At 59.8% G+C, this 48,994-nt stretch carries 51 protein-coding genes; 24 read left to right on the top strand and 27 right to left on the bottom strand.

The window, feature by feature from the left end; translation table 11 throughout:
• Positions 1 to 121 precede the first annotated feature (121 nt).
• A complete protein-coding gene (locus G5229_RS19710) occupies positions 122 to 415 on the bottom strand; it encodes a hypothetical protein (RefSeq protein ID WP_323911541.1) in 294 nt (97 codons plus the stop codon).
• A gap of 212 nt (positions 416 to 627) precedes the next feature.
• Here G5229_RS19710 and G5229_RS19705 point away from each other — a divergent pair, with 212 nt between their 5' ends.
• The 8 genes from G5229_RS19705 (at position 628) to G5229_RS19670 (ending at position 6,337) form a co-directional block, all read left to right on the top strand.
• Positions 628 to 828 carry a YbfA family protein gene (locus G5229_RS19705; protein WP_005334863.1) on the top strand — a complete coding sequence of 67 codons (201 nt, stop codon included), beginning with the start codon at positions 628 to 630 and terminating at the stop codon, positions 826 to 828.
• 434 nt (positions 829 to 1,262) lie between these two features.
• Entirely contained in the window at positions 1,263 to 1,526 is a 264-nt protein-coding gene (locus G5229_RS19700) for a DUF2282 domain-containing protein (RefSeq protein ID WP_005334862.1), read from the top strand.
• Positions 1,527 to 1,598: 72 nt separating this feature from the next.
• Positions 1,599 to 2,447 (top strand): DUF692 domain-containing protein, encoded by an 849-nt coding sequence (locus G5229_RS19695; protein WP_421210147.1) that lies wholly within the window; start codon positions 1,599 to 1,601, stop codon positions 2,445 to 2,447.
• A complete protein-coding gene (locus tag G5229_RS19690; RefSeq protein WP_421210146.1) occupies positions 2,440 to 3,192 on the top strand; it encodes a putative DNA-binding domain-containing protein in 753 nt (250 codons plus the stop codon). Before G5229_RS19695 ends, G5229_RS19690 begins: the two co-directional genes overlap by 8 nt.
• On the top strand, positions 3,189 to 3,632 hold the full coding sequence (locus tag G5229_RS19685; protein ID WP_047439976.1) for a DoxX family protein: 444 nt from the start codon (positions 3,189 to 3,191) through the stop codon (positions 3,630 to 3,632). Before G5229_RS19690 ends, G5229_RS19685 begins: the two co-directional genes overlap by 4 nt.
• A gap of 97 nt (positions 3,633 to 3,729) precedes the next feature.
• Positions 3,730 to 4,209 carry a GNAT family N-acetyltransferase gene (locus G5229_RS19680; RefSeq protein WP_374840880.1) on the top strand — a complete coding sequence of 160 codons (480 nt, stop codon included), beginning with the start codon at positions 3,730 to 3,732 and terminating at the stop codon, positions 4,207 to 4,209.
• A gap of 91 nt (positions 4,210 to 4,300) precedes the next feature.
• The gene (locus G5229_RS19675) at positions 4,301 to 5,602 is read left to right on the top strand and encodes a methyl-accepting chemotaxis protein (protein ID WP_421210143.1); all 1,302 of its coding nucleotides are present in this window, start codon (positions 4,301 to 4,303) and stop codon (positions 5,600 to 5,602) included.
• A 180-nt stretch (positions 5,603 to 5,782) separates the two neighbouring features.
• Positions 5,783 to 6,337, top strand: coding sequence for a DUF3332 domain-containing protein (locus G5229_RS19670; RefSeq protein ID WP_421210141.1), 555 nt, complete (start codon positions 5,783 to 5,785; stop codon positions 6,335 to 6,337).
• Between the two features lie 58 nt (positions 6,338 to 6,395).
• Here G5229_RS19670 and G5229_RS19665 read toward each other — a convergent pair whose 3' ends face one another.
• The 6 genes from G5229_RS19665 to G5229_RS19640 form a co-directional block, all read right to left on the bottom strand.
• Entirely contained in the window at positions 6,396 to 7,454 is a 1,059-nt protein-coding gene (locus tag G5229_RS19665) for an FUSC family protein (protein ID WP_005362124.1), read from the bottom strand.
• 62 nt (positions 7,455 to 7,516) lie between these two features.
• On the bottom strand, positions 7,517 to 9,280 hold the full coding sequence (locus G5229_RS19660; protein WP_421210139.1) for a bifunctional molybdopterin-guanine dinucleotide biosynthesis adaptor protein MobB/molybdopterin molybdotransferase MoeA: 1,764 nt from the start codon (positions 9,278 to 9,280) through the stop codon (positions 7,517 to 7,519).
• Positions 9,277 to 9,909, bottom strand: coding sequence for a molybdenum cofactor guanylyltransferase MobA (gene mobA, locus G5229_RS19655; protein ID WP_100645363.1), 633 nt, complete (start codon positions 9,907 to 9,909; stop codon positions 9,277 to 9,279). Before mobA ends, G5229_RS19660 begins: the two co-directional genes overlap by 4 nt.
• Positions 9,881 to 10,576, bottom strand: coding sequence for an energy-coupling factor ABC transporter ATP-binding protein (locus G5229_RS19650; protein WP_279463502.1), 696 nt, complete (start codon positions 10,574 to 10,576; stop codon positions 9,881 to 9,883). Before G5229_RS19650 ends, mobA begins: the two co-directional genes overlap by 29 nt.
• Positions 10,577 to 10,610: 34 nt before the next feature.
• Positions 10,611 to 11,312 carry an ABC transporter permease gene (locus G5229_RS19645; protein ID WP_005347674.1) on the bottom strand — a complete coding sequence of 234 codons (702 nt, stop codon included), beginning with the start codon at positions 11,310 to 11,312 and terminating at the stop codon, positions 10,611 to 10,613.
• 64 nt (positions 11,313 to 11,376) lie between these two features.
• Entirely contained in the window at positions 11,377 to 12,219 is an 843-nt protein-coding gene (locus G5229_RS19640; protein WP_421210137.1) for a substrate-binding domain-containing protein, read from the bottom strand.
• Between the two features lie 254 nt (positions 12,220 to 12,473).
• Between G5229_RS19640 and G5229_RS19635 the strand changes: the two genes are divergently transcribed.
• On the top strand, positions 12,474 to 13,829 hold the full coding sequence (locus tag G5229_RS19635; RefSeq protein ID WP_421210135.1) for a sigma-54-dependent transcriptional regulator: 1,356 nt from the start codon (positions 12,474 to 12,476) through the stop codon (positions 13,827 to 13,829).
• Between the two features lie 25 nt (positions 13,830 to 13,854).
• Positions 13,855 to 15,957 carry a sensor histidine kinase gene (locus G5229_RS19630; RefSeq protein WP_421210133.1) on the top strand — a complete coding sequence of 701 codons (2,103 nt, stop codon included), beginning with the start codon at positions 13,855 to 13,857 and terminating at the stop codon, positions 15,955 to 15,957.
• A gap of 79 nt (positions 15,958 to 16,036) precedes the next feature.
• On the opposite strand, the gene G5229_RS19625 is transcribed toward G5229_RS19630, so the two are convergent.
• The 3 genes from G5229_RS19625 to G5229_RS19615 form a co-directional block, all read right to left on the bottom strand.
• On the bottom strand, positions 16,037 to 16,903 hold the full coding sequence (locus G5229_RS19625) for a helix-turn-helix transcriptional regulator (protein WP_005312265.1): 867 nt from the start codon (positions 16,901 to 16,903) through the stop codon (positions 16,037 to 16,039).
• A 15-nt stretch (positions 16,904 to 16,918) separates the two neighbouring features.
• On the bottom strand, positions 16,919 to 17,776 hold the full coding sequence (locus G5229_RS19620; protein WP_235461700.1) for a formate dehydrogenase accessory sulfurtransferase FdhD: 858 nt from the start codon (positions 17,774 to 17,776) through the stop codon (positions 16,919 to 16,921).
• Between the two features lie 108 nt (positions 17,777 to 17,884).
• Positions 17,885 to 18,793, bottom strand: a complete 909-nt coding sequence (locus G5229_RS19615) for a nuclease-related domain-containing protein (protein WP_182963480.1) — start codon at positions 18,791 to 18,793, stop codon at positions 17,885 to 17,887.
• 313 nt (positions 18,794 to 19,106) lie between these two features.
• On the opposite strand from G5229_RS19615, the gene G5229_RS19610 reads away from it, so the two are divergent.
• The 9 genes from G5229_RS19610 (at position 19,107) to G5229_RS19570 (ending at position 28,103) form a co-directional block, all read left to right on the top strand.
• Positions 19,107 to 19,661: a DUF3305 domain-containing protein gene (locus G5229_RS19610; RefSeq protein WP_201937021.1), complete on the top strand. Its 555-nt coding sequence runs from the start codon at positions 19,107 to 19,109 to the stop codon at positions 19,659 to 19,661.
• The gene (locus G5229_RS19605; protein WP_421210130.1) at positions 19,654 to 20,247 is read left to right on the top strand and encodes a DUF3306 domain-containing protein; all 594 of its coding nucleotides are present in this window, start codon (positions 19,654 to 19,656) and stop codon (positions 20,245 to 20,247) included. The genes G5229_RS19610 and G5229_RS19605 overlap by 8 nt, the downstream gene beginning before the upstream one ends.
• A gap of 104 nt (positions 20,248 to 20,351) precedes the next feature.
• The gene (locus tag G5229_RS19600) at positions 20,352 to 22,085 is read left to right on the top strand and encodes a 4Fe-4S dicluster domain-containing protein (RefSeq protein WP_421210128.1); all 1,734 of its coding nucleotides are present in this window, start codon (positions 20,352 to 20,354) and stop codon (positions 22,083 to 22,085) included.
• A gap of 10 nt (positions 22,086 to 22,095) precedes the next feature.
• Complete coding sequence (locus G5229_RS19595; RefSeq protein WP_421210127.1) at positions 22,096 to 22,713, top strand: TorD/DmsD family molecular chaperone; 618 nt, start codon at positions 22,096 to 22,098, stop codon at positions 22,711 to 22,713.
• 117 nt (positions 22,714 to 22,830) lie between these two features.
• The gene (locus tag G5229_RS19590; protein WP_211052394.1) at positions 22,831 to 23,034 is read left to right on the top strand and encodes a transcriptional initiation protein Tat; all 204 of its coding nucleotides are present in this window, start codon (positions 22,831 to 22,833) and stop codon (positions 23,032 to 23,034) included.
• 23 nt (positions 23,035 to 23,057) lie between these two features.
• A complete protein-coding gene (locus G5229_RS19585) occupies positions 23,058 to 25,934 on the top strand; it encodes a formate dehydrogenase subunit alpha (protein WP_421210125.1) in 2,877 nt (958 codons plus the stop codon).
• A gap of 4 nt (positions 25,935 to 25,938) precedes the next feature.
• Complete coding sequence (fdh3B, locus tag G5229_RS19580) at positions 25,939 to 26,565, top strand: formate dehydrogenase FDH3 subunit beta (RefSeq protein ID WP_005334799.1); 627 nt, start codon at positions 25,939 to 25,941, stop codon at positions 26,563 to 26,565.
• Positions 26,562 to 27,533 carry a formate dehydrogenase subunit gamma gene (locus G5229_RS19575; RefSeq protein WP_216953131.1) on the top strand — a complete coding sequence of 324 codons (972 nt, stop codon included), beginning with the start codon at positions 26,562 to 26,564 and terminating at the stop codon, positions 27,531 to 27,533. Before fdh3B ends, G5229_RS19575 begins: the two co-directional genes overlap by 4 nt.
• Positions 27,534 to 27,692: 159 nt before the next feature.
• Positions 27,693 to 28,103 carry a hypothetical protein gene (locus G5229_RS19570; RefSeq protein ID WP_013723543.1) on the top strand — a complete coding sequence of 137 codons (411 nt, stop codon included), beginning with the start codon at positions 27,693 to 27,695 and terminating at the stop codon, positions 28,101 to 28,103.
• 87 nt (positions 28,104 to 28,190) lie between these two features.
• On the opposite strand, the gene G5229_RS19565 is transcribed toward G5229_RS19570, so the two are convergent.
• Entirely contained in the window at positions 28,191 to 28,955 is a 765-nt protein-coding gene (locus tag G5229_RS19565; RefSeq protein ID WP_421210123.1) for a substrate-binding periplasmic protein, read from the bottom strand.
• 275 nt (positions 28,956 to 29,230) lie between these two features.
• Between G5229_RS19565 and G5229_RS19560 the strand changes: the two genes are divergently transcribed.
• Complete coding sequence (locus G5229_RS19560; protein ID WP_216953133.1) at positions 29,231 to 30,946, top strand: NAD-dependent malic enzyme; 1,716 nt, start codon at positions 29,231 to 29,233, stop codon at positions 30,944 to 30,946.
• 87 nt (positions 30,947 to 31,033) lie between these two features.
• Here G5229_RS19560 and G5229_RS19555 read toward each other — a convergent pair whose 3' ends face one another.
• Both G5229_RS19555 and G5229_RS19550 read right to left on the bottom strand, forming a co-directional pair.
• Positions 31,034 to 31,375 (bottom strand): RT0821/Lpp0805 family surface protein, encoded by a 342-nt coding sequence (locus tag G5229_RS19555; protein ID WP_216953134.1) that lies wholly within the window; start codon positions 31,373 to 31,375, stop codon positions 31,034 to 31,036.
• On the bottom strand, positions 31,372 to 32,562 hold the full coding sequence (locus G5229_RS19550; protein WP_421210120.1) for a hypothetical protein: 1,191 nt from the start codon (positions 32,560 to 32,562) through the stop codon (positions 31,372 to 31,374). Before G5229_RS19550 ends, G5229_RS19555 begins: the two co-directional genes overlap by 4 nt.
• Positions 32,563 to 32,868: 306 nt before the next feature.
• Between G5229_RS19550 and G5229_RS19545 the strand changes: the two genes are divergently transcribed.
• From G5229_RS19545 to G5229_RS19535, 3 genes are all read left to right on the top strand, one after another.
• Complete coding sequence (locus G5229_RS19545) at positions 32,869 to 34,107, top strand: uracil-xanthine permease family protein (RefSeq protein ID WP_005347636.1); 1,239 nt, start codon at positions 32,869 to 32,871, stop codon at positions 34,105 to 34,107.
• 550 nt (positions 34,108 to 34,657) lie between these two features.
• Positions 34,658 to 35,389, top strand: coding sequence for a substrate-binding periplasmic protein (locus G5229_RS19540; RefSeq protein ID WP_227342193.1), 732 nt, complete (start codon positions 34,658 to 34,660; stop codon positions 35,387 to 35,389).
• A gap of 40 nt (positions 35,390 to 35,429) precedes the next feature.
• Positions 35,430 to 36,956 carry a methyl-accepting chemotaxis protein gene (locus G5229_RS19535; RefSeq protein ID WP_421210118.1) on the top strand — a complete coding sequence of 509 codons (1,527 nt, stop codon included), beginning with the start codon at positions 35,430 to 35,432 and terminating at the stop codon, positions 36,954 to 36,956.
• A 154-nt stretch (positions 36,957 to 37,110) separates the two neighbouring features.
• On the opposite strand, the gene G5229_RS19530 is transcribed toward G5229_RS19535, so the two are convergent.
• Entirely contained in the window at positions 37,111 to 37,533 is a 423-nt protein-coding gene (locus tag G5229_RS19530) for a GNAT family N-acetyltransferase (RefSeq protein WP_266134392.1), read from the bottom strand.
• A gap of 155 nt (positions 37,534 to 37,688) precedes the next feature.
• On the opposite strand from G5229_RS19530, the gene G5229_RS19525 reads away from it, so the two are divergent.
• Positions 37,689 to 38,189: an SRPBCC family protein gene (locus G5229_RS19525; protein WP_216953138.1), complete on the top strand. Its 501-nt coding sequence runs from the start codon at positions 37,689 to 37,691 to the stop codon at positions 38,187 to 38,189.
• Positions 38,190 to 38,403: 214 nt separating this feature from the next.
• Here G5229_RS19525 and G5229_RS19520 read toward each other — a convergent pair whose 3' ends face one another.
• From G5229_RS19520 to G5229_RS19460, 13 genes are all read right to left on the bottom strand, one after another.
• Positions 38,404 to 39,243 carry a tyrosine-type recombinase/integrase gene (locus G5229_RS19520; RefSeq protein WP_064341948.1) on the bottom strand — a complete coding sequence of 280 codons (840 nt, stop codon included), beginning with the start codon at positions 39,241 to 39,243 and terminating at the stop codon, positions 38,404 to 38,406.
• Positions 39,224 to 39,781 (bottom strand): helix-turn-helix transcriptional regulator, encoded by a 558-nt coding sequence (locus G5229_RS19515; protein WP_258720305.1) that lies wholly within the window; start codon positions 39,779 to 39,781, stop codon positions 39,224 to 39,226. The genes G5229_RS19520 and G5229_RS19515 overlap by 20 nt, the downstream gene beginning before the upstream one ends.
• Positions 39,782 to 39,982: 201 nt before the next feature.
• The gene (locus G5229_RS19510; protein ID WP_421210116.1) at positions 39,983 to 41,956 is read right to left on the bottom strand and encodes a cobaltochelatase CobT-related protein; all 1,974 of its coding nucleotides are present in this window, start codon (positions 41,954 to 41,956) and stop codon (positions 39,983 to 39,985) included.
• 172 nt (positions 41,957 to 42,128) lie between these two features.
• On the bottom strand, positions 42,129 to 43,376 hold the full coding sequence (locus G5229_RS19505; RefSeq protein ID WP_100653254.1) for an AAA family ATPase: 1,248 nt from the start codon (positions 43,374 to 43,376) through the stop codon (positions 42,129 to 42,131).
• 88 nt (positions 43,377 to 43,464) lie between these two features.
• Entirely contained in the window at positions 43,465 to 44,919 is a 1,455-nt protein-coding gene (locus tag G5229_RS19500; protein ID WP_421210114.1) for a DNA sulfur modification protein DndB, read from the bottom strand.
• A gap of 173 nt (positions 44,920 to 45,092) precedes the next feature.
• Positions 45,093 to 46,019 (bottom strand): DNA cytosine methyltransferase, encoded by a 927-nt coding sequence (locus G5229_RS19495; protein WP_136501381.1) that lies wholly within the window; start codon positions 46,017 to 46,019, stop codon positions 45,093 to 45,095.
• A gap of 59 nt (positions 46,020 to 46,078) precedes the next feature.
• Positions 46,079 to 46,342, bottom strand: coding sequence for a hypothetical protein (locus tag G5229_RS19490; RefSeq protein WP_069554010.1), 264 nt, complete (start codon positions 46,340 to 46,342; stop codon positions 46,079 to 46,081).
• 28 nt (positions 46,343 to 46,370) lie between these two features.
• A complete protein-coding gene (locus tag G5229_RS19485) occupies positions 46,371 to 46,697 on the bottom strand; it encodes a type IV toxin-antitoxin system YeeU family antitoxin (protein WP_258720302.1) in 327 nt (108 codons plus the stop codon).
• A complete protein-coding gene (locus tag G5229_RS19480) occupies positions 46,697 to 46,912 on the bottom strand; it encodes a hypothetical protein (RefSeq protein WP_069554008.1) in 216 nt (71 codons plus the stop codon). Before G5229_RS19480 ends, G5229_RS19485 begins: the two co-directional genes overlap by 1 nt.
• Positions 46,909 to 47,271: a hypothetical protein gene (locus tag G5229_RS19475; RefSeq protein WP_258720301.1), complete on the bottom strand. Its 363-nt coding sequence runs from the start codon at positions 47,269 to 47,271 to the stop codon at positions 46,909 to 46,911. Before G5229_RS19475 ends, G5229_RS19480 begins: the two co-directional genes overlap by 4 nt.
• 78 nt (positions 47,272 to 47,349) lie before the next feature.
• Positions 47,350 to 47,601: a hypothetical protein gene (locus G5229_RS19470; protein ID WP_236302973.1), complete on the bottom strand. Its 252-nt coding sequence runs from the start codon at positions 47,599 to 47,601 to the stop codon at positions 47,350 to 47,352.
• A 76-nt stretch (positions 47,602 to 47,677) separates the two neighbouring features.
• Entirely contained in the window at positions 47,678 to 48,079 is a 402-nt protein-coding gene (locus tag G5229_RS19465) for a hypothetical protein (protein WP_421210110.1), read from the bottom strand.
• 447 nt (positions 48,080 to 48,526) lie between these two features.
• Positions 48,527 to 48,994, bottom strand: a 468-nt coding sequence (locus G5229_RS19460; RefSeq protein WP_421210108.1) for a DUF4113 domain-containing protein, incomplete at its 5' end; no start/stop codon positions are given.

The raw sequence follows: 48,994 nt of genomic DNA, 5'->3' as shown, positions 1-48,994 counted from the left end.
GCGCGTTAGCAAAGCGGTTATGCAGCGGATTGCAAATCCGTTTAGTCCGGTTCGACTCCGGAACGTGCCTCCATATTTTCTCTGTTTATCTCAATCATCACTCTTCGAGTCTGAGCTTTGGTCAGTATCCTTGCTGTACCAGTAACTGTTCGCAGCCAGCCTGTTTCCACTCGCGCTCGAGATAGTGGCTCACATCCGCCATGTTTTGCCCCCGATATTGAAACTGCACCTCGGCACTGTGCTGGTTGAGATCCGCGATCCGTTGCTTCAGCGTGCCACATTGCCACAGGCTGACGGTGGGCACGCCCCGTTCGGCCAGCACGATGGTATCTTCCCGATTCAGTTGCCACTCCTCCAGTTGTGCCCGTGTCAGGGCAACCATCAGCACCAGCAGTGCCACTTCCGGCAGTTTCATGCGTGTCTCCCTACTGCATGTTTTTCCCCTGATAACTGTGGCAAAGCGCACGATTTTCGCAAGTTTGTTAACTGTTGGTTAATGACGTAACCCGTTTTCAGTATTTCCCGTTTTTCACCATTTTTTTATAAAAAAATGCGTTGGTGATGTAGTAATCCTACATGGAGTGGGGTAATCTTTGCTCAGTGGTCTTACCAGTAAGGAGTTACATCATGTTTCATCCCTTTTCCCTGACTCAGATTATTCTTCGTCGCATTTATGTATTGCTGGTGGGCATTCTGGCTTTCCCCGTGATGCTGTTTCGCAGCGATCGTGCCCGCTTCTACAGCTATCTGCACCGGATCTGGAACAAAACCAGCACCAAACCGGTGTGGCTCAAAATGAGCGAGCGTGGCGAGCGGATCTTCTACTAAACCCCATTCGCACCATGTGCAAAAAGAGACAGCCAAAGCTGTCTCTTTTTTTATCTGTATGCCGCAACTCCTGCCTCCCAACACTACTCAGATTGTTTATTTCTTGTTTCTTTAAAGTTGCATCCAGCCCTGCCTGTTGGCGGGGATTTTTTATGTCTGACACATCTCTTTTGATGGAAGCAGTGAAGAAGATTAACGGGATGAAAGCACCATATGGCACTTTCCTCGTTCATTAATGGGTGGTCGTCGAGAAATTTTCAATGATGAAATAGTTGTTTAAAATCAATTCATTGAGTGTTTGCCTTTGGGTTTTTTAACTCTTTTTATGTTTTTTTTGAAAGGGAATATCCCGTTTGCCGGTTCTATTGCAGGTACCCGGTTGCGACAAATCGGGGATATCAGCAACATCCAACGACATCAAAAGGAACATGAACATGAATGTTAAAAAAAGCACTGCTATCGCCTCCGCCATGACCGGTCTGCTGGCGCTGGGCGCCCAATTTATCGCGGCACCAGCAATGGCTGCCGATGAAAAGGAGAAGTGCTACGGCGTGGTCAAGGCCAGCAAGAATGACTGTGCGACCAAGAGCAGCTCCTGCGCCGGTACCGCCAAGGAAGATGCTCAGGGTGATGCCTTTGTGGTGATGCCCAAAGGGCTGTGCGAGAAGCTGGTCGGCGGTTCGCTGCAACCCAAGTAAGAGACATCGGGCAGGGGATGGCCAATGGGTCGCCCCCTGCATCTTCTCTGATTGGCGAAAGCGAGTCTTGCGATGAACCCTTTGATTGGTATCGGATTACGCACTCCCCATTACGATGAGATCCGGCAAACCCTGCCGGCAGTCGGTTGGCTGGAGGTGCATAGTGAAAATTACTTCGAACGGCACAGTCACGGTTTTCAGGTGCTCGCCGAACTGGCGCAGCACTACCCCGTCAGTCTTCACGGCGTTGGCATGTCCCTCGGTTCTGCAGACCCGCTCGATCCGCACCATCTGCAGCAGTTGTCGACACTGGCTGCGGCGATCAAACCGGTACGGATCTCCGAACATCTCAGCTGGGGCAGCATTGGTGGGCGTTACTTCAACGATCTGCTGCCGGTGCCCTATACCCGAGCCTCCCTGCGCAACATGAGCGACAAGATCCAGCAGGTACAACAGACCCTGGGTTGCCGCATGTTGATTGAAAATCCCTCCTCCTATCTGCAACTGCCCGGGGAGATGAGCGAGTGGGAATTTCTGGCCGAGCTGCAGCAGCGCAGCGAGTGCGGCATCCTGCTCGACCTCAACAATCTCTATGTCAGTGCCTTCAATCACGGTTTCTCTTGCGATGAGTATCTGGCGGAGATCGATCTCGCCACCGTCGGGGAGATCCATCTGGCCGGTTATACCGAGAAGCAGCTGCCGGAAGGCTCCCTCTATATCGATACCCACAGCGCCCCTGTGGTGGAGCCGGTCTGGGAACTCTATCGCCAGATCTGCCGCAAGCAGGCCATTCCCACCCTGATTGAGTGGGACCTCGAGATCCCGCCGCTGCCGGTCTTGCTGGCAGAGGCGGCGCAGGCCGGCGCCATTCTGGATGAGGCGTGCGCCATGAGTGCACCACGGGAGGTGGCCCATGGCTGAACTGGCACAGCTGCAACAGCACTTTGCCGAGGGCCTGCTGGGGGCGCCTGACGCTATTTCCCCTCACATCAGCTCCCGGCTCTTTTCTGCCGAATCTGTGCTGCAGGTCTATCGCAACCACTTCATCCTGAGTCTTGGCGAGGTGCTGGCGAGCAGTTATCCCGCCGTCAAGGCCATGGTCGGGGAGGACTTTTTTGCAGCGGCGGCCCGTGGTTTCGTATTGGCCGAGCCGCTCAGGGAAGGGAGCGTCATGCACTATGGCGCCGGATTTGGCCAATGGTTGGCCCGCTTGCCGACTACAACCGGGCTGCCCTGGCTGGAGGAGCAGGCTCAGTTCGAATGGCAGCTTGAGCGTGCCAGTCTGCTGCCGCTGGAATCACGCTGCTGGCCAGCCGAGCGTCTGGCCGCATTATCGCCGCAACAATGGGAGCGGCTGCGGCTGTTGCCAGCCACGGATCTGCTGCTGGTTGCTAGCGATTATCCGGTACTGGCCCTGTGGCAGATGGCGCTGCACTGTGGTGAAGCGGTGGACGCGCTTGATGCCCCCGTCTGGCTGGCATTGAAGAAACAGCCGGATTGCCGGGTTGCCCCCTTGCCCCTGACGGCGGGTGAGTGGGCGCTGCTACAGGGATGTCTCGCTGGTACGGCGCTGGTCGATCTGCTTGCGGCCGACCCTGCGGCCAGTGAACATCTCACTCGCCTGATAACCCTTGGTCTGCTGGTGGATATGGAGGTAATGCCATGATGGCAAACAAATGGCTGGCGCTGGCCAGCTCGAGTGGTGATTTGCCGCGCTGGAGCAGCGCTGGTGTGCTGTTGCTGGCGCGGCTGTGGGTCGCCTCGGTTTTTTTCACTTCAGGCTGGCTCAAGCTGACGGCGTGGGATTCCACCCTCTATCTGTTTGAATCCGAGTATCAGGTGCCCCTGTTGCCCTGGTTGTGGGCTGCTTATCTGGGTACGGCGACCGAGCTGCTGCTGCCGCTCTTCCTGCTGGCGGGGCTTTTTACTCGCCCGGCCGCCTTGCTGCTGTTTGGCTTCAATATCATGGCGGTGATCTCCTACCCGACCCTCTGGGCGGGCGGCTTTTACGATCACCAGCTGTGGGGATGGATGCTGCTGACCCTGATCATCTGGGGCGGCGGCGTGCTGAGTCTGGATCACTGGCTGACACGTCGCAGCCATTGATTTATCAGTGATTTCCCCAATGACAAAGAGCGCCACAAGGCGCTCTTTGTCATAATGACGGCCGGCGAAATTTCCCATGAGAGAAAAGGAGCAGCCAATGATCATTCGTCAGGCAAGGGCCGCAGATATTCCCGCACTGGTGGCGCTGCGCATGGAGCTGTTTTGTGAGGTCGGTGAGCTGGTGACGCCGCAGGCAGACCCGGCCTTGTGGCAGGCCACCCTTGACTATTTCACCCAGGCGATGAGTGAAGAGAGTGCTTTATCCTGGCTGGCTGAGGCCGATACGCAGGAGGGCGGCAAACAGATCGTGGCGGCCGGGACGCTGGCATTGTTTGAACGGCCGCCCTATCCCGGAAATCTGGCGGGGATGGAGGGGTATCTGCTCAATATGTATACGCGGCCGCAATGGCGCCAGCAGGGGATCGCCACGGCGCTGCTCGATGCCATAACGGCCTTTGCCAGCGCGCGTCAGCTGGGCAAGGTGTGGCTCCATGCCAGCGAGCAGGGGCGTCCTCTCTATGAGCGGATCGGCTTTGTCGCCAATCCGGCCTATCTGGAGTGGGACCTGGCACCTTAATGGATGGGACCCCGTTATCCCTCTGCTTTCTCGTCTAAAGTTCATGCAGATGTGATGTAGTTGTAAACAGGTAACAGAGGGGCAGGGCAAGATGTTCAACTTCAAACTCAAAGCGGAATTACAAGCGTGTCAAATGCAGTTGGCCCAGGCCCAGGCATTTATTGATGCAGTAAAAGTCGGTGTCGCTACCATCAGTTTCACACCAGGTGGCGAGATCCTCGAGGCGAACCCGCTGTTTCTGAGTGTGGTGGGCTATAGCGAGCAGGAGGTGATTGGTAAACACCACCGGATCTTTTGTGATGCCCACTACGCCCAGTCATCCTCCTACGCCCAGTTTTGGGAACAGTTGAGTCAGGGGCATTCCCACAGTGGCATCTACCAGCGCATTGACAAACATGGCAGGGAGTTGTGGCTGGAGGCTACCTACTTCCCGGTCAAGGTTGAGGGCAAGGTGGTCAGGGTCGTCAAGATAGCCTCCGATATCACCGAGAGTTATCAGCAGTTGAGTCGTCAGAAAGCGATCATCTCGGCACTCGATCGGGCGCTCGCCATTATCGAGTTCACCCCCAAGGGGGAGATTGTGACGGCCAATCAGAATTTCCTCTCCTGCGTCGGTTACTCCCTTTCGCAGCTCAAGGGGCAGCATCACAGGCTGTTTTGCGATGAGAGCTTCTATCGCGAGCAACCCCACTTCTGGGACGATCTGGCCCACGGCCAGCTCAAGTCGGGGTTGTTCAGTCGCCGTGACAGCCACGGCAACGAGATCTGGCTGGAGGCTACCTACAACCCCATCAAGGATGAGAGCGGCAAGGTGGTCAAGGTGATCAAGTTTGCCAGTGAGGTGACAGAGCGGATCAAGCGCTCCCAGGCAGTGAGCGAGGCGGCCAACATAGCCCAGACCATTTCGCAGGAGACCACCCGCTTTGCCGAAACTGGGTCTGAGCTGTTGGCGGCATCGGTTGCCATCTCCAGCGCCATTTCCGAACAGGTGAGTCGCACTTCCGGCCTGATTGGCCAGCTCAATGAGCAGTCGAAAAGCATTGAAGCCATTGTCTCGACCATCAGCAGTATTGCCGAGCAGACCAATCTGCTGGCCCTTAACGCAGCCATCGAGGCCGCCCGGGCTGGCGATCAGGGGCGCGGCTTTGCGGTGGTGGCCGACGAGGTACGTCAGCTGGCTGCGCGCACCTCCCTCTCGACCGGCGAGATCGCCAGCGTGGTTCAGAAAAACCGCGAACTGACGGCCCAGATCACCGGCAACATCAATGAGGTGGCCACCAGTGCCCAGCGTGGCAAGGAGCAGATCGGCGAGGTGAGTGGCGTGATGTCACAGATCGAGCAGGGCGCCATCAATGTGACCGAGACAGTCTCCAATCTGGCAATCGGCTCCTGACGGTTATTGATTGTTGAATGAAGCACCGATCGGATGATAATCCCATCGGTGCTTATTTATTGCGCACTTGATATGCCAATCTGAACCCCTCCTGTATCGTCCCGCCATTGTGAATTGTCCTCTTCTGGCCCCTTGATTAGGCTTGCCGCCTCATTTATTTCAGAGCAGGAACAGAACACGATGGCTTTACAACAGAAGGGGCGGGCAATGGCCCTGCTGGTTATGGTCGCGAGCATGGGGCTGGGCGGCTGTATGGGGCAGATGGGGCTTTCCGGCATGGTGACCAAGGGCAACCTGAGCGTGGTGGATAACCGCTACGGCCGGGCCGGTGTCTTTATGCTGCTTTCCCCTGTCTACGGTCTGGCCGCGACCGCTGACCTGTTCATTTTCAATACCATCGAGTTCTGGTCTGGCAAGAACCCCATCACCGGCAAATCCCCGGCAGTGGTGGACATGAAGGCCAATCCGTTGATCAAGGTGAACCAGCACCTGGATCCGGCCCTCAAGACGGTGCCGCTGGCCATGCTGCCGCAAGGGGTACGCGAGGTGGAGATCAGCTACCCGGACGAGCGTACCGCCCAGATGGAGGTACACTATCTGGATGGCCGCAGCAGCATGATGCGCGGCGAGAAGCGTGGCGAGTTGATGGATATCTACTTCGATGGCCGCTTTGTCTCTACCCTGAGCCGTGCGGAGCTGGAGCAGATGAGCGAGAACGCCCGCACGGCGGCCTGATCATCAGTGCCTATGCCGACAGGAACGCCCCGCCACTGCGGGGCGTTTTGCATTGGGTTTAGTCCGGCTGCTTGCGATGGGGTGGGGTGAGGATCAGCCCCAGCAGGCGGCGCAGGTGGGTGAGCTGCTCGGTCAGCTGGACGTTGAGCCAGAGGTAGCCATTGATGGCTGCCTCTGCGTTGGGCGGCAGCGATACCTGGGTCGCCACCTCGTGCAGGCGGGCGATGGCGGCATCTGCGCCGCGACCGTCGCCGGTTTGCATCATCAGGGCAAGCTGGTTGATCGCCTCCTCGGTGGCCATATGGCAGGCTTGCAGCGCAGCCGTGCTCTGCATCAGGAAGTGGCTCTCCCGATCGTTCCAGTAGGTGTTGGCCAGCATCTCAAGAGTGCAGAGGGTGTTGCGCATGGTGACCTGCACCGCATCAAACAGGGCGACGCTGTGGCGCGTCTCCTTGGCCGCCGGGGCCAGCAGGGCCCGCAGTTTGCCGGTCTGTGCCAACAGCTGGGAGAGATTGTGCTTGAGGCGCGGGCGCTCCAGCACATTGGGGGAGAGGTGAGTGTGATAGAGCCGCCCCGACTGCTGCAGGATCTGGTGCAGTTGCAGCCGCCAGTGGCTGTAGGCCCGCTGGGGATAGATGCTGCAAAAGAGCAGCGCCAGCAGGGAGCCCAGTATCACGTCGGCACTGCGCCACAGCGCCGTCTCTATATCCCCCGGCATGGCCCCCATGGTGACTCCCAGGGTGATGCCGATCAGCAGCCCTACATAGGGGCGCTTGCCGAGGGCCAGATAGCCGCAGAGGAACATGATGCATCCGCACCAGATCAGGGTAAGCGGTAGCGAGTAGATCTCGAGATAGAGCGCTACCACCCCACAACTGGCGCCGAAGATGGTCCCCACCACCCGCTGCAGGGCGCGGGAGAGCACATTGCCCCAGAACGAGATGGGACCCATCACCACCACCAGGGTTATCAGCGGCCAGGTGCTCTCCGGCAGTTTCAGCTCGCGGGTCAGCAGAAAGGTGAGCATAAAGGCGAGCGCAATGCGCAGGCCATGGACGATCCGGTAGCGGCCATAGACCAGTAGATCGAGTCGGGAGAGGGGGGCATCAAGACGCACGGTCTGCCTCCTGTCAGGTGGGTGACGGGGCGCCGTACATCCGGCCGACGCCCCGTCGGGATTTAGGCCAGTCGTCCCTGCAGGGGGTGGATCCAGACCCGCTCGCCAATGGCGATCCCGGGTTGATCCGGTACGATTTCGATCAGGCAGTTGGCATCGCTCATGGAGCTGAGAATACCCGAGCCCTGTGGCCCTGTGGTGCGTACCCGCAACTGGCCGTTACGGTCCTGATGGAAGATGCCGCGCAGAAACTCGGTGCGCCCCGGGCGGCTCTTCATCTTCTCGTCTGCCAGTGCCGAGAGGCGCAGCGGCTGCCACAGTTTGCCTTGCAAGCGGGCGATGGCGGGCTCGACAAACTGCAGCACGCAGATCATCGCCGCCACCGGATTGCCCGGCAGGCCGAAGAAGGGGGTCTGCCCCAGCTTGCCAAAGGCGAGCGGGCGGCCCGGGCGCATCTGGATGCGCCAGAAATCGATCTGGCCGAGCTCTGCCAGCACCAGCTTGATAAAGTCGGCGTTGCCCACCGAGACTCCGCCCGAGCTCAGCACCAGATCGGCGCTGGCGGCGGCCTGCTCCAGCTGCTGGCGCAGAATGGCCTTGTCATCAGGAATGATGCCAAGGTCCATCACCTCGCAACCGGCGGCGCGGATAAGGGCCATCAGGGTGAAGCGGTTGCTGTCGAAGATGTGGCCGGGGGCGAGCTGCTCGCCCGGTGCCTGCACCTCGTCACCGGTACTGAACAGCGCCACTTTCAGCGGGGTGCGCACAGTGAGACTGGCTTGACCGAGGGATGCTGCCAGCCCCAGCTGGGGGGCACCAAGCCAGGTACCGGCCGGGATGGCGATCGCACCTTTGGCGAGATCTTCGCCGGCGAGGCGCACATTCTGCCCTGCGCGGATCGGTGCGGTGACCGTGACCCACTCACCTTCAATCAGCGTCTCTTCCCGCATCACCACGGTATCGACACCGGGGGGCAGTGGGGCGCCGGTCATGATCTGCACCGCCTGACCGGCCAGCACAGGCTCGTGGCGCTGCTGGCCCGCCAGCACTTCTCCCACCAGCTGCCAGCGGCCGGCGGCGAGATCGTCGCTGCGAAGGCCAATGCCATCCATCGCCGAGTTGGCGTGGGGCGGCACATTGATGGGGCTTATCAGATCGGCGGCCAGCACGGCGCCGTGGCACTGGGCCAGCGGTTTGTCGCTGCAGGCCGTGCTCGGGGTGAGGGCCGCCAGAATGGCGTTGCGGGCCGCCTCGACCGAGAGAAAGCCCTTGCCCGCCTCAGGCTCCTTGCTCTGGCAGCCGTCAAGCCAGCTACAGACGAAGTCGGCAATGGCCGCTAGATCGTTGATATCGAGGCGGGGCAGGCTTGTCTGCTGTTGTTCGCCACTCTGTTGGGGCTGATCGCTGGCCAGCGCGATGATGTCGTCGTCTTCGGGGAAGAGCAGCGGCTTGCCAATCTCGGCGCGGTGCAGCTCGATTTTCGGGAAGTGTTCGTGCTTGAACCCCTCGACCAGCAGCAGATCGAGGCTGGTTTGATCGAAGCTTACCAGCAGCTGGCGAAAATCGGCTTCGGCCAGTTCCGTTTCAATGATACGAGCATGACGACGACGGGAGGCGACCATCATCTGCTGGGCACCCGCCTTGCGCAGGCGATAGCTGTCTTTGCCCGGTTGGTCGATATCAAAGTCGTGGTGGGCGTGCTTGAGCACCCCGATGCGCAGGCCGCGATCCACCAGCAGGGGGATCAACTGCTCCAGCAAGGTGGTCTTACCGGTGCCGCTCCAGGCGGCGAAGCCGAGCAGGGGAAGGGTGGGGGCCGGGGTCATGAGGTGACTCCTTGTTGGGGGGCGAGCAGACGGGCCTCGTAGGCGGCCAGCTCGGCAGGGCTATTGAGATTGATAAAGGCATCCGGCTGATCGGCAAAGCTCACCACCACCATATTATGGCGGGCAAACCAGATATCGATTTTGCGCTCACCCTCTGCCAGCGCGGCGGTGAGGGAGGGGAGCAGGGATTTGTGCAGCAGGGCTACCACGGGTTGCAGCCAGTCGCCATCGTGGGCAACTACCAGCTCGGTATCCGGGGTCAGGGCGGCGCGAAAGCGGCTCATCAGATCCAGCGGCAGGGCGGGGCCATCGCAGGGGACAAACAGCACCCAGTCGTGACGGGCGGCAGCAAGACCTGCTTGCATGCCCGCCAGCGGGCCGAGATAGTCGTTGTTGTCATCGCTGATGACCTGGGCCAGCGCCTGATAGCGGGCCTGACTGCGGTTGGCGTTGATCAGCACCTCATCCACCTGGGGGCGCAGGCGCGCCAGAACGTGGTCGATAAGAGGGCGTCCCGCCAGTGCTACCCATCCCTTGTCTTCGCCCCCCATCCGGGTGGCGCGGCCTCCTGCCAGGATCACTGCTGATACGGCAACGGGATCAGAGTGGCTGTCGCTTTTTGAAGTCATGTCGCTCGATGATTTTTAAAGGGGTCGTCTCTTGCAGCTGGCCACGGGCGAGGGTCCATTGCCGCTCGCACAGGTCGGTCAGGGCGTTGCTCTGGTGGCTGATGACGACCAGGCCGCTGCCATGTTCCCGCAGATCTTGCGCCAATGCGGCCATCAGGGCAACCGAATGTGTGTCCAGATTGGCGGTGGGTTCATCCATCAGCAGAAAGGCCGGTTGCAGCGCCCAGGCGCGGGCCATTGCCAGCCGTTGCCGTTCGCCACCCGAGAGAATGCTGATGTGCTCCCGCGCCAGCCCCTCCAGCTCGACCCGGCGTAGCGCCTCGAACACCCGGATCTCGCTGCCGAGCTGTTTATCGAGCGCCCAGGCCACGTTGTCGTGCACCGTGCGATCGAACAGATAGGGAGTCTGGTGCAGATAGGTGACCCGGCCCGGCCCCAGACCCCGCTTGAGCAGCCGGTTGAGCCGCTGTTGCCAGCGCCCCGGCAGATTGGTGTGGCCGCGGGTGGGGGTCAGCAGCCCCGCCAGGATTTTGAGCAAGGTGGTCTTGCCCACCCCGTTGGCTCCATGCAGCCAGATGGCATCCCCCGGTGCGATGGCGAGCCGGTCAATCTCGAACAGCTGGCGCTCGCCAAAGCGCATCGTCAGCTGGTGGGCGGTCAGGGCCATGGGGTACTCCTGTTGGTACACAGTGGGGGCATGGTCAGTTCTTCAGATAGCTGTGGCCGCGACAGGCCGTCAGCAGCAGGTTGAGCAAGAGGGCGAGGGTGAGCAGCACTATGCCGAGGGCCACCCCCTGAGTGAAGGCCCCTTTCTGGGTCTCCAGTGCGATGGCGGTGGGGATATTGCGGGTAAAGTGCAGGATATTGCCCCCCACCATCATGGAGCAGCCCACCTCGGTGACGATGCGGCTGAAGGCGCCGATGATGGCGGCCAGCAGGCCAAAGCGGCACTCGTGCATCAGGCCGATCAGCGCCTTGGGCCAGGAGACCCCCAGGGTCAGGGCGGTCTCCCAGGCACGCCGGTCGCTCTGGACAAACGCCGCGTGGGCCATGGTGGCGATCACCGGAAAGGCGATCAGCATCTGCCCCACCACCATCGCCTGCTGGGTAAAGAGCAGCTTCCAGTCGCCAAAAGGGCCGGCCCGCGACAGCAGCATGTAGAGCAAGAGGCCAATCACCACGGTCGGCACCGATTGCAGGGTATTGATGCAGGAGAGCCAGAGCCAGCGGCCGGGCAGCGGCAGATAGGCCAGCGCAAAGCCCAGCAGCAAGGCGGGCAGCAGCACCAGCAGCAGGGCGATGCAGGAGACGGAGAAGGAGACCCCCACCACCTGCCACAGTTCAGTGTCACCACTGAACAGCAGGGCGAGGGCAGCCAACGTAGTGTCGAGCAGGGTCGGCATCAGGCGCCTCCCTCAGCGAACCGGGGGAGGGCCAGCAAGGTCATCGCAGGGGTCAGGGTTGCCATTATTTCCCGTTGGCATCCGCTACAAACAGCGCCTGACCCGCCACCTTGAAGTCACCGATCAGCTTCTGGCCATGCTCGGAGACCAGCCAGTTCTTCAGGGTGCGGGCCCCTTCGGTGTTGAGATCCGGGTAGCGGTTGGGGTTGACCAGGATCACCTGATAGGGGTTGAACAGGCGCTTGTCACCCTCCAGCAGCACGGCGAGCTCCAGCTTGCTCTGGTAGGCGAGCCAGGTGCCGCGGTCGGTCAGGGTGTAGGCACCCAGCTCTGAGGCCATGGTCAGGGTCGGGCCCATCCCCTGGCCGATGGATTTGTAACCGGCAAACTCGGGTTTAACGTCTGCGGCTTGCCATAGGGTCTTCTCCTTGATGTGGGTGCCGGACTCGTCACCGCGGGAGATAAAGGTCTGGCCCTGTTCCTTGATGGCTTGCAGCCCCTTGGCCGCGTCGTGCAATTTAGCCAGACCCGCCGGGTCTTTCGCCGGGCCGACGATAACGAAGTCGTTGTACATCAGGTGTACCGGCTCGATGCCAAAGCCCGCATCGACGAACTTCTTCTCGGCAGAGGGGGCGTGGGTCATCACCAGATCCGCGTCGCCATTCTCGCCCATCTTCAGGCTCTGGCCGGTACCGGCCGCCATCACCTGCACCGGATAACCGGTCTCCTTGGTGAACTGGGGCAGCAGCCAGCCCAGCAGACCGGACTGCTCGGTGCTGGTGGTGGTGGCGAGACGGATCGGCGCTTTTGTGGCATTAGTATCCGCTTCGGCGTGGGCCGCACCGGCGATCAGCAGGCTGGTGGCGAGGGAGAGGGCAAAACGTTTGAGGCTGGTTTTTATCGTCATCGTGATGCAACTTTTTCAGGGTGGCTGAGGAGAGGGCAAGAGTAAGCAAGCAGGGTGCCAAACCGTTCCTTTGCCGCTGCATTCACGGTTTGCCGTTTAAAAACAGAAGCTTATTAGAATCAATTAGGTGAGCTTGTTATCGCTTTTAATAATTGGTGTTGGTGCTTTTGATACGGTAAGGACAAAATGTCCCACTAAGGTTCCGGTTATCGGGACATTCACCGACCGTACGTGCATCCGAGGTACTTTTTTCCATGACACTCCCTCCCAGCCGCTGGTCTGCCCTCTCCCTGCTTATCGTTGACGATGAGCCCGGCATGCGCAGCTTTCTGGCCAAGGCGCTGGCCAAGCGTTTTGCCCAGATTGAGACTGCCGCCAGTGTGGAGGAGGCGGAAGCCCTGCGCTGCCGCCTTCACTTTGACCTTATCATCGCCGACATCCGGCTGCCGGGGCGCTCCGGTATCGAGTGGCACGAAGCCATCGACCCGGCCACCCGCCGCAGCGACATCATCTTCATGACCGGTTTTGGCGATATGGAGACCGCCCTCAAGGCGCTGCGCCTCGGCGCCAGCGACTTTATCCTCAAGCCCTTCAACCTCGATCAAATGGTGCAGGCGGTGGACAGAGTCATCGAGCGCCGCCAGATGGAGCGGGAGAACCTGCTGCTGCGCCGGGAGGTGAGCAAGCTGTTCCCGCCCACCCTGATCGGCGACAGTGCCAAGACCCGCGAGCTCAAGACGCTCGTCGCCAGAGTGGCCCCCTCCAACGCCGCCGTGCTGGTGGAGGGGGAGTCCGGCACCGGCAAGGAGCTGGTGGCCCGCGCCCTACATCAACTCTCTGGCCGGATGGGAGCCTTTGTGCCCCTCAACTGCGCCTCCATCGCGCCGGAGCTGCTGGAAAGCGAGCTGTTCGGCCACGTGCAGGGGGCCTTTACCGGCGCCCGCAAGGGGCGCGACGGCCTGTTCCGGGTCGCCCATCAGGGCACGCTCTTCTTGGACGAGATCGGCGAGATGCCGCTCGCCATGCAGGCCTCCCTGCTGCGGGCGCTGGAGCAGAAGGCCATCCGCCCGGTGGGGGCCGAGCGCGAATTGGCGGTGGATGTGCGCATCGTCGCTGCCACCAACCGCAACCTCAAGGCCGAGGTGGAGGCGGGCCGCTTTCGCGAAGATCTCTTCTATCGCCTCAACGTGGTGGCGCTGCCGGTTGCCCCGCTGCGGGAGCGGATCGACGACATCCCCGCGCTGGTACACCACTTTACCCGCCAGCTCACCGCCGAGATGGGAATGGGTTCCTTGAGCTGGACCCACGAGGATGTGGTGGCGATGCAGGCTTACCCCTGGCCCGGCAACGTGCGGGAGCTGCGCAACCTTATCGAGCGCTGCCTGCTGCTGGGCAAACCTCCGGCGGATTACTGGCAGAGCAGCAAGCTTGCCGAACAGGGGGCGAGCGAGGAGGGCTATCCGCTGGCGTGGCCGCTGGCGGAGGTGGAAAAAGCCCACATCCTGCAAGTAGTGGCGAGCCATGATGGCAACAAGTCGGCCGCCTCCCGGGTGCTCGGGGTGGCGCGCAAGACGCTGGATCGCAAATTCAAGGAGTGGGCCATCGAATGAGGAAGGCTGACTGGATGGGGTGGCGATGAAACTGACCCTGCTCTCCCGCTGCATGCGCGCCCTGTTGCCCCGTTGCGTCCGCACCAAGGTGCGCTGGCGCCTGCTGCTGCTCACCTCGGTACCCATCATGCTCACCCTGGTGGGCATGATCGCGCTCACCCTCTACTGGACCCTCACCTACAGCTGGCAGAACCTGCTTACCACGGTGCGCAGCGATCTCGGGGTGGCCCACCACGCCATCACGGTGCAGCAGCAGCGTCAGACCGAGCATCTGGAGCATTTGCGCGATGCCTGGGCCTTTCAGCTGCGGCTGCGGGAATCGCCGGATCAGCTGCATGACTGGGTGATGCCGCTGGCGGCCAACTATGGTCTCGATTTTCTGCGCCTGCGTAGCGGCGCCGAGCTTCAGGCTCTGACGGCGCAGGAGCTGACGACCCTGAGTGCCGGACGCAGCGTCAGTCACTTCGTGGTCTGGTCGCAGCAGGAGATGCTCGCCCTCTCCCCGCAACTGGCCAAGCGGGCTGTGCTGTGGCAGCGGGATGGCACCAGGGTGGTGGAGGACAGGGGGCTGATCAGCCTGTCGCTGACCCCTGTGATGGGCCGCGACGGCTCCCTTTGGGCCGTGCTGGAGGGGGGCGAGCTTGTCAACGGCAGCACCCGGCTGGTGGATGAGCTCAAGGGTCAGGTGTTTGCCAAAAACACCCTGCCGGATGGCAGCGTCGGCACCGTTACCCTGTTTCTCGACGATCTGCGGGTGAGCACCAACGTGCCGGTCAGCAGCAGCCGTCAGGTGGGCCGGGCGGTGGGTACCCGGGTCTCGCCGCCAGTGCGCGAGCAGGTGCTGGGGCGGGGGGAGATGTGGGTTGACCGCGCCTTCGTTCACGACGCCTGGTATGTCTCGGGTTACGAGCCGCTGCTGGGAGCCAGGGGCGAGCGGCTCGGCATGCTCTATGTCGGCTTTCTCGAGTGGCCCATCATCCGCACCTACCTCACCAATCTGGTGGAGCTGGGCTCCGGCGTGGTGCTGCTATTGCTGCTCTCCGGCCTGCTGGTCTATCGCGGCGCGCGGGATCTCTTCTCCCCCATCGAGCGGATGCACAAGGTAGTGCGGCAGGTGCAGGCCGGGGAGTCGGCTCGCATCGGCCCGCTGGCCCTCGACCCCGACCACGAGCTGGCACAACTCGGTCGCCAGTTCGATGCAATGCTGGACAGACAGGAGGCGCACCAGCAGCAGATGGCTCGCAGCGCCGACGAGCTGGAGCAGAAGGTGGCCGAGCGTACCCAAAGCCTCGAGCTCAAGACTGCCGAGCTGGAAGATCATATCCATATGCTGACCGAGGCGCGCCAGCAGCTGCTGATCAGCGAGAAGCTGGCGGCCCTTGGCGAGCTTTCGGCCGGTGTGGCCCACGAGATCAACAACCCGCTGGCGGTGATCCTCGGCAATGTGGAGCTGATGAAGCTGGAGCTGGGGGAGGCGGCCGAGCCGGTCAGCGAGGAGTTGGCACTGGTGCTGGCCCAGATCGAGCGCATTCGCGCCATCACCCGCAGCCTGCTGCAATATTCGCGCCCCGGCGACTACGAGACGGCGCCGGTGTGGCAGCACCTCAACCCCATCATCGAGGAGAGCCTGACTCTGGTGCGCTCCGCCCTGCGCCAGCAGCAGGTGGCGCTGGTGGCCGACCTCAAGGCGCAGCAGCCGATCGAGGCGGATCGCCAGCAGCTGCTGCAGGTGCTGATAAACCTCCTGGTCAACGCCAGCCACGCGCTGGGTGAGCAGGGGGAGATCCGGGTCGAGAGCCGCGACTGGGTCGATGAACTGGGTCAGCTGCGCGGGGCCGAGGTGCGGGTGATCGACAACGGCAGCGGCATCGAGGCGGCCATTATCGACAAGATCTTCGACCCCTTCTTCACCACCCGCGCTACCGGCACCGGTCTGGGGCTGGCCCTGAGCCACCGCATCATCAGCCGCTGGGGTGGGGAGCTCTTGGTGGACTCCACCCCGGGGCAGGGGAGCTGCTTTACCGTGCGGCTGTGCAGCCACGCCCTGCTGCCCAGCGGCAGCGAGCCTGCGAAACTGGAAGGGTGGCGCATTGCGCTCAATGCCGAGGGGCGTGAGACAGGCGATTGATGCTGTTATAAAAAGGCCCGTGATAAAAACAGCCCGTCAACATGGTTGGCGGGCTGTTTTGTCGGGGGTGAGTGGTTATTTACTGCGGACTCCACACCAGCTTGCCGCTCTGGGTCAGGTCATAGCCGCCGAGGCGGGCCGCCAGCTCGCGCCCCTCGGGGGATTGCAGCCAGCCGATCAGTTGTTGCAGCAGGGTGCGAAAGAAGACCCCCTGCGGCATCACCAGATCGAAGCACTCCTGCGACAAGGGCATAAAGCCGAGGCCAAACTCGGTGGCGGTGCTCTGGGCGCCGGGCCCGACATCCGCATCGCCACGGCTGATGGCGGCGGCCAGCTCCCGCTCGCTGTTGACCTCAATGGTGCGCTCCAGCCGGGTCAGCGACTCCCCTTGCGTTTGCAGCCACTCCTGCAGGGCGCGCTGGCTGCCAGCCCCCTCCTGGCGCATGGCCCAGCGCCAGTCGAGCGCCTCTTTCGCCTCCTTGGGTTGCAACCCCTGGCGCAGCACCAGCCCCTGCACCCGCCGAAAGCCATGAACGATCACCCATTGTCGGTGGCCCTGATACTGCTGCACCAGCGCCGGATGGCGCAGGTGCGCCTCTTCGGCCTGCCCCCAGTGGATGGCGCAGAGATCCACATGGCCGCGCGCCAGCATCGCCAGCCCCTGCCTTGTGCCGCACGGGGTGTAGCCCACCAGTGCCTGGGTGCCGAGCTGCTGGGCCAAACGGCTGCTGGCGTAGTGGAGCAGCACGTCGTCCGAGCCCGCCAGCAGCAGCCGGTCGTTCATCACCCCCTCGTGGCAGCTGCCGAGCAGCCAGCGATCGAGCAGGGAGCGGGGAAACAGCCACTTGCCGGTCGCCTTGGTGGCGGGGATGCGCGCCTCGTTGGCGAGCTGGTAGACCTTCTTCTCATTGAGATCGAGGTATTCCGCCACCTGCTTCACATTCATAAATTCGTTCATGGCTTAGTCCCGCATCCCGCGACCAGCCGAACCGGGCGCCAGCACCGGCGGCTTCTCGTCCAGCACCATATGGTCGTGGCCGCTGAATACCTCGAAGTGGCGCCCCTTGGCGCGGGCAATCATGGTGATGCCGAGCTGGCGGGCCAGATCCAGCCCCATCTGGGTGACGCCGGAGCGCGACAGCAGCACCGGAATGCCCATCTGCGCCACCTTGATCACCATCTCCGAGGTGAGCCGCCCGGTGGTGTAGAAGATCTTGTCGTGGCCAGCCTCGCCGCGCATCCAGAGCTCGCCCGCCAGCGTATCCACCGCATTGTGGCGCCCCACATCCTCGACAAAGGAGAGGATTTCGCTGCCGCGACAGATGGCGCAGCCATGGACGGCGCCCGCCATCTTGTAGGTTTCGTTATGGGCCGACAGCGCCTTGAGCAGGGCGTAGAGGGTGCTCTGTTTAAGCTCGGGCGCCGCCAAGACCACCCCTTCGAGCTTCTTCATCACGCTGCCATACATGGTGCCCTGACCGCAGCCGGAGGTGACCGTCTTCTTCTCCAAGGATTTGTCGAGATCGGCGGCCTGCTGGCTGCTCACCACGGCGGCGGCCTCGCTCTCCCAGTCGACGATCACCGACTCGATGGCCGCAATATCCTCGATAAAGCCCTGATTTTTCAGATAACCCAGCACCAGCGCCTCGGGGCGGGCCCCCAGCGTCATCAGGGTTACGATCTCCTTCCAGTTGAGGTAGACCGTCAGTGGCCGCTCGCAGGCGATTTGGCGGGTGTTCATTGTGCCCTGCTCATCCATCACCTCGACGGCCATGGTGAGCTGGGCGGCAGCATTGCTTTTGATAAAGGTCGGTGTCATGGGCCCCTCGCGACCGGTTGCCGGGATCTAAGGGGAGGGATACAGCAAGTTTTGTTCCAAATTACTTTTGGGTGAGGTTCTATCTCGGGGTATTTGTGAGTGCCATGTTCAACCGGATTTGGCTACATCCCGGACTTTTTGCTCGACTTGATAGGCAATGGCTTGAATTTGCGAGAGTTCAAGGGTTCCAACGCGAAACTGATGCAGTAACTTTGGCAATGCAGAAGGGTTTACCACATAGGGTGATATTGCTTTTTGCCGCAAATCCACAAACCAGCCAGGTAGAACCAATATGCCCCCAACGGGAATATCGTTGCCTGTGGCGCTATTGAGCCAGTTACGAACCGAAGTGACGTTGCGGCGAACCTGCTCCAATGGTTCTGTTTCCGTATGATTGGGGAAATGGAGAGCATCATTTTCAACCCGAACTTTGAACTGCTTTGCACCATCGTTGATGGGCTTGGATCTGCCTTTGGTTTCTATGACGAATACCCCATTGGGGCAGATGATCAGATGATCTATGTTGAAGTTATCAAAGGGAATATCGTGGTAGACCCGATAGGGGTGCTGAGGGGGACGCACAATGTGATCCAGTTCTTGAGCAACGGCAAGCTCGCATGAATACCCCAGTTTGAGATGCTGCAGCCGTTTGGCTGTCTTGTATGTTTTGGCTGTGCCGTAAGTGAAGATCCCAAGCATCATTATCCCAATGAAAAGCAACACTGGAGAGGTAATGGCCGTATTCTGCGTGTAGTGCTGCAGCAAGATGTAGAACCCTATCATCACCATGACCAATGGAGTGAAGATGATTTGGGAAAAGAGATCTATCTCCAGATCCTGTATCTGTTGCTTAAGCGTATGGCCTGCTGGCCTTAGAAGGTCTGCGGTTAAGGGACTGACGTTGTGTGAACGCAGTTTTTTCCTTATCAACAAGATGATCCCTACTGATAAGAACATTGGCACCAATAACAAGCTGGTGGTCGCCAGAGTAGATACAACAAGCGAAGAGAATTCCATTTCGATCGTCTTTGTTGAAGTGTGACGCTGTAGCGTAGCGGCCCTGTAAGAGTCTATCAATATGATTTTGCGTTAGTTAATTGTTTATAAAGCTAAAAGTTAGACGCTAAATCCTCTGTCATTGCGCCATGGTATGAATACGCGATCATCCGAATGAGATTCGCTAATCGAGCTGCCGGAACCCCATCCCTCCTTGGCCCCACTCTTGCTATGTCTTATCCCATTGATGGCCGTAGCCGCCATAAGTCTCCTGCTGTGATCCGCCCCAAACGGGGTGGCTCACGGGGGAGGGCGGCTCGGCAGAGACCTTCTGATGGGAGCCGTGACAGTGCAAGAGACAACCAATACCTTGCCCCCGCAGCGCTGGCTGCAACTGGAGTTAAAGGCCATCGACAGCCAGGTTGGCCGCTGGCAGAGCCGCCGTTTCGAGATTGTGGCGCTCCATCCCGCCGAGCCCGAGGCTGCCGGTGCCTTGCCCCTTACCCTGTTTCGCGATGAGCGGGGGGATTATCGCTTCAATTTGAGCTCCGGCTCGCCCCGCCTCTTTGTGACCGGAAGCCGCGTGGACAGTGGCTTTGTGGCCGATGGTCTGACCCTGAGCCAGACCGTGGCCGCCGCCTATATGGATGGCGAGCGGCAGGTGCTCTCCTGCCCGCTACCCGAGGCGCTGCAAGCCTGGGTGGAGGCCTTTATCGGCCGCCACGGCGAGCTGCTGGAGGCCCGTCGCAAGGGCAAAAAGGGCAAGGGACGGGCGCAGGATCAGCTCGGTGTCGATACGGTAGATCAAGCCAGCTGCGGCGCCGTGAAAGCCACCGGCCCCGATGGCCGCGAGCGTGGCAGTGACAGCGGAAATCGCGCCCATGAGTGAGTTCCTCAAACGCTGGTCGTCTCGCAAGAGTGAGGCGCGCAAGCATCAGGTATTGCGGCCACGGGAAGAGGTTAGCCCCGAGGCTGTTGCCGCCCCCATCGAAGGCTGTGGCGAAGGTAAAACTCCAGATACTGCGCTGGATAGCCCCGTAGTCAGCACTGACAAGGGGAGCAGTGAACCCCTTGCCGTTGAGGGGGCCGAGAGTGGCGAACCGCCGCTAACAACGGCGCAGCCGGGCAAGGCCAAACTCCCCGACAGGGAGGCGCTGCGGGCCATGTTTCGCAGCCACAAGCCGGATGGGCTCGACGACTACACCCAGGATTTCAGCCAGCCCGAATTGCTGCCCGCAGCCCTGACCGCCGGGCTGCGCAACTGGCTGGTGGATCAGGTAACCGCCCCGGAGAGCGAATCGGCCAACTCGGCCAGCGGGTCTGCTGAACCGCTGGCGCTTGCCAGCGAACCTGCCGCCGACGAGCTGGCTGATAACCATTCTCAAACCCACACCGACGATCGGGACATTTTGGTTTCCTGTGGTGGACAAAATGTCCCAACCAAAGGTGGGGGAATGGAACCCTCAGGATCCTGACTCCCTGTCAGTCACTTTTTTCCCGGGGGAGTTGGCTCGCCTCTTGCTCTCTCGGCTTACCAACAAGCGCCCCATCCCATGAGGTGGCGCGCACAGGAGTGCATGTGAGCATCGAACTACCAATTTCAACCTCGCCCCTTTATGAGGGTCGCGCGGGGCGCAGTGAGCAGCGCAACAGCCGCGCTCGCGCCTATGCCCTGCAGCATACGGTCAAGACAGATAACCTGATCCCGGCCACTGTCTCTTACCAGAGTCAGGGGCGCCTGCTGCTGGTCGGCCCGGAAGATCGCATTCGCCGCGCTGCCAGCCTGCTGCCCGTCGGGGTGAAGTCCACCATGCTGGTGACCGAAGCGGTCCATGATGCCGAAGCGGCAGATCTCGAAGCCATTTTCGATGCCACAGCATCCCTCGCTGCCCTGACCCTGCGCGAACCGAGCCTGACAGGGTATCTGGGGCAGTTTCAGCTCACCGGCCTCAATGGTCAGGGTGAGCGGGTTAATCTGGCGGCGCTCTGTTTTACTCAGCAGGCCGCTGCAAATGGCGAACCGCGCTTCGATCTGGTGGCCGATCTGGGCCGCGCCCCGCTCTTTGCGCTGGAGCGCCCGCCGGTCGGTTATCTGCATCTGGCCGATGACGATGGGCTGGCCGAACGGCTTGCCGAGCTCTGTGCGCTGACCGGTATTTTCGACAAGCCGCGCTATTTTCGCCTCGACCCCGAGGCGTGCGCCTTTACCGCCCGCGGCGTGCCCGGTTGCAGCCGCTGCCTCGATGTCTGCCCGACCGATGCCCTCAAGCCCATCAATGGCCGCATCCAGATCGATCCCCATCTCTGTCAGGGCTTTGGTAGCTGCGCCTCTGCCTGTCCGACCGGGGCGATTGGCTATCATCAGCCCGATGCCAACACCAGCGGCGACTACCTGCTGCGCTTGCTCAAGCACTACCGGGATGCGGGCGGCGAAGCGCCGCAGTTGCTGATCGCCGGTGAAAACGAGCGCGAATGGGTGGAAGCCGATCTCACCCGCCTGCCCGCCAACTGGCTGCCGGTCTGGGTGGAGGAGAGCGCGAGTTTAGGCATCGAGAGCTGGTTCACCGCCCTCGCCTATGGCGCCAGTGCGGTGCGCATTGCGCTCGGTGATGATGCTCCCGCAAGTGTGCGGGCATTGGTTGAGCGGGAGCTGGCGAGCGCCGCCGTGCTGTTGGCGGGCGCCGGTCTTGCTGCCAATCGTATTGCCCTGTTTAACGGCGATGCCGAAATGGATGAGTCTCTTTACGCGCAGTCAGCCGTTGCCCTGCTGGACAAGCCGCTGAAAGGGGATAAACGGGAGAATCTGTTTGCCGCCTTCGATGCCCTCTGGCAGGCCAACGAAGGGAGCCGCGAGCCGCTGGCGGTGCCCCACGGCGCCCCTTACGGCAGTGTGGAATTGAAAGAAGCTGACTGCACCCTCTGCATGGGCTGCGTGGCGGTCTGCCCGAGTCGCGCCCTGCATGCGGTGGGTCATGCCCCCGGCCTCAACTTTATCGAACAGGACTGCATCCAGTGCGGCATGTGCGAAAAGGCGTGCCCCGAGCAGGCCATCGTGCTCACGCCCCGCCTACAGCCGGTGCCCGAAGCGCGCCGCGCCGTCCAGAGCCTCAAAGCCGAAGAGGCTGCCTGCTGCATTCGCTGCTCCAAGCCGTTCGCGCCCGCCTCGATGATCCGCCGCATCCAGCAAAAACTGGCCGGTCACTCCCACTTCCAGAACGAGGCCGCCCAGCGGCTGCTGATGTGCGAGGACTGTCGGGTCAAGGATGTGTTTGCGGCGCTGGCGGCGGATCCCGTCTCCCAGCTCAAGGTATGAGGGGCCAGTGATGAGTGAACAACATAACGAAAAGGCTGGCGAACTGACCATGACCGAACTGGAACAGAGCAGCGCCGATCTCTACGCCCTGCTGGCGAGCCTCTGGCGCGCCGCCCCCAGTGGTGAACAGCTCGCCTGGCTGCAAGGGTTGCAGCCGATGCCGGGCCCCTTTGCCAGAGGGCTGGGGCTGGTGCAGCTGGCGGCCAGCAGCCACCACGAAAACGAGCTTGCCGAGGAGTATCAGGATCTCTTTATCGGGCTGGGGCGCGGAGAGATCGTGCCGTTTGCCTCCTGGTATCTCACCGGCTCTTTGATGGAGTTGCCGCTGGCGGTGCTGCGCGCAGACCTGCAGTCGCTTGGCTTCGAGCGCCAGAGCGGAGTGTGCGAGCCGGAAGATCACCTGGCCGCCCTCTGTGAGGTGATGGCGGTACTGATTGGTGAGCTGCACCCGGAGCGCAACCGCTTCTATGAGCGCCACCTTGCCCCCTGGGTACTCGCCTGCTGCCGCGATCAGCAACAGGCGAAAGGGGGCAGCTTCTACCGGGCGGTCGGCGCCCTTGCCGAAGATTTCTTCAAGCTGGAAAACGAATTGCGCCTGCCGTTTGGCGCCTGCGTGGTGCCGGGCTGAACGCCCTTATCTGCGCATAACAAGAGCTGCGCATAACAAAACGAGCAGACGAGATATCCCATTGGACGCGAAGCTGGCGCGCAGGCGCCGGCAAGAACAACAACAGAGGTCACAAGAATGAGCGATGAACAGCTGAAAGACCCGTCCCGCCGCAATCTGATCAAGGGAGTTGGCGTGGTCGCCACCATAGGTGTGCTGGCCGGTGCCACCGGTCGGGTGGTGGGCAAAGAGGTGCTGACCCACAACACCGAGCCTGACAAGGGCTATCGGGAGACCCCCCATGTTCACGACTTTTATCGCACCCTGCGCGGCACCGACTGAGCCGGATCAGTGAAGGAGAACTCATGAAACTGACAAAACGTGCCGAGCAGCCCCAGGCGGGCGAGCAGGGCAATCAGGCCATTCGCGGTCAGGGGCTGACTCGCCGCGCCTTTATGGTCAACTCCGGTCTGGTGGCCGGTGGCGCCGTGGCCGCCGGTTGGCTGGCCCCAGCCATGATGCAGCGGGCCGAGGCCAAAACCGTCGCCGCCGAGGTGCCGGTCGAGGTGAAGCGTACCATCTGTTCCCACTGCTCGGTGGGCTGCGGCGTCTATGCCGAGGTGCAGAACGGCGTCTGGACCGGTCAGGAGCCGGCTTTCGATCACCCCTTCAACCTTGGCGGTCACTGCGCCAAGGGGGCGGCTCTGCGCGAGCACGGCCACGGTGAGCGTCGCCTCAAGTACCCGATGAAGCTGGTGGGTGGCAAGTGGCAGCGCATCAGCTGGGATCAGGCCATCGAAGAGGTGGGCAACGAGGTGCTGCGTCTGCGCAAGGAGTCCGGCCCCGACAGCGTCTACTGGCTCGGCTCGGCCAAGCACTCCAACGAGCAGGCCTACCTGTTTCGCAAGATGGCGTCCCTGTGGGGCACCAACAACGTGGATCACCAGGCGCGGATCTGCCACTCCACCACGGTCGCTGGCGTCGCCAACACCTGGGGCTACGGTGCCATGACCAACAGCCTGAACGACATGCACAACAGCAAGTCGATCATGTTTATCGGCTCCAACCCGGCGGAGGCCCACCCGGTCGCCATGCAGCACATCCTGCTGGCGAAAGAGCGCAACGGCTGCAAGATCCTGGTGGTCGACCCGCGCCGCACCCGCACCGCCGCCAAGGCTGACATGTACCTCTCATTGCGCCCGGGCACCGACGTCGCCTTTATCTGGGGCATGCTCTGGCACATCTTCAAGAACGGCTGGGAAGACAAAGAGTTCATCCGCACCCGCGTCTATGGCATGGACGAGGTGCAAAAAGAGGTGGCGCGCTGGACTCCGGCCGAAGTGGAGCGGGTAACCGGCCTCAACGAACAGCAGGTCTATGGCGCCGCCAAGCTGCTGGCCGACAACCGTCCCGGCTGCGTGGTCTGGTGCATGGGCGGTACCCAGCACACCACAGGCAACAACAACACCCGCGCTTACTGCATCCTCGAACTGGCCCTCGGCAACGTGGGCAAGAGCGGGGCGGGCACCAACATCTTCCGCGGTCACGACAACGTGCAGGGCGCCACCGACTTTGGCGTCACCTCCGACTCCCTGCCCGGCTACTACGGGTTGGAAGAGGGCTCCTGGAAGCACTGGGCCCGGGTGTGGGATGTCGATTACGAGTGGATCAAGGCCCGTTTCGACAACAAGGCCTACAACGGCAAGTTGCCGATGAACAACAACGGCATTCCGGTCTCACGCTGGGTGGATGGGGTGCTGGAAAATGCCGATCTCATCGAGCAGGGCTCCAACATCCGCGCCATGTTCTACTGGGGCCATGCGGTCAACTCCCAGACTCGTGGCCCCGAGATGAAGAAGGCGATGCAAAAGCTCGACATGATGGTGATTGTCGACCCGTACCCCACCGTCGCCTCGGTGATGAACGATCGCACCGACGGCGTCTACCTGCTGCCGGCCACCACCCAGTTCGAGACCTATGGTTCCGTCACCGCCACCAACCGCTCCATGCAGTGGCGTGACAAGGTGATAGAACCCCTGTTCGAATCCAAGGTCGACCACGAGATCATGTATCTGCTGAGCAAGAAGCTAGGTTTTGCCGACCAGCTGTTCAAGCACATCAAGGTAGAGAACAACCAGCCGCTCTTGGAAGACATCACCCGCGAATACAACCGCGGCATGTGGAGCGTGGGCTACACCGGCCAGAGCCCGGAGCGGCTCAAGGCGCACCAGCAGAACTGGCACACCTTCCACAAGACCAACCTCAAGGCCGAGGGCGGCCCGGTCAGTGGCGAAGTGTACGGTCTGCCGTGGCCCTGCTGGGGCACCCCGGAGATGAAACATCCCGGCAGCCATATCCTCTACGACACCAGCATTCCGGTCTCGGAAGGGGGTGGCGGTTTCCGCGCCCGCTTCGGCATCGAGTATCAGGGCGTCTCGCTGCTCGCCGAAGACTCCTGGCCGAAAGGGAGCGAGGTGGAAGACGGTTATCCCGAGATCACCGCCGACTTGATGAAACAGCTCGGCTGGTGGGATGAGCTGACCGAGGCCGAGAAGAAAGAGGCCGAGGGCAAGAACTGGAAGACCGATCTCTCCGGCGGTATCCAGCGGGTCGCCATCAAGCACGGCTTCGTCCCTTACGGCAACGCCAAGGCGCGCTGCGTGGTGTGGACCTTCCCGGATCAGGTGCCCAAGCACCGCGAGCCGCTCTACACCCCGCGCCGCGACTTGCTGGCCGACTACGCCACCTGGCCTGATTCGAAGAGCCTGTGGCGCCTGCCGACCCAGTACGCCTCGGTGCAGGAGAAGGATGTCAGCAAGGAGTTCCCCATCATCCTCACCTCCGGCCGTCTGGTCGAATACGAGGGGGGCGGCGACGAGACCCGCTCCAACCCCTGGCTGGCTGAATTGCAGCAGGAGATGTTCGTCGAGATGAACCCAGCGGATGCCAATGACGTCGGCGTGCGCGACGGTCAGGATGTGTGGGTCGAGGGGCCGGAAGGGGGCCGGGTCAAGGTGAAGGCGCTGGTGACCCCGCGGGTCAAACCGGGGCTCGCCTTTATGCCGTTCCACTTCGGCGGCCACTTCGAGGGCAAGGATCTGCGATCCAAGTATCCGGAAGGGTCTGACCCCTATGTGCTGGGGGAGTCGGTCAACATAGTCACCACCTATGGTTATGACCCGGTCACCCAGATGCAGGAGACCAAGGTCACCCTGTGCCGTTTTCGCAAAGTAGGAGCCTGATCCCATGGCCAGAATGAAATTCATGTGTGACACAAAGCGCTGCATCGAATGCAACGGCTGTGTGACGGCGTGCAAGAACGAGAACGACGATGCCCTGGAGTGGGGCATCCAGCGCCGCCGGGTGGTGACCCTCAACGACGGCCTACCGGGGGAGACCTCCATCTCGGTCGCCTGCATGCACTGCACCGATGCCCCCTGCATGGCGGTCTGCCCGGCCGACTGCTTCTATCACACCGACGACGGCATAGTGCTGCACAACAAGGATCTCTGCATCGGTTGCGGCTACTGCCTATTTGCCTGCCCGTTCGGGGCGCCCCAGTTCCCTAAGACCGCCGCCTTTGGCGATCGGGGCAAGATGGACAAGTGCACATTCTGCGCCGGTGGCCCGGAAGAGGATCACAGCGAAGCGGAGCGCCAGAAGTACGGTGCCAACCGCATCGCCGAAGGCAAGCTGCCGATGTGTGCCGAGCTCTGCTCCACCAAGGCGCTGCTGGCGGGGGATGCGCAGGTGATCTCCGACATCTTCCGCGAGCGGGTTGCCTATCGCGGTGCCAAGGATGCGGCTTGGGGTAATGGCGATGAGCTGTTCCACGATGCCAGCAAGCTGAACAAGCAGGGAGGGGCGGCATGAAAACCTGGCTAATGGCCCTGTTTGCTGCCCTGCTGCTGGTGAGTACCGCAAGTTTCGCCGATGCCGAGAAAGAGGCGGTCGGCTTTGCCGGCGCCGATTACTGGCGTGCGGTGAAGGATGGGCAGGAGGGGGTGACCACCTCCCGCTCGCCGGAGCACGGGGTGCTTATCTCGGTGCCGGGCCAGCTCTGGTTCGAGGTGAAGACCAAGTGGGTGTCGCCGCTCGGTGCCATCGCCATTTTCGGGTCGCTCGCCATGTGTGGCCTGATGTATCTGGTGGTGGGGCAGACCAAGCTCTCCAAACCGCGCACCGGGCGCAAGCTCAAGCGCTGGAGTCGGCTGGATCGGGCGCTGCACTGGACCACGGCGGCCATGTTCCTGACCCTCTCCGGGTCGGGGCTGGCCATCATCTACGGCAAGTACTTCATCAAGCCGGTGGTGAGCCTCGGGGTGTGGGAGAACTGGATCTGGTTTGCCAAGGTGTTCCACAACTATATGGGGCCGCTCTTCTTCCTCTGCCTGATGGGGGTACTCATCAAGTGGTTCCGCCACAACATCGTCAATATGGTGGATGTGCAGTGGTTCATGAAGTTTGGCGGCATGCTCGGTAAGCACAAGGGAAGTCACCCCTCGGCGGGCTTCTCCAACGGCGGCGAGAAGGCGATCTTCTGGCTACTGATCTGGTTTGGCGGCATCGTCGTGGCGACCGGGCTGTTCCTCGACTTCCCCATCTTCGGCCAGCTGCGCCGTCAGATGGAGTGGGCCAGCTTTATCCATATCGTAGGCGCCTTGATCCTTATCTGCGGCTTTATCTTCCATATCTACATGGGTCTGTTCCAGCTGGAAGGGGCGCTGGAGGGGATGGTGACCGGCGAGGTGGACGAGACCTGGGCCAAGGAGCACCACGACCTCTGGTATGAAGAGGTGAAACACACTCTCGATGAGCCCAAGGCGGGCAAATCAAGCTGATGGTCGACAAAGAGTAAAGAGAAGGGGCGCTGCGGCGCCCCTTTTGATGGCGGGTCGATGGTGATGGCAAATTGATTGAGCGATGCCGCAAACGGCGATGGTTTTTTGGGCCACCTTGAGCAACAGTAACAGGGGTTCCATTCACACAAGGGATGACAAATGATGAGAAAAGCATGGCTGGCAGCGGTATGTGCATCTGCGCTATTCGGTGGTATTGCGGGCGTGGCGCAGGCGGCTGACGGGATCAAGACCCAGCAGGTGCAGTTCAAGAAGGGGGAGTCAGGGGCAACCATCAACGGCACCATTCAAGGTAGCCAGACCCTCGATTACAAGCTGACGGCCAACAAGGGCCAGAGCATGGTGGTGATCCTGACCGGCAAGCCCTACTTCAATATTCTGCCGCCGGGCAGCAAGGGGGAGGCGATGTTTATCGGCTCTACGGAAGGGAACAACTTTGAGGCAACCCTGCCCGCCAAGGGCACTTATACCATTCGGGTCTACCAGATGGGGGCGGCCGAGAGCAGCAAGGCCAAGACGCCGTTCAAGCTGGAGGTGGGCATCAGCGGCTAATGCCAGCAGCTGACAAGCATCACAGAGGTGGCGGCCACAAAGGGCCGCCACCGTTGTTTTATCCCCTCTGTTTTTGCCTCGCCAAGGTTAATAGCCCCCCCGGGCCAGCCGCTCGAAGTAGCGCTTATAACGTCCGCTGGCGATGGCCTGCTGCAACTGCTGATTGAACTGATCCCGCAGTTTGGCTGAATCCGGCATTTTGCGCGGGAACATCACGAAGCTGTCGTTGCGCAGAAAAGGGGTCTGACTGTGGGTGATGAGTGCCGCGCTGGCGGGGTCGAGCTGGCTCTGCAACTCGGCCAGACCGACTCGCAGCTCTTGCGGATAGAGGTCGATCCGCCCGCGCAGCAGCTTGCCGAAATTCTGTTTCACGTCGGTGACTTTCTGTTGGGTTACCTTGCCATCGACCACCATCTTGTCCAGATCTGGCCCGTAGCTATAGGCGATATCGCCCCCCAACCGCATGCCGATGATCTGCTCAAGGCGCTCGGCTTGCAGCTGCCGTGATTTGAGGGAGAAGAAGACAAACTGCTCCTGCAGCACCGCTTCGCTGAACAGAAAATCCTGCTCCCGCTCCGGTTTGTGCATCCAGACGGCGGTGGCGTCGTAGAGCTGGCTGTTGGCCGCCAGCGAATAGACCCGGCCCCAGGGGGCGAAGTGGAACTTCACCTCATAGCCCGCCTCCTTGAACAGATCGCTGATAAGGTGGGCCACGGGACCGTGCTGTTTTGACTGCTCGGAGACGAAAGGGGGCCATTCACCCACGATGATGTTCAGTTCTCTCCCTTGTGCGGCGAGAGCTGACTTGCAGGCAAGCAGTTGTGACAGGGCAAGGAGCAGTATCAGACGCATGGCGAGAGGAGGCAAAAGCTGGCTGAAAAAGTCGAGGGCATCAGGTCACTCCCGGCTGCGGCATGGTGAAACGTTGCGGAATTGATCGCAATGCTAGCATGAGTCTCATTCCTCTCCGTGGATATTTATCACTCGGGGAGCGAGATGAGCGGATTTTGGCCACAGGGTATGCCCAAGCTCACAAAACCGATCGAGTAAACGTCATATGATTGATTTCATTATGAGTCTTGCTCTCCTGCCGAACGGCAATTTCACGTAAATCAAAGAGAATGACTATGGCTACCGGACAATATCTGCTGTGGAAAGATGCACAGGGAGAGGATTTTCGCCCCGTTGCACTGACCGGCACTGATCTGCTTAACAATCGATACCTCAACAAGGGCACGGCCTTTACCGAACAGGAGCGGGCCGATTTTGATCTCGATGGTTTGCTGCCGCCTCAGGTACAAACCTTTGAAGCCCAGCTCGAGCGAGTGTATGAGGGGTTCAAGAGCGCTTGCAGCGATATCGAGAAGTACCAGAACCTGCGTGCTCTGCAGGATCGCAACGAGACTCTCTTCTATGCCCTGTTGTCACGCCATGTGGAGGAGATGACTCCCTACATCTATACCCCGACCGTGGGCAAGGCGTGCCAGGAGTTCAGCCACCGCTTCCAGAAGCCGCGCGGCCTCTACATCACCCCGGACAACGTAGATGATATGGGCAGTCAGGCCCGTCACTTCGATGCCAAATCGATCCGCATCATAGTCGTCACCGACAGCCAGGGCATTCTGGGGATCGGCGACCAGGGTGTTGGCGGCATGGGGATCCCCATCGGCAAGCTGGCGCTCTATACCCTTGGGGCCGGTATTCACCCCGCCTGCTGCATGCCCATCGCGCTGGATGTGGGCACCGACAACCAGAAACTGCTCGATGATCCCATGTATCTGGGCCGCCCCCACAAGCGTATTCGTGGCAAGGAGTACGAAGAGTTCATCGACAAGTTCGTGCAGGGGGTCAAGCGCCACTTCCCCAACGCCGTGCTGCAGTGGGAAGACTTCAGCAAATCCAACGCCTTCAACAATCTGGCCCGCTACCAGCAGGCACTGCCGTCATTCAACGATGACATTCAGGGCACCGGTGCCGTGGTGCTGGCCGGTATCATAGGCGCGGTCAAGGTCAAGGGGGAGACCCTGGGCCAGCAGAACTATCTGGTCTATGGCGCTGGCGCTGGCGGGGTTGGTGTCGCGGATCAGATCTGCGCGGGGATGATCCGTGAGGGGATGGATCCGCAGGCCGCGCGGGATCGCATCTACATCCTGGATACCCAGGGGCTGGTGTGCGACAACCGCGAGGGACTTGACGAGTACAAGCGTCGTTACGCCAAACCGGGGCTGCTGCTGGCAGGCTGGGACACCGAGGTGCCCGGCAAGGCCAATCTTGCCGATGTACTGCGTCATGTGCCCATTACCGTGTTGCTGGGTACCAGTGGCTCGGGCGGTGCCTTCCAGGAAGAACACATCCAGCTGATGCTGCAGCATTGCGAGCGCCCCATGGTGTTCCCGCTCTCCAACCCGACCGCCAACTGTGAAGCGCTGCCGGAGGATATCTACCGCTGGAGCAAGGGCAAGGCGATCGTGGCGACCGGTAGTCCCTTCAAGGACGTGAGCTACGAGGGGCAGGAGTTCCGGGTGGGGCAGGGCAACAACGTCTTTATCTTCCCCGGTGTAGGTCTGGCGGCCATCGTCAGCCAGATCCGCGAGATCAGCCCGGATATCTTCACCACCGCCGCCTTTGCGCTGGCCGAGTGCGTAAGCGAAGAGGATCTGGCCAAGGGAGCCGTCTATCCGCGTATTCGCGAACTGCGCAACATCTCGGTGCATGTGGCTACCGCCGTGCTCAAGGATATCGTGCGTCGGGATCCGTCCCACCCGCTGATCGGGCAGGATCTGCATCAGCATATCCTCAACCACATGTGGGAGCCGGTTTACCTGCCCTATCGTCGGGTATAACCGCGTATTCACCGCCCCGATAAAGGGTCGGTAAAGATGACAAGGGGGTAGCGCTGCTACCCCCTTTCGTTTACCCCGTGGCATTCACTAAGTTCGCAATGGTCGCCAGCGCCCTTGCTGATTGCGACAGGCGGTATCCTGCCACTGCTGACTGGCCTGGCCGATATAGAGTTGCTCGCGATAGTCGCGACACCACTCCCCGCTGGCATGGCGGAAGGTGCGTAGCGGCGTGACGCTGCCCGAGTGACGATTAGCCGGATTGAACCAGGTGAGGCTCTGCCCTTTGGTACGGGTTTCCAGCGCCTTGGCAAGGGCCTGATTGGCCAGTTGAACATCTGCCTTATCCATCTGATGGTAAAGCGGCGGAGTGTCGACCGTGGCGCAGCCAGTGAGGCCGAGCAGGAGGAGTGGTAACAGATATCGCATCATGGTTGCCCCTGTTGGCGAAAACCGTTGTTGAGCAGCACCCGCTCCTGCTCATCGGTAAGCACTTGCTGGCGATCATCGACCGTGCCGTCACCTCTTAGTTTGTTGCCGTTGGCATCGACAGCATCCACACCGTTGTCATCGACCGTGCCATCACCTCTTAGTTTGTTGCCGTTGGCATCGACAGCATCCACACCGTTGTCATCGATGGTTCCATCCCCCCTGAGCTTGTTGCCGTTGGCATCGACGGCATCTACGCCGTTGTCATCAACGCCATTGCCAAACCCGCGGCCACCCCCATGGCGTTCTCCCCCTGCATGTTTTTCTCCACCAGCATGCCGTTCACCTCCACCATGCTGCTCTCCGCCGGCATGCTCGCCCTGGCCGCCACTGTCATCGCTGCCCCCATCGCTGTCGCTGCCACCGCCGCTGTTGCTGCCCCCATCGCTGTCGCTGCCGCCGCCGCTGTCGCTGCCGCCGCCGCTGTCGCTGCCTCCACCGCTATCGCTGCCTCCACCGCTATCGCTGCCTCCACCGCTGTCGCCACCACCACTGCTGCCCCCACTGCCACCATCGCCATCTTTGTTGTGAACGATCAGCTCATTGGCGATGTAGCTGTGGCTGCCATCGAGCAGCAGATTGAAGAGTGCGGTAGTGGGAGACGCCTCGATCCAGCAGAGTGACTCAACCAGCAGTAATTCCGGCTGGGGTTGCAGGGCCAGATTGCCCGCCACCATGACAGGTGCCGGGCGACACATTATCTGCATGCCGGTAAATAGCGGCAGCACCGCCAGTTGCGGGTTTTCGGTTCGGGTCATGGCCGGTGAGATGGCCGCCCAGCCCTGCGTGGTCAGCAGAGGGTGCTCTGCGGTAAAGAATGGGGGCAGATCATTGATCCCGTAGAGTCTGCGCTTGCCCAGTATGACCCGTTCGATCGCCAGGATCCGGTTACTGCCGCCGTGTTGATCCAGCACTCGTTCACCGACCCGGAGCGTCTCTATGGGGCGGGTGGAGCCATCGGCCATCGTGATGCGAGTGCCGGCGATAAAGCAGGACTTGGCATAGGCCTGATTCATTTGCCACTCATTGTGGGCGAAATCATAACTGAACGGGTTCGCAAACAGGGCGAGAGCGATGGCCGAGCCGATCAGCAATCTGCGCTGGCTGGCCTTGAATGGGGGCTGTGACATGGGGACTCCTTGTCCATCTTGATTCACAGGATCCATTATAGAGCGCGCCCCTGGTGGCGGCATTTTTGACCATGAACACAATAAACATGATGGAAAAACGATTGGCGTTCGTCACAATAATGCGTAAAATCGCATACTCGATGCTTGTAGCAACGAATCCCGCCTAAAAAGCTAGTTTCATGCCCTTCCCAAGCAGTAAAAGGTAACAGGTGACGCATTTGTGTTCATTTTGTGCCTTGAAAAAGTCTTGTGATGACTGAAAAGTGATAAATATCCCCATCAGTTATCAAAAAATTAAGGACATCCATGTTTTCCTTAGTCAAGCAAAGTGTCGCCGGGCTGCAAATCCTGTTTGTCGCCTTCGGTGCCATGGTTCTGGTGCCCCTGCTCACCGGACTGAACCCCTCCATGGCCCTGCTTGGCGCCGGTGTGGGCACCCTGTTGTTCCAGCTCTGCACCCGCCGCCAGGTCCCGATTTTCCTCGGTTCCAGCTTTGCCTTTATCGCTCCCATCATCTACGCCACCCAGACTTGGGGATTGCCATCCACCATGTTTGGCCTGTTTGCCGCCGGTTTCATGTATTTCATTCTGGCTGCGCTGATCCGGGCAAAAGGGATGGGTTTTGTGCACAAATTGCTGCCCCCGGTGGTGATTGGCCCGGTGATCATGGTGATCGGTCTTTCTGTGGCGCAGGTTGCCTGCAACATGGCGATGGGCCGCGCCGGTGGTGAGCAGGTGGTTCCTGCGGGGACTGCGCTGACGCTGGCCGGTATCTCGCTGGCGGTCACCCTGATTGCAGCTGTGTTCTGCAAGGGGTGGATCAAGCTGATCCCCATCCTGTGCGGTGTGATTGCCGGTTATGTCTCGGCGGTGTTCATGGGCCAGGTGAGTTTCGATGGCATGGTGAACGCCCCCTGGCTGGCGCTGCCCCACTTCGAAACCCCGGAGATCAACTGGGCTGCTGCGTTGTTCATGTTGCCGGTAGCCATCGCCCCCTGTATCGAGCATATCGGTGGCGTGTTGGCGATTGGTGGCGTGACTGGCAAGGATTACACCAAGGATCCGGGTTTGCATCGTACGCTGGCCGGTGACGGTATCGGAGTCTGCTTCGCCGGTTTCATCGGTGGCCCACCCGTGACCACCTACGCCGAAGTGACCGGTGCCGTGATGATCACTCGCAACTTCAATCCGGTCACCATGACCTGGGCTGCGGTGTTTGCCATCATTCTGGCCTTCTTCGGCAAGTTCAATGCGTTGCTCACCTCCATCCCGATGCCGGTGATGGGCGGTATCATGCTGCTGCTGTTCGGATCCATCGCTGCCATCGGTCTCAAGACGCTGGTGGAATCCAAGGTGGATCTGGGACTGTCGCGCAATATCGCCATCGTCGCCGTGACTCTTACTGTCGGTGTCGGTGCGCTGGAGATGAAGATTGGCGACTTCGCGCTGGCCGGTGTTGGCCTGGCCTCCGTTGCCGCCATCCTGCTCAACCTGATCCTGCCTGCGCACTCCGAAGAAGGTGTGATGGACGCCGCCAAGGATTGAGTATCGCCAGACGTTCATCGTTAACTTGTAGAAGGCCACCTCGCGGTGGTCTTCTCTGTTTCGGTTCTCTCGCGCCACTTTTCGGCTCTGCGGAGCTCATCTGGAATCTAATTTGGAAGTAGATGAGGGGGTTAGCACTCTCATTTGACGTATCTCTTTTCGTGACCTTAGCTAAAGGACAGGTTTGGCTCTGAGGTCTCCTCGAGCAGTATGGGAAAATGGATGTTGGCGTTTTCTATCATTTCTCTCCCAGACCCTGGTCATTAAACGATGCGCTTCTGCTTCGCCACAGCGCTGTTGTATGGCAGAGGTTTATCCGCCCCCTCCACACTCCCCTCATGCTGCCCTGGCATGTTTCCACCTCGATTTGTCGTGAGCCTCCCCCGCCGATTGCGTTTCGTTGCGCACTGGCAAAATCCGGATCTGTTTGCTGCTGCACATGGGTGGGCGGCGAGCCGTGAAAGCCGGCATGACCCCAGCGGGTCAGATGTGCACCGCCATCGGTAACGGCGGATGTTCAGGGATGAATGGCAAGCAAAGCGAGGTTGCAATGAACTATCAACTGCTGTGGAAAAGTGCAATTTTTTCAGTCTCTTCCATGATGGCGATAAGCGCAGTTCAGGCTGCGCCACTGAACGTGATGACCGAGGATTACCCTCCGTTCAACATGCAGGGGGAGGGGGGCAAGATTGTCGGGCTATCGACCGAGGTGGTCGAAGAGCTGCTCAAGCGTGCCGGCGTCGAATACAAGCTGACCCTGATGCCCTGGAAGCGGGCGTATGAAGATACCCTCAGCACTCCCAACACCGCACTCTACTCCACGACTCGTACCCCGGAGCGTGAGGCGCTGTTCAAATGGGTGGGGCCGCTGGTCAATAACAACTGGGTGTTCTTCTCCAGCTCGACGGCCAATATCACAGTCTCTTCACTGGAAGAGGCCAAGCAGTATTCGGTGGGGGGCTACAACGGTGATGCGGCAGCCGAGTATCTTAAGGCACAGGGATTTGCCAAGTTGCAGCTGGCAGCCAATGACACCGCCAACGTGAAAAAACTGGAGGCCGGTCGTATCGATCTCTGGGCAACCGGCCAGTATCTGGCGCCCTATCTGGCCAGCAAGGAGAAGGTTGCCTCACCCAAGCCGGTCTTCGTGTTCAAGGAAACCCAGATGAGTTTGGCGTTTAACAAGGATACGCCCGATGAACTCATCAACAAGCTCAACGAGGTTCTGGCAGCCATGAAAGCCGACGGCACCATCGAGAAAATCAACGCCAAGTACCAGTAAGTTGTACTGTTCCTGCTGCCGTTAATACCGGGAGGAAGTCATGGATTGGAAAAGTCTGAAGTTCAGGATTGCCGTACTGACTTCCCTCTCGGTGAGTCTGCTACTGGTACTGTTTGGTGGTTATAACTACAGCTCGGTGAGGGAAGAGAGCTACAGCAAACAGGCTCAGCTGGTCGAGCAGGCGATCAAGCGACTGCAGCTCTCCTTGCCTGGCCCTTTGTGGAATTATGAGTCGGCCTTTATCGAGGCATCGCTCAAATCCGAGCTGGCGGCCGATATGCTCAGCACACTGCTGGTGGTCAACAAGGAGAAGCTGGTGGCCGGGTTTGCCCGCGATGCAGCGGGCACTATTTCCCCTGTAACGGCCATACCCGCCGATACGGCGGCCTATGGGGGGTATGATCTGGTCTACGACGACAGCGGCCAGAAAAATACCGTGGCCAGATTGCTGGTCGAAACCAGTGATGCGGCCATTCAGGCCAACTTGCGCCAGCAGTTGATCACCACTGTCTGGCAGATCCTGGTACTTGATATCTGTATCATTGCCTTGTTGATGGTACTCATTCATCGCAATGTGCTGAGACCACTTCATCAGATGAATCTGGCGGTGTTCGATTTGGCCAGGGGAGAGGGGGATCTGACCCGGCGTCTCAAGATCCTCCGTCAGGATGAGATGGGCGCGCTGGCCACCAACATCAATCACTTTATTGCCAAGCTTCAGGAGATGGTGGCCGAAATCAACGAGCTCTCTGCTGGCGTGCTGCAGACCGCGGAACGTTGTGACACCCTTGCGGCGGATACTCGGGGCGCCAGTGATGCCCAGCAACTGGAGCTGGATCAGGTCGCGACTGCCATTACCGAGATGAGCCAGGCGGTGCAGGAGGTGGCAGGTAATGCAGTGAAGACTGCTACGGCGACCGATGAGGCCAACCTTTATGTCGAACAGGGCTACAATCTGGCCGGTCATGCCAATCAGGCGATTCACCAGCTGGTGGGAGAGGTGGAACGGGTGGCGGGGCTGATGCGCTCCCTCTCTACCGAGAGCAGCAGCATCGGCAATATTATCGAAGTGATCAATGGTATTGCCGAGCAGACCAATCTGCTGGCGCTCAATGCCGCCATCGAGGCGGCGAGGGCTGGGGATCAGGGGCGCGGTTTTGCGGTGGTGGCCGATGAAGTGCGAACCCTCTCGGGGCGCACTCGTCAGTCGACCGAAGAGATCAGTGCCAGCATCAAACGGCTGCAACAGGCGACCCAGAATGTCGGTGCCGGGATGCAGTTGAGCCAGGAGCAGGCCTCTCGTGCGGGCGCCGAAGCCGCCGATGTACAGGTATCGGTGGAGAAAATTAAAAACCAGGTCAGTCTGATCCGCGAGATGAACATGTATATTGCCCAAGCCTCGGAAGAGCAACACTCGGTAGCAGAGGCGGTGAGCCATAGCGTGAACCGGATTGCCACCCTCAATAGCGAGAGCGCGGCCAGGGTGGTGCAAGTGGCTGAAGCCAGCAGCGATTTGCGCCAGCTCTCCGGTCAGCTCGATACCCTGCTCAAGCTGTTTCGGGTCTAGAGAGCACATACGCCCTGCGTGGGATCCTCGGTGCGAGCGGTGGTCGCGATCACGCGCGCAACGGGGGTCGTGGTGTTCTCATATTCTGCCATGCAATCCCGGATCGATATTTTCCCTTTACGGGCCCATGCATGACAGTCTGGAGAGCTGTTGTCTACTCACGACAAAGCTTGCACCAGGGACCGGTGAGCTCGCAGTACCCGGTCTCGTCGCCATGCTGCCAGCCAAGCCGATGATAGAAGGCCACGGCCGCCGTATTGCGGGTTGCCACCTTGAGTGATGCCGTGCGGGGATTATTTGCCAGACCATGTTCGAGCAGCGCTCGCCCAATCCCCTGACCATGCCAGTCGCTCGCAACGTACAAATGATGCACAAAGTGATCGGGTTGCCATACGGCGATAAATCCGCAGAGCGTCCCCCCTCGCTCAGCCACCCATATCTCTTCTCCCCGGGTCTGCTCGATAAAGTCATCCAGGTGAAACAGGGAGGGGTCTACCCAGTGAAAGGTTTGTCTGCGGCCTTGTAAAAACAGCTTGGCCAGCGGGGTGATATCACGTTCTTCCATGCGCCTGATCATCATGCTCTCCCAAGGGCGGTCACTGTTCCCTGTTGCACGCGGGCAAGGTTATCTGGGGCAAATGACAAGGGTGTGATTAAGGGCTGTCCAATACATTTGTCATGGGGCTATACTGCCGAAGTCCCCTGTATGGATGGCGTGAGGATTGTTGATTTATGGACAATAAACAGATTGAAGGCAACATTTTTGTTCCGGCTCATATCGATGACGTGTGGCACGCCTGGACGACAGAGAGTGGTCTGCGCAGTTTTCTGGCTCCCGAGTGTTTGATGGTAGCCGAACCGAATGGCCCCTTCGAAATCTACTTCAGGCCGGATGCTCCACTGGGTGAACGGGGCAGTGAAGGGTGCAGGGTCATGGCCGTCATGCCCTATGATTTGCTCAGCTTTAGCTGGAATTTTCCGCCCAGTCTGCCCCATATTCGTCAGCAGAAGACTCAGGTTTGTCTGCGCTTTGTGCCGGAAGGGCAGGGCACTCGCCTCTACTTCCTGCAAACCGGTTGGGCCAATGATCCTGACTGGAATCAGGGGTATGCCTACTTTAGGGAAGAGTGGCTGGAGACCAGCCTGCCACGGCTGCAGTACCGCTTTACCCACGGCCCCATCGACTGGAACAACCCGCCCGACAAGGCACAGCTGAAGGCGTTGTCCCAGTAATTTCGGGGCACAGAGATAAAAAAAACCGGCCAAAAGGCCGGTTGAAACAGTTCAGGCTTCGCAATGCCACCCTCACCTAACTGCTTGTATCGGCTTAATAAACTGTAGTAGACATGACCAGATTTGACCACTGCGCTATTTAACTAGCCCGTGGTCACGTATGGTCATGCATGGTCACAACAATGGTCACAGCCATGACCAGAAATGTGACCCATCACAATTTCCCGACCAGCGCGGCGGCCTCCTGATTCCCTGCATTGATGTAGGTTCGGGTCTGCTGCAAGCTGGCATGGCCCATCAGTTCCGCCAGTATCCGCAGGTCTCCCCCCTCATTGGCCAGTAGCGTCCCGAAGGTATGCCGCAGCACATGGGGCCGAGCCTCGAACCCGAGCTTGGCTGCTACCCGCTTCATCTGCTTGCGTAGCGCAGTCGCGTCCTTGTGCCAGCGGTTCCCTTGGCCATTGCGCCAGAGCGCACCAGAGACGCTACCGTGCTGCTTAATCTCTTCCTGTACCTTCGGATGCACCGGCACCCAGCGTTCGCGCCAAAGCGTCTCGCTGCCCTTCCTGTGGCGTAATCGGCACATCAACGCCGTACCCATCTGCTTGAGGTCATCCACCTCTACCAGTCGGGCCTCGCAATACCGTGCGCCGGTATAGACCATGAAGGTCGCAATGGCCCTGGCTTCATCCGTCAGCCCCTCCAACAACTTGGCCAGTTCAGGCTTGGTCAGAAATTCGGCGCAGTGCTTGCCCTCGGTCGGCACCTTGATCCCCTTGGGTGCGAGGTCAAACTCACGGCACCCGTACAGGTAGACCGTGCGGGCCTGCCTGCACATCCGCGCCTTGGTTGCTTGGGCCATCCCGACCAGCCCCTTGGCGTAGTCATCCATCGTCCGCTGGTTCACATCAACCAAACGAAACTGGCCCCAAAAAGGGGCCAGCTTCGAGACGATATGAGTGGTCGATCTTGACCGTTCCTTATCGGATAGGTAGCAAAGGGCGGCGTCCTTCATGGTCGCCAACTCTTTGCCATCAATCTTCTTCGTCTTCATGTCCAGCACCTCTTCCCTTACTTGGCCGGTACAACACGTTATGTGGGTCTGCATCCTTGGCTAGGTGAGCGAACTCTTCACCCCAGTTCTTCGGCAACCCACCACTGATCTCGACATACACATTGTCAGCCACGCTACCGATGGCACGGCGGGCCTTGAATATCAGGTCGGATCGGTTGTCCACGCCCCACTTGGTACGGATGGCCTTGGCCTGAGTCTTGATTGTGTTAATCGAGACCCCGATCCGGTGAGCCATCTGGTCGTAGTTAAATCCTTCAATAAATAATTGAAGGATAACGTGTTGGCGTGGAGTCAGGTCGCTGAGTTCTCGTAGCGATTCATTGTCGTGCGATGGTGCAATACCAAATGATGCAAGTTGCAGTTGTAATTCAGCGAGGTTCGATTTAAGCGATTCGATTACATCAAGTGTCTTCTGATGTTCGTTTTGTAAGTTATTAAACTTCTTTTCCAAAATGCGGTTCTGTAGCTCCAGGCCTTGAAACTGATGCAAGATCCGCTCAATCTCTAAACTATCCATATTAATCTCCATTTGCCTTGCGAGCCGCGAGTCTAGCCTCGCACTCACTCTCCACTTGGCTGATAGCATCCTCGATTTTCACGCCTGACTTCACCCGCTGGGCGACAAGCACCCACCAGTTTGGGTTCTTAACGAGACTTCTTCTATGTGCAGGAGCCATCCTAATCCAGTTCAACCTAATCCTATATGCCGGTCTAGCTTTCATATGGTTGTCTCCACTGCACCAGTTCTGCTCGGGGAATGGCGAGGGTATGATGTTTTTAGCACTTCATTGACAACAAAAAGGACTGTTTTTTCTATCTGCCCGATTGAGCCTGATGTTACATCATAATGGGTACATCCTTTAACACTTGTTGAACCAAAGCCGAAAGTGATCACCTTGATACCAAGGGTGGACACATTAGCTAGGGTGTTATAGGTACAGGAATTCAATAAGTTAGAAAGTGCCCCACGCGCATATGGAATGCCATCACATAACATTAAAAGTATCTTGCGCTTCTGCTTACACTTCCCAATCTGATTGGCAGCAAACTCAATAGCGCGGTTGTCGATGTTATTGGCTCCGTACACACCCACTAAATAGGGCAACCTTTCGATCACATCTCGGGCGTTTCTGATCCTCACCCCGAACCCTAACAAATTAAACACCACCAACGGGTCGGATGAGATATACCCTGGGGCACTCGTCAACGCGCAGCCGAGGCCGTACACCTCGTCCGCGTTGAGTGAGTGGCCCAGCTGATACCGCTCATACGCCTTGATGGCCAGCCTCTCAACCACCTTACCCGAGCGCCCGCCCTTCAACTTCCGTCCGGTCTGGTCGGCGTTCTGGAACTTGAAGGCAGCAAGCTGGGGGTGGCGGTTGTCGTTGGCAAATGCGAACACCTGATCCACATCGGCCTTTGGGTAGAGGGTGTAGTTGTGCAGGGCCATGGTGGTGTGACCCAGGATCGACAGTGGCACACCCAGCGAGTCGAGCGCATCACCCAGCATCAACGCCGTCTTGGTGGCCCACTCAATCCGTTCGCCCCTCATGCTGGAACTCATGTCAATCAGCAGGGTGACGGCGGTATCAAGCTCGGGGTCTTTGGTGCGCTGCCGGTAAACGTCATCCTCGCCTTGGTAGGCCCGCACCAAGTCGTTGGCATCGAGCAGGCCATGGACACGGCCACCCAGCCAGCGGCTGTCATCAACGCCTATCAGCGCACGTTTGAGGATGCTCTTGGCATGGGAACCCATCGGACTGATGGCGACCTTCTCCTTGGCCGAGAAGGCTACGCCGCAGACGTGGGCGTCATCGTGCTTGTACTCGAACAGCTGGAGGTTGAACTTGGGCAAGCCCACCTCACGGCTGGCCATGCCGCTCAGGATGGCCGCCTCGTCAATGAGCGGCGCTTGCTGTTCTCCTTGGCCACCAGACGCCCCGCCATCCTCTTGGCCCTCGTCACCTTCTCCGTCCTCACCAACGCCCTTGGGCTGCCCTTCCTGCCCATCCTCGCCCTCGTCCTCGTCCTTGTCATCCCCTTCGCTTGGCTCCTGCTCGCGTTCAGGCGCTTTCTGTGGCTCCGGCTCAAAATTGAGCCGCTCACACAGTTCGTCAACGAGCGCCGCTATCTCTTGGGTACTCTTGGCCGCCATCGAGCGGGTCGCAAACTCGCTGGCCAGTGGCCGGTAGTGCTCCGGTATCATGGCAACCAGCGCCCGCTGTACGTCACCACCGTGGCCCATCATCTGCGAGGCCGTCCACTTGACCGCCCCGAAGATCAGCAGTCCCCAGTCGAGCAGATGCGGCGGCACCTTGGCCAGTGCATCAAGCTGGAGTTGCGCCGACACATGACGCATGGCGTTCAAGCTACTCCACGCCCCAGGGTACTGCTGCTGGTAGGCCGCCTCGATCCGTGGGTCTTCCAGATAGTTGATCTGGTCGGCCTTGGTCTTGTCGTGTTGCCGGAAAAACTCAAAGTCAGTAAACAGCGAGTGCGCAGTCTCATGGTCGGTATAGCCACGCATCATCGCTACCTTGTCGTCACTTACCTTGCCCGCAGCTATCTCGGGCAGGCGGATCAGGGAGCCGTCATTCCACGCCTCACTCCCTGCAAACTCTACGCGCACCTGCGATCTGCCCAACACGCGGGCTATCGCGTTGCACTCAATTACCAGATCGGTCGAGTTCATTTTCATATCTCCATGACATAAAAAAGGGGGCCGTCTTGGCCCCCGTTGCTACCGCTCGGTTACATTCGTTTCGCCTTACCAATGGAACGGGTGTAGTACCCGTCCCCCCAGTCGAAGGATGACCGGCCACACGGGCAGGTTAGAAATGTCGCTTTAACCCATCACATCCTCCTTAGATGCTTAACCGTTGTGCGATGCCCGTCATCTTGACGCGCTCATGTGCAGGCATGGCATTGAAGACCACCAACTCCATGGCCTCCCATACTCCGTCCTGCGGCAAGACGCCTGCATGTCGGGACATGAACATCATCCGGTTGGCCATCGTGACCAACTGGCGGTACGAGATCGGAGTGAGCACCTCACGCCTGCCGAACGCTTCCCGATGCTCCTTGGCATACAGGCACAGCTTCTCGCAGATGTGGGTAGGCAGGCTGGTCTCACGCTCCAGCAAGGCTGCCTCCTTGGGCCACTCCATGTATTCAAAGTCGATGAAGGTCTGGAACCGGTTGAGGAATGCGGCGGACTGCTCACGCGCCCCTCGGTACAGGCCGACATCATCCCCTTGGCCACAGGTATTCGCTGCGGCCACTATCCAGCACTGCGGATGCACCGGTACACGGCGACCGTTATCACCGGTCAGCACCAGTTCATCCCCCTCCAGCACCGCCTGCATGACGTAGGCGAGGTCGGGCCGGATGAAGTCCAGTTCATCGAGCAGCACTACCCCAACGTGCGGGAGAGCACGGGGCAGCACACCCTCAATGAACCGGCTCACGGTCGTGCCGCCATCGTTGAGCAACTCGGTCTTGCCAACGAGGTCAGCACGGGTCATTTCCGAATCGAAGTTGATCCGCACCAGCGGCAAGCTGCACCGTGCGCAGATCTCCCTGATAGCCGCCGTCTTTCCGGTGCCGGTATGACCGAACAGCCATGAGCGAAAGCCCATAGCCATGGCGGTCAAGACATCGTGAAAGACGGGGGTGACTTCGTAGAAGGGATTGATCTGGGGGACGGAGTGCGGGGCTTGGTCAGCCCATTCAATGGTGGGTATCGGGACACGTAGCGTGGTATCGAACATGTCCTTGGCCAGACGGTAACGCAGCATACCCTTGCACCCGTCTATCTCCACCGCCACCCCAGCGCCCAAGTCCTCCTTGGGCTTCTGCTTCACACCGATGAACTCGAAGAACGAGTCACGGTCGCCAGCGTCAGGGGCTTTGGGCTTGCCGGTGAACATCATGCAAGCTGCCAGCGAGGCGAGATCCTGCTGGCTTATCGGTGTCTCCAGCCCTTGGGCAACCATCCAGTTGGACGCCAAATGAGCCAGCTCCTGCCACGATTTGTTGACGTGCTTGCTGGCTTCAATGATTAACGAGGCGACTGCGGCTGGTTCTTTTTTTGATTCATTTGAGGTTGTCATGCGGCTTTCCTCACATCCGTAAATGATCCGACCAATGTTGAAAACTCTTTGACCCTTTGAAAGGCAACAAAAATGACTTAGGGTATCGTCAATTACCGGACACACCCGTTACAGGCATATCAAGCAGGCTTAACACGGCGCGGGCACCATCCTTGATACTGCTGCCGTTCTTGATCATCTTGGCCCCCAACATCACGTTGCCCTGCCAACCGAACCAACCCTTGTCCCAGTCGGCTTTACGCAGGTGAGTGAGCCCGTTCAATCCCTCCTGTTCCATCAGCACCTTGGCTACCCAGACCAGCACCATCAGGCCCACGGCAGTGCCGAGCACCGAGCCTTCACGCAGCTTGGCCACGTTATCCCCTGAACCGGCTGCGGTTGTGACCGGCACCCGCTTCATGATCAACGCCCAGATCTTGAGGGCTTCAACCTTGTCCTCGGCGCTCCACGCTTCACCATCACGCTTGTTCATCAGCACGTTGTTGGCATCAATGAGCGTCTTGAACGGGTACAGGTACTCACTGCGGCCACCACAGGTGGTGCGCTCGAAGTCGATAAGCCCAGGGAACACGGCGTTGGCCACGGCCCGAGCCACTTGGCTGCCATCCTTGCGGTGGTTGTAGAGGTTGTTGATCGAGGCGTTCGGCTTGACCGCCTTGCTGTTGAGGTCAGAGAACAGCTGCTGCCGTTCGTCCAAGGTGAGGCCGGTATACAACTGGATGATTACTGACTCACCCGCAAGCGCGGCGTCACCCTCCACCTTGTTGACGATTGCACTCGCCCGATGTTGGCCATCAGCCAGCAAGATCTTGGCTCCCATGTCGATGGCGAGTGTGCCCATGTGGTCGCCGGTAAACTCGGCCCTCCCCTCGACACACCCAGTCAGGGCTGGCAGGGCGTATCCTGCTTGGCCCATGTAGTCCACAAGGTCAGTCACCCGAGACTTGTTCACTTCACGTTGGGCTCGCTCGATAGCGGCAAAGCCGGTCTGGATCTGCAACAGTCGGGCGAGTACCCGATAGGGCATGGTCACGGCGTAGTAAGCACGGCCCCCCTGCAACCCACGCAAGGCGGGCACGTTGAATACCCACTCGTCCCCCTTGGCCTCCGCCTCCTTCGGGGCGTTCGCTTCGCTCACCCCCTCAGTCGGCTGCGGAAGTGCGCCCACTGCCTCCATAAAGCTCTTGGATTGCAGCTCGTCCAACTGACCCAGGGCGGTGTGCTTGGCTTGCCCCTTGAACACCAAGAGGTTCGCCTTGACGGTGGACAGCACGGCGTCATAGCCCTTATGCGCCACTTCCTGCTTGAGGTGGTCGATGTCCTCGTTCAGCAGGTTCGACAGGTGCATACGCAAGCTCTGCTCGGTGGTGCGCCCTGTCACCGAGCCAAAGCAAACGTGCTCACTCGCCGTGCGGCTCCATCCCATGACATCCTTGGTGGCACCCCGACCGGTCAGTCTGACCTTGGCCTTGTTGAAGTCCTTGAGGATGTCGAACAGGTCGGTGATGTTGGCGTACAGGGTGGTTTCTACTTTTGCGTTCATAGCATTTCTCCAGATGTGAAAAGGGCCAGTCCCCAAAGGAACCGACCCCATTAAGAGGGCCGACCGGATTGGTCAGCCCAAGATTTTAAGAGACCCTTTAGGGTCTCTTTTTTGCGCGAATGAAGCGTGAGAAAGTTAATGAGAAGGAGTCAGAGAAAACCAAGGGGTATCTTTCAGACGTTCTGATGTGAAGCAGCTCTTGTGAGTGGTCTTGATTGTCGATGGGAGTGAGAAAAATACCTCACGATCTCATTCGCCACCCACACGCCCTTGTGGAACACAACGCCGTTGCCAATCATGCGATAGGCATCGCTGTCGGGTGCGTCAAAGGTGAAGAAGTCGGGCAACCCCATCAACCTTGCGTACTCACGAACCGTGTAAGGACGCGGCTTGCGGGTCACTGGGTCTATCACCAGTCGTGTGCCCTTGTCCTTGGCATAGTGGGCTAGGCAGGTGGGTGCGATGTCACCCTTAAAGGGGTCGCTGATGATTGGCTTGTCACGGTACTGCCCGTTGAGGCGGGCATAGACCGAGGGCGGGATGACTATCTCGGGGTCACGTTCTAACAGCGACATCAGGCTTGGCACCTTGCCCTTGTCGGGGGCGTTCCATGTGAACGGGCGGCGACTGCCCATGATGATCAGCCGGTCACGGCGTTGGGGAACCATGTGCTCGGCCCGCACTGGGTTGAACGTGGTCACGTAGTAGTCCGGCAACTGGGTCATGGCCTCCATCACCACCGGAAACTTGGTCATCCCAGGTACGTTCTCGACCACGTACACCTCGGGCCGCATCAACGCAATGTGGCGGAAGAAGTGGAGGAACAAGTCGTCACCCGTGCGGGTGCCCTTGATGTCGGCAATGTTGCTGTACTTGGTGCATGGGTAGGTGCCGATGATCACATCGGCTTCACCTTGGCCAGTCACACACAGCTGGGTCACGTCCACGTTCTCAACGTGGTCGCCCAAGTTGGCAGCCTGCACCTTGCAGGCTAGCGGATCTAACTCGAACGAGCGAGTGATAGGCAGGCCACCGAAGATCAGGCCGGTGTCCATCAGGCCAGCGCCTGAGAAGTAAGAGTGAACAGTTGGTTTGAACATGATGTTTCTCCGTGAAACAAAAAGCCCCTCATGTGAGGGGCGTTGGGGTTGGGTGAGGTTCACACCTCGATGGTCACGGTGGCGAGGAACTTGGATGTGTCCACTTCCACGTTGGCGGGCAGCTTGGCTACGTTAAGGTGGCCGGTGCCCTTGGTCAGGTCGCTGGCAATGCGGGCCAGCATCTGCGGGAACAGCGTTGAGTTGCTGTATGCCCCGTAACGTGGGTGAAAGTGGAACGCATTCATGTCGCAGTGCTGACGGCCCAGCTTGGGGATCTTCACGTACCCGTCATTCACCTTGGCGCGAAAGGTTATCTTGGCCATGTTGTCTCTCCTTGAAACAGAAACCCCGCTAAGTAGCGGGGCGGTAGATGTCGATGTAGAGGTAGCCATAGCTACGCCTTGGGCTGGCCTCACACACCCAGCCCTTGTGTTCGAGGCGGAATACCTCGTCCATGTCGGTGCATATCTGGTATGCCTTGGCCATCTTGGTCAGCTGCTTGAGGAAGTGCGGCAACACCTTGTCGCACTCGGCTTGCCACTCTTCACTTGGCTCACCGTAGACACCGGCACGGTCGCCCAGGAAGTCCACGCTTCCCCGATGCAGGATGGCCCGAGCCCCAAGGCGGGGCAGATTGGGGGTGTTCAACCCCCATGTGTGTCCCTCGAAGATGCTCATCACTCTTTCCTCGCTGTCATGGTGTAGCGCCTGCCCCTTACGCACTGGGTAAAGCGCACCACGCTTGTCTTGTTGTAGTCGGCCAGTTGCTCACGGATACCCATGCACTTGGCCACCTCGTTGGCATCAATAAGGCGCTCTATCAGCGCCTCGATTGACATCACTGCGGTCTCGACAACCTTGCCCTTGAAGCGGGCGGTGACTCTGACTTTCATGTGTGGCTCCCCCAGTTCGGTTGCTCATTGGTGCCGTGGTTGAAGTAGGCACCCACGATGGTGCGTTTCCATTCACCCACGGGGTAGCCATGCTCGTTGCACTGGCGCTCCCACCACGCAAAGCCAATCTCACGGGGCAGGTTGCCCATCATGTCGTTCGGGTTCACGTAGAGGGTGGTTTTGAACATCGTTGGCACGGGCTTGATGTGCGGTGGACTGGTGCGCTTGCCGGTCTCGTCATAGTCGTACTCCCAACCACGCACTTTCAGGTTGACGTTGACGATCTCTTGCAGGCTTTCGTGTGCTCGCAGGGCTTCGGCTACTGCGGCTTGGCTGAATGAATCGTTGAACTCGATCATGGTGTTTCTCCTTGAAACGAAAAAAGGCAGCCACATTAGGGCTGCCTCACGGGGGATGTGTGAGCGTTATCTCTCGCGTTATTGCTTGGCATCCTTGATGGTTGCCAGTGCCTCACTCACGATGGATTCATTGAGCGCAACCATATCGAGGACGATCTCGGGTTGGTCAGGGCGCTCAACGGGTGTTGGTTGCACGGGTTCAAGATGGCCAATCATGGGTGCAGCCGTGGGCTGCGGTGGCAGCTCGGCAGCATGTGCGTTGAACGGGGCAACGATGCAGGTCAGGGCGATCATGGACAGTGCGATCATGTTGAGTGCGAAGAGGCTCATGGTGCGTACCTTTTGGTTTGGGCATAAAAAAAGCCCCCACGCTGTCGCGTGAGGGCCGGTGTATTGCGGGTGTGGATTACTTGGCTTGGGTGAGTTCGACGAACAGCATCCCAACGCTGGACAGGAAGGACTTGTCTGACGCGGCGCGTTCGCGGAGCAGGTCGAGCAGTTGCTCGTTGCTCAACGCATCCGCGTTGGCGTCAGCGGCCTTGGCCGGTGCCTGCTTCGCAGGCTTGGCTGCCTTGAGGGCGTCCACGGGATTGGGCAGCGTAGCTGCCGTTGGCTTGGCGCGTGGCTTGAGGTCTTCCAACTCCTTCAGGAGTTGGACGCTCGGAGCGCGTGGCTTGCGGCCTTCGGCCTCGGCCTTGGCGATGCGGGCACGGAGCACAGCCTTGGCCTCGGTTACGCTGACGGTGCCATCTACGATGGCGGCGTGGAGTTCTTGGGCAGTCATAGCGGTAGTAGCGACGGTGTTCATAGCGACCTCCATGGTCGAAGTAAATCCGGTCGGACTATCCGAGCCGGTCGCCCCAAGATTTAATACCCCCTTTAGGGGGTAGTCAGGCAATTCGCCAAGTTATGGGGATCTGTATGGGGCTATTTGTGGGGTGGGGTAATATCGAAAATAGCGTTGAATCTCTTGATTTCAATAGATAAAAGCCATCATTGAGAGAGGGTGTGTTTCCTATGATAGGAAACGTATTGGTCTTTATAATCAATTAGTTAACGATGGGTTTGGCCCGATAAAAGAAAAAAGAAGCCCGCGAACACAAAAAAAGGGGGGGGAGAGGGTCGGAAAAAAGGAGGGGGGGGAGGACGACCCCGCCGCCGCGCAGTTAGAAGTCGTCACCGGGCCCCGCTTACATTCGCAGCACTTTTCCAAAACGTCCTATTGCGGCCAAGTAGCGGCCTCATTGTGCCTTGGTTACCTCGCCACCGGCAGGTCCTCCCAGCGGGTGGTGTAGCAGGGGCTCAGGTGCTCTTGTCGCATCATCCACTCAGGCGAACCCATACCTTGGCTGGCAAAGCCTACGCGCCCCAATCCCTTGGCTTTGATCTGGTCCATCACTGCCATCAGCGCATCTGATTGAGCGGAGGACGGGGCAAACAGATCGGCCTGTTGCTGCCCCTTGGGGGTGAACTCACTCAGCATGACTCCCCCCTTCTGATAACGGTAACCGTCGCGCCAAATCTGCGGTAGCAGCACGTTCACTTGCTGCAGCAGCAACCGGGTATCATCGCTAGGGCAGACCAGCCGGACGCCAGCCTGCTCACTGTAGTAAGGCGCTCGTTCATCAAAGGGGCTGGTTCGCACGAACAGGTGCACCCGCTGGCAACACATCCCCTCGGCCCGCAGCTTCTCGGCTGCGCGAGCCATAAAGCCTGACAACGC

The organism is Aeromonas sp. 602396 (assembly GCF_049173735.1).
In the GTDB taxonomy this organism is placed as follows: domain Bacteria; phylum Pseudomonadota; class Gammaproteobacteria; order Enterobacterales; family Aeromonadaceae; genus Aeromonas; species Aeromonas veronii_A.
Note: the sequence above shows the minus strand (reverse complement) of the source record. Positions and strands in the feature narration are given on the sequence as shown.

Coding starts and splice junctions, on each gene's coding strand:
- G5229_RS19710 (WP_323911541.1), bottom strand. CDS start 415: ATGAAACTGCCGGAAGTGGCACTGCTGGTGCTGATGGTTGCCCTGACA.
- G5229_RS19705 (WP_005334863.1), top strand. CDS start 628: ATGTTTCATCCCTTTTCCCTGACTCAGATTATTCTTCGTCGCATTTAT.
- G5229_RS19700 (WP_005334862.1), top strand. CDS start 1,263: ATGAATGTTAAAAAAAGCACTGCTATCGCCTCCGCCATGACCGGTCTG.
- G5229_RS19695 (WP_421210147.1), top strand. CDS start 1,599: ATGAACCCTTTGATTGGTATCGGATTACGCACTCCCCATTACGATGAG.
- G5229_RS19690 (WP_421210146.1), top strand. CDS start 2,440: ATGGCTGAACTGGCACAGCTGCAACAGCACTTTGCCGAGGGCCTGCTG.
- G5229_RS19685 (WP_047439976.1), top strand. CDS start 3,189: ATGATGGCAAACAAATGGCTGGCGCTGGCCAGCTCGAGTGGTGATTTG.
- G5229_RS19680 (WP_374840880.1), top strand. CDS start 3,730: ATGATCATTCGTCAGGCAAGGGCCGCAGATATTCCCGCACTGGTGGCG.
- G5229_RS19675 (WP_421210143.1), top strand. CDS start 4,301: ATGTTCAACTTCAAACTCAAAGCGGAATTACAAGCGTGTCAAATGCAG.
- G5229_RS19670 (WP_421210141.1), top strand. CDS start 5,783: ATGGCTTTACAACAGAAGGGGCGGGCAATGGCCCTGCTGGTTATGGTC.
- G5229_RS19660 (WP_421210139.1), bottom strand. CDS start 9,280: ATGACCCCGGCCCCCACCCTTCCCCTGCTCGGCTTCGCCGCCTGGAGC.
- mobA (WP_100645363.1), bottom strand. CDS start 9,909: ATGACTTCAAAAAGCGACAGCCACTCTGATCCCGTTGCCGTATCAGCA.
- G5229_RS19650 (WP_279463502.1), bottom strand. CDS start 10,576: ATGGCCCTGACCGCCCACCAGCTGACGATGCGCTTTGGCGAGCGCCAG.
- G5229_RS19645 (WP_005347674.1), bottom strand. CDS start 11,312: ATGCCGACCCTGCTCGACACTACGTTGGCTGCCCTCGCCCTGCTGTTC.
- G5229_RS19640 (WP_421210137.1), bottom strand. CDS start 12,219: ATGACGATAAAAACCAGCCTCAAACGTTTTGCCCTCTCCCTCGCCACC.
- G5229_RS19635 (WP_421210135.1), top strand. CDS start 12,474: ATGACACTCCCTCCCAGCCGCTGGTCTGCCCTCTCCCTGCTTATCGTT.
- G5229_RS19630 (WP_421210133.1), top strand. CDS start 13,855: ATGAAACTGACCCTGCTCTCCCGCTGCATGCGCGCCCTGTTGCCCCGT.
- G5229_RS19625 (WP_005312265.1), bottom strand. CDS start 16,903: ATGAATGTGAAGCAGGTGGCGGAATACCTCGATCTCAATGAGAAGAAG.
- G5229_RS19620 (WP_235461700.1), bottom strand. CDS start 17,776: ATGACACCGACCTTTATCAAAAGCAATGCTGCCGCCCAGCTCACCATG.
- G5229_RS19615 (WP_182963480.1), bottom strand. CDS start 18,793: ATGGAATTCTCTTCGCTTGTTGTATCTACTCTGGCGACCACCAGCTTG.
- G5229_RS19610 (WP_201937021.1), top strand. CDS start 19,107: ATGGGAGCCGTGACAGTGCAAGAGACAACCAATACCTTGCCCCCGCAG.
- G5229_RS19605 (WP_421210130.1), top strand. CDS start 19,654: ATGAGTGAGTTCCTCAAACGCTGGTCGTCTCGCAAGAGTGAGGCGCGC.
- G5229_RS19595 (WP_421210127.1), top strand. CDS start 22,096: ATGAGTGAACAACATAACGAAAAGGCTGGCGAACTGACCATGACCGAA.
- G5229_RS19590 (WP_211052394.1), top strand. CDS start 22,831: ATGAGCGATGAACAGCTGAAAGACCCGTCCCGCCGCAATCTGATCAAG.
- G5229_RS19585 (WP_421210125.1), top strand. CDS start 23,058: ATGAAACTGACAAAACGTGCCGAGCAGCCCCAGGCGGGCGAGCAGGGC.
- fdh3B (WP_005334799.1), top strand. CDS start 25,939: ATGGCCAGAATGAAATTCATGTGTGACACAAAGCGCTGCATCGAATGC.
- G5229_RS19575 (WP_216953131.1), top strand. CDS start 26,562: ATGAAAACCTGGCTAATGGCCCTGTTTGCTGCCCTGCTGCTGGTGAGT.
- G5229_RS19570 (WP_013723543.1), top strand. CDS start 27,693: ATGATGAGAAAAGCATGGCTGGCAGCGGTATGTGCATCTGCGCTATTC.
- G5229_RS19565 (WP_421210123.1), bottom strand. CDS start 28,955: ATGCGTCTGATACTGCTCCTTGCCCTGTCACAACTGCTTGCCTGCAAG.
- G5229_RS19560 (WP_216953133.1), top strand. CDS start 29,231: ATGGCTACCGGACAATATCTGCTGTGGAAAGATGCACAGGGAGAGGAT.
- G5229_RS19555 (WP_216953134.1), bottom strand. CDS start 31,375: ATGATGCGATATCTGTTACCACTCCTCCTGCTCGGCCTCACTGGCTGC.
- G5229_RS19550 (WP_421210120.1), bottom strand. CDS start 32,562: ATGTCACAGCCCCCATTCAAGGCCAGCCAGCGCAGATTGCTGATCGGC.
- G5229_RS19545 (WP_005347636.1), top strand. CDS start 32,869: ATGTTTTCCTTAGTCAAGCAAAGTGTCGCCGGGCTGCAAATCCTGTTT.
- G5229_RS19540 (WP_227342193.1), top strand. CDS start 34,658: ATGAACTATCAACTGCTGTGGAAAAGTGCAATTTTTTCAGTCTCTTCC.
- G5229_RS19535 (WP_421210118.1), top strand. CDS start 35,430: ATGGATTGGAAAAGTCTGAAGTTCAGGATTGCCGTACTGACTTCCCTC.
- G5229_RS19530 (WP_266134392.1), bottom strand. CDS start 37,533: ATGATCAGGCGCATGGAAGAACGTGATATCACCCCGCTGGCCAAGCTG.
- G5229_RS19525 (WP_216953138.1), top strand. CDS start 37,689: ATGGACAATAAACAGATTGAAGGCAACATTTTTGTTCCGGCTCATATC.
- G5229_RS19520 (WP_064341948.1), bottom strand. CDS start 39,243: ATGAAGACGAAGAAGATTGATGGCAAAGAGTTGGCGACCATGAAGGAC.
- G5229_RS19515 (WP_258720305.1), bottom strand. CDS start 39,781: ATGGATAGTTTAGAGATTGAGCGGATCTTGCATCAGTTTCAAGGCCTG.
- G5229_RS19510 (WP_421210116.1), bottom strand. CDS start 41,956: ATGAACTCGACCGATCTGGTAATTGAGTGCAACGCGATAGCCCGCGTG.
- G5229_RS19505 (WP_100653254.1), bottom strand. CDS start 43,376: ATGACAACCTCAAATGAATCAAAAAAAGAACCAGCCGCAGTCGCCTCG.
- G5229_RS19500 (WP_421210114.1), bottom strand. CDS start 44,919: ATGAACGCAAAAGTAGAAACCACCCTGTACGCCAACATCACCGACCTG.
- G5229_RS19495 (WP_136501381.1), bottom strand. CDS start 46,019: ATGTTCAAACCAACTGTTCACTCTTACTTCTCAGGCGCTGGCCTGATG.
- G5229_RS19490 (WP_069554010.1), bottom strand. CDS start 46,342: ATGGCCAAGATAACCTTTCGCGCCAAGGTGAATGACGGGTACGTGAAG.
- G5229_RS19485 (WP_258720302.1), bottom strand. CDS start 46,697: ATGAGCATCTTCGAGGGACACACATGGGGGTTGAACACCCCCAATCTG.
- G5229_RS19480 (WP_069554008.1), bottom strand. CDS start 46,912: ATGAAAGTCAGAGTCACCGCCCGCTTCAAGGGCAAGGTTGTCGAGACC.
- G5229_RS19475 (WP_258720301.1), bottom strand. CDS start 47,271: ATGATCGAGTTCAACGATTCATTCAGCCAAGCCGCAGTAGCCGAAGCC.
- G5229_RS19470 (WP_236302973.1), bottom strand. CDS start 47,601: ATGAGCCTCTTCGCACTCAACATGATCGCACTGTCCATGATCGCCCTG.
- G5229_RS19465 (WP_421210110.1), bottom strand. CDS start 48,079: ATGAACACCGTCGCTACTACCGCTATGACTGCCCAAGAACTCCACGCC.